Below are 57,671 nucleotides of genomic sequence, written 5' to 3' on the forward strand. Positions count from 1 at the left end.
CGCTAGGGAGTATCTAGATCAAATGAAAGAAAGAATGCTTTTAGAACGTGGGAAATATGAATTCCGCTTTCGCGAAAGCGAACTCCTACTGCGTTCCCTCCTTCTCAACTACACTGGACAAGCAACCAAAGCAATCCATTTTCTAGAAAATCATTTTTCAAAAACATCAAAAGGAAATACAACGCAAAATCCTGATCTCATCCTCACACTAACCATTTGTTATACACAACAAGAAGAATACAAACAAGCGTTGAGGATTCTCAATAAATTAAAACACAGTATAAACTGGTACATTATAAAGATGGGAGAGGATTGGGTTATCAAGCATGATTTACTACAGCTCATCACCCATATAGAATTAGAGCACATTGACCTTGTTGCATCACTTCTAAAGCGTTTTAAACGCAAGTACAAACATGTTATACAGCATGAGAATCGCTTACAAGATTTCCTTAAAATAGTAGAAGTTGTTTATAAACACCCCGAAGAAGTAAGTGGTATACGCTTTCGCGAAAGCATAAAAAGCCTGTTTACAACAGAGGATCGTGCAAAAGAAGATCTCTTTATGCTAAGTTATTTTGCTTGGATTGTTTCAAAAACAAATACCAAAACATTGTACCAAACAACATTAGATTTACTATAATCTCAGATTATGAATTTATCATTTTGCCCCTAGACATACCCCTTTCAAATTACAGAAAAACTAACCATTACTTCATTTTCATAACAAAGCCATAATATATTGACTGGGTTTAACAATACCTTCACACAATCTCCTTGATACAATACTTACCTTTTGAGCTTCATAAAAAACTCGTTATGCGTATAAAAATACACTACTTGATATTGGCTTTTCTAGCTATATCTATTACAGGTTGTGCTGCTTTTCAACCTAAGAAATCAAAGGCTACGGCTTCTTCAAAGCCTAAGCCCAAGCCTAAAAAAGGAGAAATAAAGCCTTATAGCAAGGTAATTACAAAAGAAGCAAAAACAGATGAAGGTCTATTTACAGTACACAAAATAGACAACTCATACTTCTATGAGATTCCAGATTCTCTTTTTGGAAGAGAAATGCTTATGGTCACTCGTATAGCAAAAACAGCTACTGGATTAGGATTTGGTGGAGGAAAACAAAACACGTCTGTGCTTCGATGGGAAGTAAAAGACAAGAAAGTATTACTCCGCGTTGTATCACATCAAATTTTTGCTGCAGATTCATTACCTATCTCTGAAGCTGTACAAAACAGTAATTTTGAACCTATTCTTTATTCTTTTGATATCAAAGCATATCATAAAGACACTGTAAAAAATTCTAGAAACACGGTTATTGATGCTTCAGAACTTTTCAAAAAAGATGTGAAGCCTTTAGGTTTACCGCAATTTAGAAGAAGAGGTTTTAAAGTAACACGTCTTGATGACAAACGTTCTTATATAGATACAATACGTAGTTATCCTAGAAACATAGAAACGAGACATGTAAAAACATATTTTGCATCAGAGCCTCCAAGTAATGCATCTACTGGATCATTATCTGTACTTATGAGCAACTCTATGATCTTATTACCAGAAACTCCAATGAAACGTCGTTATTTTGACCAACGTGTTGGATGGTTTGCACGTGGACAAACAGATTATGGACAAGATGCTCAAAAAAGTAAAACGATCACCTATTTAGATCGTTGGAGATTAGAAGTAAAAGACGAAGACCTCGCAAAATATAATCGTGGCGAACTCGTAGAACCTAAGAAACAAATTGTTTATTATATAGATAGAGCAACACCAAAAAAATGGGTGCCATATATCAAGCAAGGTATTGAAGATTGGCAAGTTGCTTTTGAAGCAGCTGGATTTAAAAATGCCATTATTGCAAAAGAGCCTCCTACTCCAGAAGAAGATCCAGATTGGAGTCCAGAAGATGTACGCTATAGTGTTGTACGTTATCTAGCATCTCCTATTCCTAATGCAAATGGACCTCACGTAAGTGACCCTAGAAGTGGAGAGATCTTAGAAAGTGACATTAACTGGTACCATAATGTAATGACATTATTACGTAACTGGTTCTTTGTACAAACAGCTGCTATCAATCCAGATGCACAAGGAGTTGAGTTTAAAGACGAAGTTATGGGGCGTTTAATTCGTTTTGTATCTTCTCATGAAGTAGGTCATACATTAGGTCTTCCTCATAATATGGGAAGTAGTACTGCTTATCCAGTAGATAAACTACGCGATGCAGCATTTACAAAAGAATTTGGAACAGCGCCTTCTATTATGGATTATGCTCGTTTTAATTATGTAGCACAACCTGGAGATGGAGATGTAGCACTGATGCCTAATATTGGTATTTATGACAAATATTCTATTAAGTGGGGATACAAACCTATCCTAGATAAATCTGCAGAAGATGAAAAGGAGACATTAGATAGCTGGATATTAGCACATGCTGGAGACCCAATGTATCGCTTCGGAAGACAGCAATTTGGAGTCATTGACCCAAGTTCACAAACAGAAGACTTAGGAGATGATGCTGTAAAAGCAAGTGCATACGGAATCGCAAACTTAAAGCGTATTGTTCCTAATCTAATCAAATGGACGGCAGAAGATGGAAAAAATTATGACGACTTAGAAACTATGTACAACCAAGTATTATCTCAGTACAATAGGTACATGGGACATGTAACTGGTAATATAGGAGGTGTATATGAGTATTATAAGACATATGATCAAGATGGTGCTGTATACACACATGTAAATGGAGATAAACAAAAAGAAGCATTAGCTTTTTTACAAGAGCAATTATTTGAGACTCCTCAATGGCTTATTGATCAAAGCATTTTTGACAAAGTAGAATCTGCAGGAAGTGTAGAGCGTATACGTCGTTTTCAAACTCGCACACTTAATAGCGTACTTGATTTTGGAAGAATAGGTCGTATGTTAGAAAATGAAGCTCTAAACGGAGCCGAAGCATACACTACTTTAGATATGATGTCTGATCTACGTGGTGGTCTATTTAGCGAACTTAGAAGAGACAGAAAAATAGATATCTATCGTCGTAATTTACAACGTGCGTATGTAGAACGTTTAGAAACTTTAATGACTAAAGAACAAACACGTTTACCAGCCCGTTTTGCACGCTTCTCTTCTCGTACAAATATTGATGCAAGTCAGAGTGATATCCGTGCTATTGTACGTGCAGAGCTTAAAGACTTAAAACGTACGTTACAAAGTAATACAGGACGCATGAGCGATAAAATAAGTAGAATACATCTTATTGATTTAGTAGAACGTATCAACTTGATACTAGATCCTAAATAATAAAATCACTACATATTATACATCATAAGCCCTCTTTCCAGAGGGCTTATTTTTTTCTTAAAATCAAGTTAATTATTCATCTTCATTAAACTTTACTCATAAATCAAAGTCATAAGAGTGTAACAAAAAAACAAGAAAAATGAAACATATTTTAACACTCATTGCCTTATGCTTAACAATAACTGTTGCTGCACAAAGAGGTCCACATAGAGAAAGAACTCCATTAAATCCAGAGGAGCAAGCAACATTACAAACCAAAAAAATGACACTTGCCTTAGCTCTAGATACTCAACAAGCAGATAAAGTATACCAGATCCAATTAGAGCAAGCAAGAAAAAGAAAAGCTTTTCTTGATAAACGTAAAAAAGAAGAAGGCGCAAAACCAACTAAAGAACAACGTCTTGAAATGCAAAATAAAAAGCTTGATGCTATGATTGCTGTTCAAAACGAAATGAAAAAAATTCTTACAGAAGATCAGTTTAAAGAATGGAAAACATTAGCTCGCAAAAAGCAACAAAAAAGAAGAAAGAAGCACCACAAAAGAAGGAAGTAAGAAGATGCTGTTAGAAAAAATGAGATGCCATATGGCATCTCATTTTTGTTTTATATACACTTATAAAGTACTTGCTACTTTACGTACAGCATGAATCGTTGTATCTAGATCATCATATGTCAAAGCATCTGTGATAAACCAAGTTTCGTAGGCACTTGGAGCGATATAAATTCCTTCCTTAAGCAAACCGTGAAAAAACTTTTTAAATGTATCATTATCTCCTAAAGCAGCTGTTTTAAAATCGACAACAGCATCTTTTGCAAAATGAACAGAGATCATAGATCCAACTCTATTAATTGTATGTGTAACTCCATGTTCTTTTAACGCCTCTTCAATACCCTTATGCAAATAAGCAGTTTTGTCCTCTAAGCGCTTAAAAAGTAAGTTGTCATTATGAATTGCAGTAAGCATAGCAAGACCAGCTGCCATAGCTAGTGGGTTTCCACTTAATGTTCCAGCTTGATATACCGGACCTAAGGGAGCTAGATGATTCATAATCTCATCACGTGCTGCAAATGCTCCTACTGGCAAGCCTCCACCTATTACTTTTCCAAAAGTCACAATATCTGCTCGCACATTTTTAAGTTCTTGTACCCCGCCTCTGGCAAGTCTAAAACCAGTCATCACTTCATCAAAAATAAGAAGAGCATTATGTGTATCACATAATGTTCTTAATCCTTCCAAGAAGCCGTCTGCAGGAGGAATACATCCCATATTACCCGCAACTGGTTCTATAATAATTGCAGCAATCTCATTTGGGTTTGCCTCAAAAAGCGCTTTTACTTCTGCTATGTCATTATAACCTGCTAGCAATGTATCCTTAGCAGTTCCTGCTGTAACTCCTGGACTATTTGGCGTTCCAAAAGTAACAGCTCCACTTCCAGCTTGAATCAAAAAAGAATCTGAATGCCCATGATAACAACCAGAAAACTTTATTATTTTCTCTCTATGGGTAAAGCCTCTAGCAAGACGAACTGCACTCATACATGCCTCTGTACCACTATTTACAAAACGTATTTTATCAATACCCGGCACCATATCTATGGCTAGTTTTGCAATATCGGTTTCGATCTCTGTAGGCATTCCAAAAGAGGTTCCTTTACGAGCCTTAGCTACTACAGCATCTACCACGGGCGCATATGCATGTCCCAAAATCATGGGGCCCCAAGAATTAATATAATCTATCAAGGTACGACCATCTTCATCATAGAGATAAGCACCTTTAGCTTCTTTTACAAATATGGGATTTCCACCTACAGATTTAAAAGCCCTTACGGGACTATTTACACCTCCAGGAATTACTTTTTGTGCCTCTACAAATAAAACACTACTTCTTTTATATATCATGAATTAATATCCTCTATCAAATGGTTGTACATACAAAACTTGACCTACAAAAATCTCATTGCTTTCTAGACCATTATATTTTTTAAGGTCTTCTACAGTTATCTTATACTTTTTGGCAATACGATATAATGTTTCTCCTTTTTCTACTGTATGTTGGTTTTTCTTATCAACAACTTTTTTAAAATCTTTTTCTTTTTTCCCTAACACTTCTCCATCATAACGATATAATTTATAACGTTCTATTAAAGAAATCAACTTAGCTGGATATTTCTTATCTGTTGCATATCCAGCTGCCTTCAGTCCTTTTGCCCATCCTTTATAATCATCCTTTGGCAATTTAAAAAGATCAGAATATCTCCCTCTGTTTGTTAGAAATAATGAATGGTCTCTATATGAAAATTTAGCAAGACTATACTTCCTAAAACATTCCCCTTTTTCATCATCGTCATGATATACTTTTGCTCCTTTCCAGTCGTGGCACTTAATTCCAAAATGATTGTTTGCTTTTCTAACCAACTCGCCTTTTCCTCCTCCAGATTCTAAGATTCCCTGCGCAAGTGTGATACTTGCAGGAATACCATATTGCCTCATTTCTTCTTGGGCAATCTCAGCATAGGTTTCTATATAGCCTTCCACCCCAGTTTTAGGAACTGGATTTACTACGTTTTCTTCTTCCTTAGGAGCTTCATCCTTAGGCCGAGTAACTACTTTTTCTTTTCTATCTTTCTTAGTAGTTCCTACTTTTCGGGTTGTTCTTTTTGAAGAACCACAACTACCTAATAAAAGACCTGTTAATAATAAAAGCACAATGCGTCGCATCATAATCTAAATATCTAATGTTTGAAGTCCTTTTTTACGGAGTGTTTTATTAACTCCAGATATGCCTTGAAGACCCCCTGTGTGAATTGCTAAAATACGAGAATTTTGTGGGAAATATCCCTTTGATATAAGGTCAAAAATACCATACATCATTTTACCCGTATATATAGGATCCAAGAGTATTTCTTGTTCTTTCTTAAATCCATTTATAAAATCAACGAGCTCTTTTGTGACTTTTGCATATCCCCCAAAATGATATTCCTGAATCAGCTCCCAATGCGTTGCATTTGTTTTCTGAGCTATCTCGGTAGTTAAAAAATCACCTTTTAAAGCAGGAAAACCTAACACCTTTTGAGAGCTCTTAGAAGCATTAATTATTCCAGATAATGTTCCTCCTGTACCTACAGCACAACAAACATAATCGTATGTGAGATCAGATGTTGTGAGTATTTCTTCACATCCTTTTATAGCAAGGTCATTAGTCCCTCCTTCTGGAAGGATATATACATCTTTATATTCTTCTCTAATAGTATTTAAGAAAGACATATCATTCTTTGCCCTATAAGCCTCTCTAGATATAAATTTAAATTCCATACCACAAGAATTAGCATATGCTAGTGTCTCATTTTCAGAAAGTGTTTTTTCTAGATGCGCCCCTAATTCTTCTCCTCGTATAATTCCTATGGTCTTAAAATTATACTCTTTCCCAGCAGCTGCAGTTGCGGCTATATGATTAGAATATGCCCCGCCAAAAGTAAGAAGTGTTTTGTAGTTATTCGCTTTCGCGAAAGCGATATTATATTTAAGCTTTCTATATTTATTACCCGAAATATAAGGATGAATAAGGTCTTCCCTTTTTAGGGATAATTCTATATTTTCATCAAGAATAATACATTGATTGTTGGTCATTTCTTCACTCTAAATAAAGCGGTAATTTATAATTAAAAACTATCCTTTTTTCACTACATAGTCTTTAAAAGCCCAAAAAGATCTCCTTTTTAAATAATAGAGGTCTTTTTCATTTGTATAGGCCTCGCGCTCAAATGAAATATTTCTATAAGCCGTGTATCTATCTCTATACTGAATCAACCTAAAAAGATACTCAAGTATATACAGAATATAAAAAGGAAGTATCAAAAGCTCTAGTTGCTGTCGTAAATGAATGCGTTCATGATTTATAAAAATAGCATCCTTTTTTAATTCAGGATACTTAATGATTATAAAAGGCCATATAGTGAGTCCTACAAAACGCTTTCTCAATAAATATTTATTTACAACTAGAAACATAACTCAAAAGTACTTGATATTTATAAGTAGATATATATACCTATAACATTTTTATCTACCATAGTATTAACATTCATAACATAACAATCATCGTTCCAGTCTTCCTATCTTTGTACTATATTTGATACATATATGTCTTACATAAAAAAACATATCCCTATAGAAGAAGGAGATTATTATCTCACTCCCGAAGGGTATAAATGTTTTACAGAACAATACCACCTCAAGCGAGGCTATTGCTGCGAGAGTGGTTGTCGTCATTGCCCTTATGGGTTTGATAAGAAAACAAATACTCAAAACAGCTAAGAATGGATAATACTATATTATCATATCGCAAATGCATATTTACGGCCTATCATAGGGCTAATATGAGATATCCTTGATTTTTTAATTTTTACTTCGTTTTCAAAATGTGTATAATTAAAAAATCAATAAATGACTTTTCAAGATCAACTATTACAAGGTATTCCAAATAAACTTCCAAGTTTAAAAACATACGATGCATCGGCAAATCATGCACCGAAGCGCAAGGATATACTTTCTTCATCCGAAAAAGAACTCGCATTACGTAATGCATTACGCTATTTTAACCCAAAACATCACGCAACATTATTACCAGAGTTTAGAGAAGAACTAGAGACCTACGGTCGTATCTATATGTATCGCTTTAGACCTGATTATGATATGTATGCAAGACCTATAGATGCATATCCATGCAATTCTAAACAAGCAGCTGCTATCATGCTTATGATACAAAACAACCTAGATCCAGCTGTTGCACAACATCCTCATGAACTTATCACCTATGGAGGGAATGGTGGTGTCTTTTCAAACTGGGCTCAATATATTCTGACAATGCAATATCTAGCTCAGATGAACGATAATCAAACCTTAGTCATGTACTCTGGACATCCTATGGGTGTATTTCCATCTCACAAAGATGCTCCTCGTGTGGTTGTTACAAACGGAATGATGATTCCTAATTATTCTCAACCTGATGATTGGGAAAAGTTTAATGCATTAGGAGTCACCCAGTATGGACAAATGACAGCGGGAAGTTATATGTATATAGGGCCACAAGGAATTGTTCACGGAACTACAATTACCGTTCTTAATGCCTTTAGGAAAATAAAGAAATCTCCCAAAGGAGGTATTTTTGTCACTTCTGGACTAGGTGGTATGAGTGGTGCACAACCTAAAGCGGGTAACATTTCTGGATGCATCACTATATGTGCCGAGGTAAACCCTAAGGCTGTACACACAAGACATTCTCAAGGATGGGTAGATCAAGTAATTACAGATATTCCTACTCTTATAACTAGAGTATCCCAAGCAAAAGCAAACGAAGAAACTGTTTCTATCGCTTATCAAGGTAACATTGTAGAAGTATGGGAAGCTCTTGATACACATAATATTCATGTAGATATAGGAAGTGACCAGACATCATTACACAATCCATGGGCCGGTGGTTATTATCCTATGGGGATGAGTTTTGAAGAAGCAAACACGTGTATGGCAGATGATCCGGTACGCTTTCGCGAAAGCATACAAAGCACCCTTGTCCGTCATGCTGCAGCCATCAATGCGCATACGGCAAAAGGCACTTATTTCTTTGATTACGGAAATGCTTTTTTACTAGAATGTTCTAGAGCTGGCGCCGATATATTTGCAGAAAATGGTATTGATTTTAAATATCCTAGCTATGTCCAAGACATTATGGGTCCTATGTGCTTTGATTATGGGTTTGGTCCTTTTAGATGGGTATGTGCCTCTGGAAAACCAGAGGATCTAGCTAAAACTGACCAAATTGCTTGTCAAGTCCTAGAAAATCTTGCAAAAAATGCTCCTTCAGAAATCCAACAACAAATGCAAGACAATATACAATGGATTAAAGGGGCTCAAGAAAACAAACTAGTCGTAGGTTCTCAAGCACGTATTTTATATGCAGATGCAGAAGGGCGTATGAAAATCGCACAAGCATTTAATGATGCTATTGCTCAAAATGAGATTGGATATGTAATTCTAGGACGTGATCACCATGATGTTTCTGGAACAGATTCGCCATACCGTGAGACAAGTAATATCTATGACGGAAGCCGCTTTACGGCAGACATGGCAATACATAACGTAATAGGAGACAGTTTTAGAGGAGCTACTTGGGTGAGCATACACAATGGTGGAGGTGTAGGATGGGGTGAAGTAATAAACGGAGGTTTTGGTATGGTTCTTGATGGTAGTAATGATACTGAGAGACGTTTGCAATCCATGCTTTTCTGGGATGTAAATAATGGTATTGCACGTCGAAGTTGGGCACGTAATGAAGGGGCTGTTTTTGCAATTAAAAGAGCCATGGAATTAGAACCTGACTTAAAAGTGACATTACCAAATAGTGTAGAAGACAACTTATTTAGAAACACATAAAAACGAATTCTATGAAAGCATTACGATTACTCCCTTTGTTAGCAATTATGCTAATTGTCTCTTCGTGTAGCACTGTACGTGTTGCATCAGATTATGATCAAACCGTCAATTTTAATGAATACAAAACCTATGCTTTTTATAAGCCAGGTATTGATAAAGCAGAAATCTCTGATCTTGATAAAAAACGTATTCTAAGAGCCATCGAAACAGAAATGGCTGCAAAAGGATTTACAAAATCAGAAAACCCTACGGTACTCGTAAGTATTTTTGCAAAAGCAAATAAACGTGTAGATGTATATCAAAATAACAACTTTGGCTTTGGTCGCTTTGGATATGGAGGTTTTTACGGCCCCTTTTATGGAGGAGGTGCATTTTATGGCAACACCGTATCTGAACGCACAGAAGGTGTTCTCTATATAGACTTACTAGATGTTTCTAAAAAACAATTGGTATGGCAAGGTAAAGGAACTGCTTCTTTATATTCTGGAAATATAGAAAAACGCGAAGCTCGTATTCAAGAAATTGTAAAAGAAATCATGACTGTCTATCCTCCTGCTATTGCAAGTAATGATAGCGAACTAAATCGTGAGAAAATATAGTTTATCTCTCCTAGAAGAATAAGCATGTAAATGATATCAAAGCTTGCTTTGTATCCCGAAAAACACCGAATATACATTCGGTGTTTTTTTGTTTTTGAAATCAGTTAAAAGAAAAAGAATTCAAGAAACGAATTTAAAAAAACACTAATAACACCTTCTTTAAAAGCTTGCTAAAATGGTCTTGTTATTAATTCAAAAAAGAAAAGTCCTAACTTTGCTTGCAACCACTTAGTGAACCTCTTTGGAATTTAGTTTTTTATATAGTCTTGTTTTTGCTGGTATCATCCAAGGCATATTTTCGAGCATATTTATTCTTAGCTTTAAAAGAAAACGCTCAAAAGCTTCCATATACCTCGGTTTATTAATTTTATGTATTACATTAACAAATCTTCAATATACACTTGATGAACTTGATATAATTTCTTGGGATTTATTTAATCTTATTTATATTCCCTATCTTTTTTTACTCGCACCTCTCCTCTATTTTTTTATAGTATACTTTCTATATCCTGAAAGAAAAATAAAAAAAGTAGAATTCCTTTTATACCTCCCCTTAGTTCTATTTTCAGGCATTACCATTGTTTATAAAGTTGTAGCCCTTGCTACTGGACGCACAGCAAATTATGATGCAGATCAAGCTGAAATAGCAAATCTCATTGACGTATACGGTGATTTTGTAAATATCCCAACATTACTATTTACCATCTTATTATTGTTTATACATATAAAAAACTATCAAAAAATAAATAACACATCTAGATCTAAAGTTATAATTACGGATTTGTTGTGGATAAAAGTATTACTTGGTGTCTTAGCTCTCTCGTGCATCCCTTGGTCTGTTTATACATATAAGTATTGGAAAAATGAAGAAACGATATATCTTCCTATTTTTATAATTACGTCTATTGTCATTTATATTATAGGGTACATTGGAATCCACAAAATCAAAACTCTAAATCAGCGACAAAAAATCAGAACTTTTGTAAACAAAAGCAAACCTTATTCGATTGTTCAAAATTCAAAAAACGAACATATCATTAAACTTGAAGAGATTATCATAAACGACAAACGATATCTTGACCCAAATCTTTCTTTGGATTTTCTAGCAGAAAAACTACAGTTAAGTAAAAGTTATTTATCACGTATTATTAATAATGAACTCCAAACAAGTTTTAATGATTATATAAATTCATTACGTATAGCTGAGGCAAAAGAACTTCTTCATAATCCTGAATTTTCAAACTACACGTTAGTCGCCATTGGCCTAGAAGCTGGTTTTAGTTCTAAGACCACCTTTAACAATGCCTTCAAGAAATTTACAGGCGTCACACCATCATATTTTAGAAAAAACCTTTAGAATTAGTTCCAATTATTGCAGATTCGCAATATCCTGAACGTCAAAACATGGAGGTTTAGATATTTTAGTCTTATGCTAGGACTATACGTCATTACCTACACCCCCAATGGTAATCTAACATACTAATACCCATTGGACAGAAGTCTATATTCAAAAATTAATACTCTTTTTACGCTTTCGCGAAAGCGTATTATATAAACTTTTAGTAGCGCTATATGATTAAAATAACAAACGATATTTGGAGTGATTCCTGCACACATTCTTTCTATACACTGTTATAAAATATCTTCTATGCAGAATTATACAAAGTGTATACTTATTATTGCTTCTATTTTTTTATCTCAAGGTTGGAGTTCTCCAAACATCCCTTCATCACTAGAGGAAACTTTATGGGTCACAAATTGTTTTACAAATGAAGATCCTGTTACTATTGAAGTATCTAATAAAAATGAAGAAGATGAAAGGATCGCAAACGGACATCCTGACTACCCAGCGATGCTTGCTCTATACAACAACCTTAATGGAGCCAACTGGAATCAACCATGGCCAGTGATTGCCAACTGTGACCCTTGCACCTATGCCAATGTACAATGTTCTGCGGGGCGAGTTTGGTCTATAAATATTACCAATGACCTTAATGTCTCTGGACCACTACCTCCAGAAATATCACAATTAACACAAATGGTCTTTTTCTCCTTAGATCGCAGCGATGTTACAGGGACCCTACCCACATCTATAGGGTCTATGACAAATCTTACAGTACTTAATATTAACAGGCCTTTTGCAGGAGGAATGACTGGTCCTATACCTGCTTCTTTTGCCAATCTTACAAACCTTACTTGGCTTTCCCTTTCTGGTCACAGTCTTACAGGACCGATACCTAGTTATATAGGAAATTTTTCTAATTTAGAAACATTTCGTCTAGGTTTTAATGAATTAAGTGGAACTATTCCTGCTTCTATAGGAAACTTATCTAATCTTGAGTTTTTAGATTTACGAGGAAATAATTTATCAGGAACCATTCCAAATACTTTTGGAAATCTGAATAGCATTCAGATTATGTATCTAGGTACCAATCAATTATCAGGAGCTATTCCTACAGAAATTGGGAATAACACTACCTTATTAGAGTTTTGGGCTATTAACAATCAACTCAGCGGTTCGCTTCCAGCTTCTTTTTCTAATCTTACCAGTTTACAACAGCTTAATTTAGAAGGCAATCAACTATCAGGATCATTGCCACCCGCACTCGGCAATAATGCATTACCTAATCTTATCATACTTAATCTGAGCAACAATCAAATTTCAGGAACAATACCTGATAGTTATGGCTTTTTTAATAGTTTACAGACATACGATTTAGCTGAGAACAATTTGACTGGGTCTTTTCCCAATACTTTTGGATCTTTATCCGCACTACGTTCTTTATGGTTTCATGACAATCAACTATCTGGGAGCATCCCTGCAAATGCACTCTCACAACCTCTTTTAACAAGTATTCAAATTTATAATAATCAATTATCAGGTAGTCTCCCTCCTAGTTTAAGTAGTAAAACTAACCTTTTTACTCTTTATGTAAATAACAATAATCTTTCTGGCACTATTCCTAATTTGACAAATAATGCAGGGTTAACTTTTTTTAGGATTCAAGATAATGCGTATCAATTTGGTGATTTTGAAAATGAGTTCCCTTTTTACGATACGAATGTTGCTCTATTTGACGACAACCCACAAGCTTTACTAGACACTGCGTATACTCAAAATTCAAATGCAGGAGATAATGTTGCCATGACTGTAAATTGTAGTGGTAATCAGAACACTTATCAATGGTATTTTGCACCTGATGCTATCAGTACAGGGACTGTTATTACAGGAGCTACAAATGCTACACTCAATTTAAATAATGTACAAGCTGCAGATAACGGTTTTTATTATGCCCTTGTAAATAGTAACATTGTTACTGATTTAACTTTAGAACGTCATCGTATTGAACTTGTGATCGCAGGTGGTCTAGCTTGTACAACATTAGCCTCTCCCGTTAATATGCAAACGGATGTTGCAGTTAGTACTGATTTAGACTGGAATCCTGTTGCTGGGGCAACAGGCTACAAACTTAATATTGGAAGTAGCGCTGGAAATTATGACATTATTAATGATTTAGATGTCGGAAATGTTACTAACTATGACTTCTTATCTGATCTAAATATATCAACTACTTATTTTGTTCAAATCATTCCATATAATTCTTCAGGAGATTCAATAGGTTGCGTAGAAGAGAGCTTCACTACAGGTAGTTTATGTACCAATTTGACAAATCCCATAGATGGAAGTATTGATGTTCCTGTAGACACAGATTTAAGTTGGAACCCTGTCTCTGGGGCTGCAAACTATCAAGTACAAGTCGGTTCGTTTTCTGGAAACTACAATATTTTAGATATTATTGTTCCTAACACCACGTATAATTTTGCCAATGATTTAAATGGATTAACCAACCATTATGTTTTAATTACACCGCTAGATGCTTCAGGAATTCCGATAGGTGTTAATTGTAACGAAGAGTTTTTTAGAACTGACATTAGATGTCCTAGTTTATTACTACCTACCGACGGCTCAACAGATGTACCTGTAGACACCAATTTAAGTTGGAGCTCTGTTCCTGGCGCAGCAAATTACGAGCTATTCGTTGGGCTGTCTCCAGGAGATTTTAGTATTGCTAACATCCTAACACCTAGCACCGGCTTTATTTTTCCTAATGATTTAGACCCTTTTACTACTTATTATGTTTCAATTACGCCATATAGTTTCTCAGGAATTCCATTAAGCTTTAATTGTTCTGAAGAAAGTTTTACAACAGGCAGCGTATGCACCAATTTAGTCACTCCTACAAACGGAACTATTGATGTTTCGGTAGATACAGACTTGCAATGGAATCCTGTTGGTGGAGCAGCAACATATCAGATACTCATAGGTGACACTTCTGGAAATTATAATTTAATCAATGATATAAGTACAACCACAACATACGTTATCACTCCAGGAATACTGAATGTAGCCACTACGTATTATGTGCAAATAATCCCGTTTAACAGTAGCGGAGTTCAATTAGGAATTAATTGTGCAGAAGAGAGTTTCACCACAGGGAGTTCTTGTACTAGTTTGGTCACTCCTACAAACGGAGCTATTGATATTTCGATAGATACAGACTTGGAATGGAATCCCGTGAGTGGAGCAGCAACATATCAGATACTCATAGGTGACACTTCTGGAAATTATAATTTAATCAATGACATAAGTACAACCACAACATACATTATCCCTCCAGGAATACTGAATGTAGCTACTACGTATTATGTGCAAATAATCCCGTTTAATAGTAACGCAGTTCAACTAGGAATCAATTGTACAGAAGAGAGTTTTGTTACAACAAGTGGTTCTTGTACCCATCCAGATTATCCTGCTGTGGAGGCAATTTACAATTCTATGAATGGACCTACTTGGGTAACAACTGTCTGGAATATAACAGACTGCGACCCATGTAATGCGACATCTTATCCTGGAATTATATGTAACACCAACAACAGAGTTCAATCCATTGTATTAGGATCAGATCCAAATATAAATGGCCCTATTCCAACTATTGTTAATCAGCTTACTGAACTAGAAGAATTTGATATTAGTCAATCAAATATTTCTGGAACAATTCCTGTAGAATTTGCCAATATCTCAACATTAAGAATTCTCAGGCTTAGTAATAATATCAACTTCACAGGACCAGTACCTATAGTTCTAGGGTCTTCTCCTGCTTTAGAGATCTTAGACCTTTCATCATCAAACTTTGTTGGAGAAATTATACCTATAGAGATTGGAAATATCAGTACACTTAGAGAATTACGATTGGAATATGCAGGATTTGGAGGCACAATCCCATTAGAACTAGGAAACTTATCAAACTTAGAGCACTTGAACCTAAGGTCGAATAATTTGACAGGAACAATACCAACACAATTGGGGAATTTAAGCACACTTACATATTTACATTTAGGCGATAATCAACTTTCAGGAACAATACCAACAAGCTTAGGGAATTTATCAAATATTGAAACGTTTGTGTTATTTGTTAATAATCTAACAGGAATCATCCCAACAAGTTTAGGGAATCTTACAAACACTCAAACTTTTGACATCAGACAAAACCAACTAACTGGTGGCTTACCAACTGGAATTGGAAATTTTTCAAATCTCAATTGGTTTAATATAAGTGACAATCAACTTTCAGGAACTATCCCTGCAAGTTTTTCTAATCTAACAACGTTAGAATATTTTGTATTGGATCGGAATAACTTTGATGATGTATTTCCTGTTTGGTTATCAAATAACACAAATCTTGTTGCCGTTTCTATTTATAATAATTCTTTTAGTGGGAACATTCCTCCTCTAACATTGGCAACACATCCCAATATGCAATTTCTGTTAATTGAATCAAATGAATTTCAGTTTGGAGATTTTGAAAATGAATTTAATGATTACCTATTTTTCTTTGGAGTTGGAGGAAGTATTTCATGGACCCCCCAAGCAAATGTTGATGTTGAATATACAATTGATCCATGCCAAAATACATCGGTAGATATGATAACCAATGTTAGCGGTAATCAAAATAATTACCAATGGTTTAAAGGAACTTCACCAACAGGAATTCCTATTGCTGGAGCAACTTCTAGCACCTATACAATCCCTTCAGTCCAACCCAGTGATATAGGTGATTATTATTGTGAAGTCACCAATACTATTATATTTAATCTTACCATAACAAGAAACCCTATTCACATAAACACTGTTCCTACTGGAGGAGGAAATTGTGATACCGATGGAGACGGATTATCAGACAGTGACGAAACAACCATTCACAATACAGATCCTAACAATCCAGATACCGACGGAGATGGAATCAATGATGGAGATGAAGTAAATAATAATACAGATCCACTAGATCCTTGTGATCCGAATATGACAGGACCAACCTGTGATCCAGATGGAGATGGATTATCAAATAGTGACGAAACAACCATTCACAATACAGACCCAAACAATCCAGATACCGATGGAGACGGAATCAATGATGGAGATGAAGTCAATAATAACACAGATCCACTAGACCCTTGTGACCCTAATATGACAGGACCAATCTGTGATCCAGATGGGGATGGATTGTCTAATGATGATGAAACAACCATTCATAACACAGACCCTAACAATCCGGATACAGATGGAGATGGAATTAATGATGGAGATGAAGTAAATAATAACACAGATCCACTAGATCCTTGTGATCCGAATATGACTGGACCAACTTGCGATCCTGATATGGACGGATTATCAAATAGTGACGAAACAACCATTCATAACACAGACTCTAACAATCCAGATACTGATGGAGATGGAATTAACGATGGAGATGAAGTCAATAATAACACAGATCCGCTAGATCCTTGTGACCCAAATATGACAGGGCCAACTTGTGATCCTGATGGAGATGGATTATCAAACAGTGACGAAACAACCATTCATAATACAGACCCTAACAATCCAGATACCGATGGAGACGGAATCAATGATGGAGATGAAGTTAATAATAACACAGATCCACTAGACCCTTGTGATCCGAATATGACGGGACCAACCTGTGATCCTGATGGTGATGGACTTCCAAATAATGACGAAATAATATTTTATAACACAGATCCAAATAATCCAGATACGGATGGAGACGGAATCAATGATAAAGATGAGATCATAAATAATACAGATCCATTAAATAGCTGTGACCCAATATTCAGTAGCGAAGAGTGTGTTCAAAACTATTTCACCCCTAATAATGATGGATATCATGATACATGGGGAATACCTGGAGCATCGGCTGTTTTAATTTTTGATCGTTATGGGAAATTACTCAAGACTTTAAAACGAAATCAGCGATGGGATGGACTCTACAACGGAACGTTAATGCCATCTACTTCTTATTGGTACAAAGCCGAAATAAAAGACACTAACAATAACATGAAAGTAATTGTTGGTGCGTTTTCACTCATTCGTCGTTAGCATACAATTAATCAATATCCTAACAGCGTTTCTATCTTTATTTTCACCTTTTCTGTACTCGGAATCATCGTCTGCTCTAAGGTACTATTTAACGGAATTGCAGGCATATTTTCTGATCCTATAAGTAATACTGGAGCATCTAATTCTCTGAAACATTCTTCCTGAATTCTTCCTTGAAGACCACGGCTAAAACCATTATCAGATGGTTCTTCTGTAATCACAAGACATTTCCCGCATTTCTTTACAGATTTAAAAACGGTATCGTAGTCCAACGGATGTAATGTACGTAGATCAACTATTTCAATACGATCTTGCATTCCTAGTTCTGAACTCGCATTCATAGCCCAATGCACCCCCATTCCATAAGTAATAATAGACATGGTTTCTACTTCTTCTTGTTTCCAAATTTCTTGTAGTATCCATGCCTTTCCAAAAGGAAGCATATAGTCTTCAGAAGGCTCTATAGAAGTTGCTCCTTTTGTCCCTGGCACTTTAGACCAGTATAGTCCTTTGTGTTCAAAAATCACTACAGGGTTAGGGTCATAGTATGCTGCTTTTAAAAGACCTTTAAGATCGGCTCCATTAGAAGGGTATGCTATTTTAAGTCCGCGTATATTAGTCACTACACTTTCTACAGAAGATGAGTGATAAGGACCTCCAGATCCGTACGCCCCTATAGGCACACGTAAAATCATAGATACAGGCCATTTTCCATTACTTAAGTAACAAGAACGAGACACCTCTGTAAAGAGTTGATTAAGACCTGGCCAGATGTAATCTGCAAATTGCACTTCTACAATTGGTTTTAAACCTATTGCACTCATTCCTACGGTAGATCCTACAATAAAAGCTTCTTGAATAGGTGTATTGAACACGCGGTTATCACCAAATTTTTGAGCAAGTGTTGCTGCTTCTCTAAAAACACCTCCTAATCGCCCTCCTACATCTTGACCATACATCAAACATTCAGGGTGTTTTCTCATTAATTCTTCTATAGCAAATAAGGCACAATCTACCATTACAACTTGTTCTCCACCTTCAGGTGATCGTTCTCCAACTTCTTCGGTTATAGGTGTAGGTGCAAAATCGTGGGTAAATAAATCTTCAGGCTTTGGGTCTTCTGCTTCTTGTGCTTTCTCGAAGGCTGTTTGTGTTTCCGCTTTCGCGAAAGCGATCATATCATCAATCTCTTTTTGAGTAACACCATTATCCAGAAGTAACTGTATCATCTTAGGATACGGATCACGACTGCGTGCTTCTTCTAAATCATCTCGATACCACTCCATACGTACACCAGAAGTATGATGATTAAGTAATGGCACTTTTGCATGCACTAAAAACGGTCTGCGTTCTGTACGTATCTTATGAATAACATCTTGCAATGTATTGTAGCTTTCTTCAAAGTCAGTTCCATCAATAGTTACCGCCTCAAGACCATTAAACCCTCTAGCATACTCAAAAGCATCTTGCGCTCTTGTTTCTGCTGCATTTGCGCTAATATCCCACCCATTATCTTGTACTAAATACAAAATAGGAAGTTGCTTAAGTGCTGCCATTTGAAAAGCTTCTGCAATCTCTCCTTCTGTCACAGACGCATCTCCAAGAGAACATACTACAAAAGGTTTTTCTCCTTCTTTATGCTTACTGAGATTCTCAGCTTCCTCATACCAAAACCCCATAGCAACTCCTGTGGCAGGAATTGTTTGCATTCCTGTGGCGCTACTTTGATGTGGTATTTTAGGCTTATCATCATCCCTCAAGCTAGGGTGCGAATAATAGGTACGGCCTCCAGAAAAAGGATCATCTCGTTTTGCTAAGACTTGCAACATAAGCTCATAAGAACTCATCCCTATCGCAAGCAACATAGCATCATCACGATAATAAGGGAATGCATAATCTTGAGGGCGTAATTGCATTCCTATTGCAGTTTGTATAACCTCATGACCACGACTTGTTGCGTGTACATATTTTGAAACTACTTTAAAGTTTTCTTCGTACAATTCGGTCATTGATTTTGCCGTACAAAGATTTTGAAATCCTTTTTTGAGTATGTCTTTATTCATGGAGTGTCTAAAATCAAATACTAAATATCAAGTAAGATAAGAACTATGACATTATATATTCTATAATTGAGTGTTCAAAATTATTATACTAGCTCTTCTGCATTTACAGGAACCATCCACTCAAATAAGTCTTCATGAGCTCCTGTTTTAATAGCATTAAGAGTATCATTTACAGCGTTACCTACAGGGTATGTTTCTGAAACATTGATCATTTCATCTCCCCACCCTATTTCTTGAATATATGCAATTCCTACAGCTGTACCCGTTCCAAAAGCTTCTTCTAATGTTCCTAGTTGTGCTGCTTCTTGTATTTCATTTATTGTAATAGGTCTTTCTGTAACAGTATATCCTTTGTGTTTTAAAAGATCAATCACACTTTTCCTAGTAATACCATGGAGTACGGCTCCATCAAGATTTGGAGTAATAAACTGTCCGTTTATCTTAAAAAAGATATTCATCGTCCCCACTTCTTGTATGTATTTATGTTCATGAGCATCTAGCCAAAGTACTTGATCATATCCTTTTGATTTGGCGATTTCTGTAGGGCGAATAGCTGCAGCGTAGTTTCCTGCTGCTTTTGCTTCTCCAGTTCCACCAGCTGCAGCTCGTATATAACTACGTTCTGCCCATAATTTTATTGGTTTACTAAAGAAAGGACCTGCTGGAGATGCGATAATAACAAATTTAAAACTTGTTGCTGCTCTCATTCCTATAAAAGGCTCATCTGCATACATAAATGGTCTTAAGTACAAGGCACTTCCGTCTGCTGGCGGAATCCATCCTTGTTCTACATTGACAAGTGTTTTTAAACCTTCTACAAATAGGTCTTCTGGAAATTCTGGCATTCCCATTCGGCGTGCACTTGCATTAAGACGGGATGCATTTTCTGATGGGCGAAAAAGAAGTGGTTCCCGCTTTCGCGAAAGCGTACTCTTCATCCCTTCAAAAACAGCTTGTCCATAATGCAGTGCCATCGCTGCTGGATGTGTAGGAATTAATTCTAGAGGTTCTACTCTAGGATTTTGCCATTGTCCATCTGTATAATCACAAATGAACATATGGTCTGTAAAGGTGCGTCCTAATGGGATATTATCAAAATCGATACTATCAATTTTTGACGCTTTAGTTTTTGTAGTTGGTATATTCATTGTAGGATATGCTTCAAGTTTAAATAATGAAAGTTGTAAAAACTCTCTCTGTCCTTTTGGACATGTCTCTCAAAAGAGACCATTCATATATTTATAACATCTAGATAGTTCTAGAGGTGTCAAATTGCTCCAGATTATCTGCTATACGTCTCAAGAAACTTCCACCTAAGTAACCATCTACAATACGATGATCAAAACTTAAGGAGAGATACATCATTTGCCTAATTTCTATAGTATCACCTTCTGGACGTTCCATTACTTCTGCTCGTTTCTTAATAATTCCTGTAGCAAGAATCGCAGCTTCTGGTTGATTAATAATAGGAGTTCCCATGACACTTCCAAAGGTTCCTACATTACTTATCGTAAATGTACTTCCCTTGATATCATCACCTCCTAATTTATTCTCTCTTGCTAATCCTGACAATCTATTTACCTCCGCCGCAATTTCTGGCAATGATTTTTGATTTGCATTTTTAACAACAGGAACAATTAAATTACCAGATGGTAATGCTGTTGCCATTCCTATATTGATGTTTTCTTTTACGATGATATTTTTACCATCTACAGAAACGTTAATCATAGGAAAGTCTGCTACTGCTTTTGCAACAGCTTCTACAAACAAAGGGGTAAAGGTTAATTTTTGATTATGCTTTTCTAAAAAGGGTATTTTGTTTGCTGTACGCCAAGCAACAAGTTCTGTCAGGTCAGCTTCGACATAAGCAGTTACATGCGGACTTGTATGTTTACTATAGACCATATGATCTGCAATCATTTGGCGCATGCGATCCATCTCGACAATTTTCCCGGTTCCTTTATCAGGATTTAATTGCGGGATTCTATAAGCTGTAGGATCTGGTTGCACTGCTGTTTGTGCAAATTGAAATGGTCGACCCTCGTCTATATAGTGCATAAGATCGCTCTTACGAAGACGGCCTTCTGCTCCAGTTCCTGGTACACGAGCTAATTCTTCATAGGAAACATGATGTTGTTGTGCAATACTCTTTATAAGAGGACTCACAAACATATCTTTATTTGGAATTGTAAAAGCGGCATTTTGAGTAGGAACACTACTTTGCTTTATGGAAGTCTTTTGACTTCTTTTTAGTGTAGAAGCGTTTATAGTATCCGAAGGTGAGGAAATTTTCTCCTTTTTCACAACAGTAGCATCTACTTCATAATGTGCTATTGGAGTTCCTACAGCAACTACGCTATTAGGCCCATAAAGATGTTTTTTTAGAATCCCCGATGCTGGCGCCGGCACTTCATTATCTACCTTATCTGTTGCCACCTCAACAATAATATCTCCCTCTTCAAAAGAATCTCCCTCTTGAATTAACCAGTTTAATATCGTTCCCTCCGTTATGCTTTCACCCATCTTTGGCATTAGCAAATCGGTTATTTTATTACTCATATGGGGGTATTTAATTTATGGTAATTGTAAATATAATAAACCTTCTTACTTAAATATTTGAAATAGCTGACATATGTAATTATATTAGAATATTATTCTTTTAAAACACATTATAATGTATTTTTGTTCTTTATTTTTTACTATAAAGCAGAATAAAAAGTATTTTATTACTCATGAAACTAGATACTACAGATATTGCAATTCTCAAATTACTACAGAGTAATTCTAATCGAACCGTAAAAAGTATGGCTGCCCAACTAGAGCTTTCTACAACTCCCATTTTTGAACGAATAAAAAAACTAGAAAAAGAAGGTTTGATATCAAATTATACAGCACGTTTAGATCACAAAAAAATAGGCTTAAAGCAAACGGTATTTATTGCTATTTCCCTTCAGGGGCATACACGTAGTTTTCTAGAAAAATTTGTAAGAGAGATTAATGACTTTCCAGAAGTTGTAGAATGTCATCGTGTAAGTGGAGGATTTGACTATTTACTTAAACTTGTTGTAAAAGACATAGAAGCTTATGAGACGTTTATCATAACAAAATTGACATTATTACCTTACCTAGGAAATGTACAAAGTCATATTGTATTATCTACAAGCAAAGAGACAAATGAAGTAGATCTCTCTTTTTTAAAATAAATAGTATCAGATAGAAAAATAAAACATCTCATTATTAGGCAAAAAAAATGTAATAACAACGCTAGTCATTATTACATTCTATGTATACGTTATCATAAATAATACTTTAATAATTATTTGAATTAAATTGTATTCTATCTATGTATAGCATAACTACTACTATCTGCTAAGTCTTGTAAAAAATCGGATACTACCTTCATTTTTTTTGATAAATTTTTAAAGAACGTTTTCATAATTTCTATCTTTTTAAGAGTTATTATTTAATTTTTCTAACACTTATTAAGACGAAGTTTTATCTATAACATTTCACTATTAACATTTATTTATCAATAAGATTTATTTATGATTAAATTAACATCATTTCTTTTTAAACTCTTGTAAGGTTGCATAAAAATCTTCTTGTTTAGGTCTATTTTCAGGAATTTCTCTTAAAGGTGCTACTTCTCTTAATGATTCATGGCAATCGGCTGGGAGTTGTTGGTATAATTTTGTCCCTGCTGTTTTCCAAGCAATCATCTCATCACTGACTTCTTTTATGATTTTTGCTGGATTCCCTACTACAAGACTTCGATTTGGGATTATAGTTTCTGCTCTCACAAAAGCCATAGCTCCTACAATACACTCATCTCCTATTTGAGCATCATCCATAATAACACTATTCATACCAATCAAACAGTTACGACCTAAGTTTGCCCCATGAATAATTGCGCCATGACCTACGTGAGCACTTTCTTTAAGTATAATAGATTTTCCTGGAAACATATGTACTGTACAATTTTCTTGTACATTAACACCGTCTTCAAGTATAATTTCTCCCCAATCTCCACGTATAGCTGCTCCTGGACCAACATAGCAATCCTTTCCTATAATAACATTTCCAGTAACTGCTGCAAGTGGATGTACAAAACTAGATGGATGTACGACAGGGATATGCCCTTTAAAACTATAAATCATAAAAATTATATTATTTACTTTTCAAATATCTCTGAATATATAAAAACAAATCAGCGCTTTTTAACACCATTGTTGATAAAAAATTGTTAAAGATTACTAATACACAATATAATCCTGTAAGTATCTGCGTTACTTTACTAACTAAGGTATCAATAAAAATTCCACGCTATGATTCAACAAACAACATCTTGCTTCGTACAAAAGGAATATATACCTTTAATTAAGTTTCCTAAAGAAGATGTATTCCTAGATAAAAGTCAAAAAAGTTTACGTGCTTATTATCTCAATCGTGCATCTCAATTAGGTAATTTACTTAAAAACAAAGTCAATATTTATTTTAAAGATGCCGAAAACAAATTAATGAGAGTACACACGACTATATGGGCTGTTACCCAAAATAGTGTTATTCTTAAAAAAGGAACCATTATACCTCGACATCGTATTGTATATATAGATTAAAAAGCATACCCACCCAACTTAATAAACCTTTTCCCCCTTATGGATACTTTAGAAAAAATATATCCCACAAAAAAAGAGTTCTTATATGCTCTTAAATTCTCTAATGAAGACGTCATCAAAACACGTCAAGAAAAAGAACTACGCCTCTATTCTATAAATAGAGCCATGCGTTTAGGAAATGTTGTCAAAAACAAAGTACACATCTATTTTAAAGATTCTCGCAACAGAATCATCTTTATATACACTACCGTATGGGGTGTCACAAAGAATGATGTCATCCTTAAAAAAGGAGTTACTATTCCCATAAAGAGTATCATTCAGGTAGATTAATATTCTATTTGAACCTCTTTAAAGTTTCTTTTGTAAAATCACTTAGCACAAGGCGTCCAGAAATAGCGGCTCTCTCAGCTAGAAGTGTATCCCAATCTTCTGTCCCTTTCCAGAGGATTGTCTTCATTTCTCTCATTGCTTCTGGATTATATGTACATAGATTTTCTGCAAATGCCTGTACCGCTTCATCTAGTGCTTCTATGCTATCATACACCTGTGCATACAATCCTTTTTGTCTTGCCCACTCAGCATCATAAAACGTATTTGCATCTATTGCTATTTGCGACATCCCTGTTAAGCCAAGTTTACGCTCTACAGCGGGACCTACCACAAAAGGACCTATTCCTACATTAAGCTCGCTTAGTTTAATACTTGCAAACTTACTAGCCATACAATAATCTGTAGCGCTTGCAACACCTACACCTCCACCTACAGTTTTACCTTGTACTCTTCCTATAATAAATTTAGGGCACGTACGCATCGCATTAATCACATTTGCAAAACCAGAAAAGAAAATCCTTCCTGTCTCTGCATCATTTATATTTATAAGCTCTTTAAAACTTGCTCCTGCACAAAACGTACGATCACCTCCACTTTTTAAGATGATTACCTTTACAGCTTCATTCTTTCCAGCTTCTGTTATTGTACTTGCTAGTTTTGCAAGAATATCTCCTGGCAAACTATTATGTGCCGGGTGAAAAAAGGTTATGGTCGAGATTCCGTTATGTATTTCTTCTTTTACGTATGGGTCAGACATGGTTATGCTTAATTCTTGAGTTAATTAATCTAATAGGTTAAATTGTTCAAAATGGTGATTCAAATGTTTTCGTTCCATTAAATACCATTCGTATTTATTAAGTTCTCCAAAGACCGCATTCTTTGCCGTGGCTTCTGGATTTTCCTTATAAAATTTCAAATATTCTTGTCGTATTCTGGTTAATTCCGCTTTCGCGAAAGCGAGATCAACATGCTTTAATGGAGGCTGAATCCCAGCTTCATATAATGGAAAATTATATTCCCGAGGCATCTTATCATAGTTATATAAAGTAGCATGCACTTTATCCAATACTTTTTCTGGAGTAGCAACTTCAAAATCCTGTATTTCTCCTAAAGCAATACGATAGGTGAATTCTAAATGCTCCACCATTTGCTGCGGTGTCATAGCTCCCCATTGTGGTTTGCTATCCTCAGTAAGTGTTGCTAGCGCATCTTCAAAAACAGCATCTGTAATTTCTGTAAACACCAATTGTTTTTTCTGAACCATCGTAAGAATAGTTGCGACAGCTACCAACGGTTCTTGATCTTCTTTAGGATTTGCATCAAACACCTCAACAAACCACTTTACGATTCCGCAAGGATGTTCATTTCCTGCAACATCACGTTCTATTTTTTGTTTACACGTCAAACGCACATATACGGTGTCATTATGGTAAATAGGTCGTAAGAAACGACACTCTTCTAATCCATAGTTTGCTGCTACTGGGCCTTTATTAGGGTATACAAAAAGTCCTGCTGCCGCTGCTAAAATAAAATAACCATGTGCGGTACGTTTTTCAAAAATACTTCCCTCAAGAGATGTAATATCTGTATGCGCATAGAAGTGATCCCAAGTAAGGTTTGCAAAGTTTACAATATCCCCATCGGTAATTGTTCTGTTATGTGTCTTAAGGGACATTCCGGGTTGAATATCCTCCCAATGATAGGCAAATGGATGTTTCTCTGCTTCTTTATAATCTGCATTGGCTTGATAAATACCCGTTACTTCTGTAAGTGTTGTCGGTGACCCTTGTATTGCACAACGTTGTAAGTAGTGTTTTATACCTCGCATTCCTCCCATCTCTTCACCTCCTCCAGCACGTCCTGGTCCTCCATGGATAAGGTTAGGCAATGGAGATCCGTGTCCTGTAGATTGTTTTGCACTCTCTCTATTTAAAATAAGAATACGTCCATGATGTGTTGCGGCAGATACAGCATACTCTCTTGCAATTTGATTATCATTTGTTACAATAGAACTCACTAAAGAACCTTTACCCATTTTTGCTAATGTAATAGCATCTTCTAGATTTTTATAAGGCATAATAGTACTCACTGGACCAAAAGCTTCTGTTACATGTGCATTTTCATTTGTAAGCGGATGATCTTCTCGTAATAAGATAGGTTTCATAAATGCACCTTTTTGCGCATCAGCACCTATCGTTTCTACTTCATTAAGATTTCCATAAACAATACTTGCTGTCTCAGCAATTTTTGCTACCTGCTCTCGTACAGATTGTCGCTGTCTGTCGTTTACCAATGCTCCCATACGAACCTCTTTTAAACGAGGGTCACCTATCGTTACTTTGTCTAAAGCTTTTCCTAATGCGATTTGCACATCTTCGGTTAGTTTTTCTGGAACAATAATACGTCGTATCGCTGTACATTTCTGTCCCGATTTGACTGTTATCTCGTTACGTACTTCTTTGATAAACAAATCAAACTCTGGTGTTCCAGGGACAGCATCTTCACCTAGTATCGCTGCATTTAAAGAATCTGCTTCCATTGTAAATGGCACCGATTCTTGCGTTAATTGCGGATGATTTCTTAACGTTCTCCCTACTAAAGCAGATCCTGTAAATGTCACTACATCCTGAGATTGTACAGTATCTAAAATATCTCTAGCCGTACCACTAATCAATTGTAATGCTCCTTCTGGTAAAATTCCAGAAGCTATAATTTCTCTCACAACAGCTTCTGTAAGATATGCTGTTTGTGGCGCTGGTAACACAACTGCAGGCATTCCCGCCATCCAGTTGACAGCGCATTTTTCTAACATTCCCCAAATTGGAAAATTAAATGCATTTATATGTACTGCAATGCCTTCTTTAGGCACCATAATATGATGTGCCATAAAACGACCTCCTCTTGATAAATCAATAGGATCTCCTTCTACGTGATATGATTGATTTGGAAACAATTTACGTAAAGATGCATTTGCAAAAAGATTACCAAAACCCCCTTCTATATCAATCCAACTATCAATTTTTGTGGCTCCTGTACGATAACTTAACTCATAAAACGCACGCTTTTTCTTAGTAAGATATAGCGCTAATTTTTTAATCATATTACCGCGTTCCTGAAACGTCATTTTACGTAAAACAGATCCATGATCACGTCCATATTGTAAAATACTTGCAGAATCAATTCCGTCTGTAGTTACACTGGTAAATTGTTCTCCAGTTACAGAATCTAAAATAGGAATTCCTTCCCCTTGACCATCAGACCAAGTTCCTTTAATATAATGTTGCGTTTTATTCATAATCCTTCTCCCCAACCCTCTCCCAAATAGAAAAAGAGTTTTATGGGTTTTTATTAATTATTTTACCTGAGTACGCTTTTGTACTATGCCTACGGCAGACAAGAAAGCGTATATCTCCTTATCCTCGTATTCTTATAATTTCTCCGTTAATTTTCCCCATCACACTCTTTACGTAACCATCTACAACCTTATGCATAGGCACTGGTGTATTTCCAGGAAAATAATCTTTGTATTTTTCGTACGCATCTTCTACAAGATCTGCCGAAACCACATTAACACGAATACCTCTATCTAGTTCTAGAGCAACTGCTTTTGTAAAACTTTGGATTGCTCCATTTACCATAGCAGCACTTGTTGTCATATCTACAGGTTCGTCTGCAAGAATCCCAGTAGTCAATGTAATCGAACCTTTATCATTCAAAAATTCTCTCCCAAGACGTACTAAGTTTACTTGTCCCATCATCTTGCTTTTGATTCCTATATAGAAATCATCTTCAGAAAGGTTGTCAAATGCATCCCATTTTGCATCTCCTGCAATATTTACAATCGCATCTACTTTGCCTACAGTCTCAAACATTTTTTGAATAGACTCCGAAGAAGCTATATCTACCGTGACATCTCCAGAAGATCTTCCAGCAATAAGCACTTCATGATTTTCAGAAAAACGTTTTGCAACTGTTCTTCCTATCGTTCCGTTTCCTCCTACAATTAGTATTTTCATATTGATAGATTTAAAGTACGCTTTCGCGAAAGCTTATATAGTTACATTTTCAATAATAGCCGCATATCCTTGTCCTACACCTATACACATGGTTACCAATGCATATTTTTTCCCAGTTTCTTGCAACTCTAATGCTGCCGAGTATGCAATACGAGCTCCTGTCACACCTAGCGGATGTCCAATAGCGATAGACCCTCCATTAGGGTTAATCCTTGCATCATCATCGGCTAGCCCCCATTCTCTTATACATGCTAGTGCTTGTGATGCAAAAGCCTCATTAAGCTCAATTACATCCATATCATCCATTGTAAGTCCTGCTTTTTTTAATGCCTTATTAGATGCTTGCACTGGACCTATTCCCATAATACGAGGCTCTACTCCTACAGTTGCAGAACTTACAATACGAGCTAATGGTTTTAAGTTATATTTTGCAACAGCATCTTCACTTGCTATAATCGTTGCAACAGCTCCATCATTAAGCCCTGAACTATTTCCCGCTGTTACACTTCCTCCTTCTTTCTTAAAAGCTGGACGAAGTTTTGCTAGTATTTCTTTTGTACTTCCTGGTTTTACAAATTCATCATTTGCAAAAACAATAGGATCTTTTTTACGTTGTGGTATCTCTACAGGAACAATTTCCTTAGCAAGTCGTCCATTAGACTGCGCTTTTGCAGCCTTCATCTGACTGTTATACGCAAACGCATCTTGATCTTCTCGAGAGATATTGTATTTCTCTACTAAGTTTTCGGCGGTATTCCCCATTCCATCAACACCGTATAGTTCTCTCATTTTAGGGTTTATAAAACGCCATCCAAATGTAGAGTCATACATCTTACTATCACCTCCAAAAGCTGTCGAAGGTTTTGCCATAACGTATGGACCACGTGTCATATTTTCTACACCACCAGAGATAAATAGATCTCCATCACCTGCTTTGATTGCTCTATTGGCATGAATAATAGCAGAAAGACCACTACTACATAATCTGTTTACAGTTTCTCCAGGAACAGAAAAAGGCAATCCTGCCAGTAGTAAAGACATACGTGCTACATTACGATTATCTTCTCCTGCTTGATTTGCACACCCCATAATAACATCATCATAGGCTTCTTTTGGAATGGTAGGATTACGTTTTACGATCTCACGTATTACATGCGCTCCTAAATCATCAGTACGTACTGCGCTTAATGTTCCTTTATAATTTCCTATAGGTGTTCTCACACCATCTATAATATATGCTTCTTTCATATTAAAAATGAGCAGACTGTACTACCCTATATATTTTTTCTTTATACTTCTCGTTTTCATCATAAGGACACATCACTAGAAGTGATATTCCTCTACTACTATTTTTCCTTTTAAAAAAATGATACAAATGGACTTTCTTATCATCATACGTTTTAGATCCTAAAATTAAATATGTGTCTAATTCAGAGATATAACGTTTATTATAATCATCAAGAAAATCCAACATTACCGTCATATCTTCATAACGTTTTTTAGCACTTTCATTAATTCGTTTTACCGAAAATGAAATTTTTCCACTTTCTACGTTTAATGCTTCACCAGGATCTGTTTTATAATCAACTCCATCAACGCGAAAAGTAACGACTTCCGATTCTAGTGAACAACCAAAGGAAAATGTAGTGAATAGTACTAAAACAAAGATCTTTCTCATTCTTCCCAATTTTTAGTCGTTCTATATACCACTCCCTTAAACAAAGCTACAAGTTCATCTCCTCTTTTTATTTCAACAATATTAAATCCCACTTTTGTTTTTTGATGATCTACGGTTGACTCTGCTGTAATGTAATCACCTTCTACCAATGCCTCTATATGATTAATACTGGTTTCTATAGAGACTGCATATTTCCCGTGAGTGTTTGCTGTAAATCCAAAAGCAGTATCTGCTAGTGAATATGTAATTCCTCCATGTGCAAAGTGCATACTATTAAGCATTTCTTTACGAATAGTCATCCCCACTTTTACATATCCAACTTTAGACTCAAGTATCTCGATTCCTAACCAAGTACTATATCCATCTTGCGATAACATTTTATGTGGTATGTCTTTTCCTTTAAGTGGCATTGAGTCTTTGAAATTTAAGGATTCATTTTTTACTCTATTCTTCAATTATGTATTCTTATAATTTTACCATTAGATTTACTAACATCATTTCTTTCCATTAATGCAATGATATCACCGCTTGGTAATTGTTTGATTGTTCTCACTCTTCCTTCAATTGTCAATCCAACGGTTTCATCTGTATCACGATTATATTTCATTAACCTTCTATAAGCTAATGACCCTATTAGAAAATGATTATTCCAATCTGCTATGTTACTTCCTTCTACTTTTAATAGACAAGCTGGTGCTATTGCTTGACCACCATCATCTGTTGGAACGGTCCAATAATGTTCTGGTAATACTGTGGTTTGTGTAGCTTCTTCTTGGGTAATCATAGAAATACTTTTACCATCATAATGAATCCCATATGTATAAATGGGCCAACCATAATTACCTCCAGCTTTTATAATATTAAATTCGTCACCTCCTTTTGGTCCGTGTTCAACACCAAACAGCGTGTTATTTTCTTTATCATAAACCAGCCCTTGCGAATCTCGATGTCCATAACTCCAAATTGTTGTAGGTTTTGTAAAACCATCAAAAATAGGATTATCAGAAGGGACAGTTCCGTCATCTTTTAATCTGTGAATCTTGCCTGCATCCTCATTAAGATCTTGTGATATTAATATTGGATTTTCACTCGTAGTGAAAACGGAACCTCCAACATTTAGAAAAAAGTGTGTATCGTCTTCCCATACTATCCTCATCCCGTTTCCGTAATAATTTTGACTTCTTGTTTTGAAAATAGTTTCAAATTGAGTGATTGCATTATTTTTTATTTTAAATCTAGAGACCTTTGCAAATCCATCAATATCCAAATAGGATATATATATCCAGAAGTTTGTCGCAAAATCAGGGTGAATACTCACATCCATAAGTCCTCCGTGCATAATTGCGGGTATCCCTTTATCTCCAAATGTCTTTACTTCAGGAATCCCTTCTATTTCGACTTGAAGGCCTTCTTTAAAGTGAAATAGCTTCCCTATTCTATCTGTGATAAAGTACTCATCATCAGTAATTATTGCTATACCATAGGGAACGACAAATCCTTCTGCAATTGTTTTTACAGAAAAGGAATCATCACTTATAGGATAAGGCGAAATTGGAACTTCTACAATCGTATCCTGACAGCCTATTAGGCAACCAAATGAAAATAAGATAATTAAGATTTTAATAAACTTCACTCTTATTCTATTTTGAGTTTTTATATTTTTTTAATGACTGGAATAACTTTATAAATAGGAAACTTCTCCTATTCAAAAAACGTCTTCCCATCTTTATTCATTCTACGTAATAATGGGGAACATCTATATCTATCTTCTCTATATTCATTATAAAGCGTATCTATCATCTGGACACACCAATCAATTAACAAAGGTAAAACGGAAAGTTTTTAATTTTTTGTTCTTTAAAATTTACAAAAAATTAAAAACAACCACCCACTTACTTATTCTATCCAAAAAACTTGTGACCTCTCTTATTCATTCTACGCAACAATGGGGTACATCTGTACCTATCTTCTCTATATTCATCATATAGTGCATCCATTTGTGACACACACCAATCAATCCCTTTTTCATCTGCCCAAACGAGTAATCCTTTAGGATAGTTTACACCTTTGGTCATCGCATTATCAATATCTTCGGCGCTAGCAATATTCCAAAATAATGCATCTGCTGCTTCGTTTATAAGCATAACTAAAATACGATCAAAAATCATCTTCCCGAGTTCTTGATCTGTTGTAGGGTTTGCTTTCGCGAAAGCGTTATCTGCACCCTCATTTGCATAATCATAATATCCACGACCTGACTTACGACCTAAATAACCCGCCTGACTATATCTTTGCTGAGTAAATGACGGTTTATATCTAGGGTCTTGGTAAAAGGCATTAAATACGGTTTCTGTTACTGTATAGTTGATATCATTTCCTATAAAATCCATCAATTCATAAGGTCCCATTCTAAAACCACCAATAGATTTCATCGCCCAATCAATGGTTGCAAAATCTGCCACTCCTTCCTCATACAAGCGCAATGCTTCTCCATAAAAAGGACGCGCCACTCGGTTTACAATAAATCCAGGAGTATCCTTTGCTACAGCTACTACTTTTTTCCAACGTGCAATTTCTTGAGTACACATATCCAGAACAGCCTGAGACGTTTGTACAGCAGGTATCACTTCAACCAACTTCATTAAAGGAGCTGGATTAAAAAAATGAATTCCTATACATCGTTCTGGCTTCTCTAATGATGCTGCAATAGATGCAATAGAGAGACTTGAGGTATTTGATGCTATAATCGAAGTGTCAGATACATAAGATTCTAATTCTTGAAAGACCTTCTTTTTAATGTCAAGGTTTTCTATAATAGCTTCTATCGTCAAATCTGCATCTGCCAATTCTTTTAAAGAGTTTACATATTGAATATTTCCTTGAATTCTATTTTTCTCGTCAGCATCTATTCTTCCTTTTTCAATCAAACGATTCAGGATTTTTTCAAGTTTTGCTTCTGCTTTATCCAAAGCGGGTTGATTTACATCAAATAGCTTTACTAAACATCCAGCTGTTGCAGCTACTTGAGCTATTCCAGAACCCATAGTTCCAGCACCAATAATTCCTACGTTTTTAATCATACTATTATTTTTGTCCTACTAAGTTTATCGAAGTAAACTCATAACTATTCAATAAAAGTCCTTCTACAGACTTAGAGTAACAATTATTTTATTCCCCTTTAAAATTGGGTTTTCTCTTTTCTACAAAAGCGGCTACTCCTTCTGCATAGTCGTCGCTACTTGCCGCCTCTATTTGCAACTTAGATTCTAATTCAAGTTGTTGTTCTAATGTATTACTCATAGATTCATTAAGTAAACGCTTAGTCATTCCTAAAGCCTTCGTAGGCATCTGCGCAAGTGTCCTAGCTACTGTATCTATTTCTGTTTGAAAATCATCTAGCGTTGTCACTTTATAGATCATACCCATTGCTGAGGCATCTGTTGCAGAGATTTTATCTCCTAACATCATAAGAGCACTTGCTTTCCCAAAACCTATAAGTCTTGGCAAAAAGAAAGTTCCAGCACTATCTGGTACTAATCCTATCTTACTAAACGCCTGAATAAAGCTTACTTTCTCATGAGCAATTACAATATCACAGGCTAATGCAATATTTGCTCCTGCTCCAGCGGCAACTCCATTTACTGCAGCTACAATAGGTTTTTCTATAGTACGTATTCTTGTAATAATAGGATTATAATGCTCTTCAAGTATCTTCTTAAATCCTGGATTTAAATCAGGTGTTGTTACTTCTTTTAGATCTTGACCAGCACAAAATGCTCTACCACTTCCAGTAATTACAATCGCTCTTACATCTGCATCATGTGCACATGCATCAAGTTCATTTTGAAATGTTAATGCCATCTCACGATTAAAACTATTAAATACTTCTGGTCGATTTAATGTAAGTGTAGCGACTCCGTTTTTTATTTCTTTGAGTATTGACTGGCTCATTATTTTAATATGGCTTTATATTCTTTAATTTGTTTTTCAAATGTATCACTATCCTTAAATGCACATAGATTTCCATCTGGGTCATAAAACTTTGCGATAGTCCCCCAACTGTGTTCTTGATAATCTACTTCTATATTTTTAGCCTTTAATGTATCTGCTAGCATTTTTACATTAGGAACGTTCATACGTAAACAGGTTTTTACTCTAGAATGGATTTCTGTACTCCCATCATACGTATCATCTAACTCTACCATAAGGTATGAACTTCCAAAAGCAAAACAGGTAAGCATATCTGTAGAAAACATGGTTGTAAGTCCTAGACTATTTTTATAGAACTCAATGCATTCTTGATAGTTAATTACGTACAAAATGATTCCAGTTCTATCAAAATCCATTATTTCAGACATTTAAAGTAATCAAAAGGTTCTTGGCATACATCACATTTAAACAATGCTTTGCAGGCTGTCGATCCAAACTGACTTACCAAGTGTGTTTCTGTTGAGCCACAATTGGTACATGTTACAATTTTTTTATTGCCTAGCAGTGCTTCTTTATCGGCTTCCGGAGAGAGCGGTGCTGCGATTCCATATTCTTCTAATGCTTTACGGCCTCTATCGGTAATCCAATCGGTCGTCCAAGCAGGACTTAAGACTAAGGTTATTTTTGTTTTTTTATTTGCTTTCGCGAAAGCGGAAATAATATCATCCCCTATCACATCCATAGCTGGACATCCTGAATAGGTAGGTGTTATTTTTACTTGAACAACTCCATCGACTTCTATTGCTTCTCGTACCACTCCCATATCCATAATAGAAAGCACTGGGATTTCTGGATCTGAAACAGATTCCAGGGTTGAGATAAGATGTGGCTCTATATGTTGTGTCTCTAAAGTCAGAATTGAGTATTAAATAATAAATATTGAATCTCAAAGTAAAACACTTTTCAATTCATCATTCTTCTACCATTCCATATTAGGATAGGTACGTTGCATATATTGCATATCAGACAGTATATATCCCATATGCTCTGAGTGAATCCCTTGCTTTCCTCCTTTATGAAAATATTTTCCTTCTGGAATTTCTAATGTAGCTTCTTTAAGTACTTCAGAAATCATTTGGTAATAGGCATCTTTCAACTTTATAGTATCTACTCCTATTCCTTCTGCAACCATCACTTGATCTGCATCTGTTTGATGAAACAATTCATCTGTGTACATCCAAAGATCTATCACAGCTTCTTGCACTCGCTCGTGACTTTCTTGAGTTCCATCACCTAATCTTCTAATCCAATCTGAAGAAAAACGCCAATGATAACTTACTTCCTTAATAGACTTCTTTGCAATCGCAACGAGAGTTTCATCTGTACTCTTTTCTAATTCTCTTAGAAAAAGCAAATGAAAAGCGTCAAAAAGAAATTGACGTACAATAGTGTATCCAAAGTCAGTATTAGGCTGCTCAACAAGGAGTACATTTTTATATTCTCGTTCTATACGTAAAAATGCAATGGTATCTTCTGTTACCTTCTCATTTCCTGAAATTTGTGCTGCGTATTTAAAATAACTACGTACTTGACCAAAAAAGTCCAATGAGATATTAGTACACGCGATATCGGTTTCTAGGCTTGGTCCGTGACCACATAATTCTCCCAGACGTTGTCCAAGAATAAGACTATTGTCTGCAATACCTAGGATGTAATTGTATAAATTATTGTTCATAACGAACTTTTAAATTGGGATTACATATGTTTTACCTCATCTGGCAAATCATAAAATGTAGGGTGACGATATACTTTATCTGCTGCTGGTTCAAATAGTTCTCCATTATGTTCTGGATTACTCGCAGTGATATTATTACTTTCTACAACCCATATACTCACACCTTCACTACGTCGTGTATAGACGTCACGTGCATTTTCTAAAGCCATTTCTGCATCTGATGCATGAAGGCTTCCGAAGTGTCTATGTTCTAATCCGTTTTTACTTCTTACGAAGATTTCCCAAAGGGGCCAGTTTTTTGATGACATTATCCTACGTGTTTAAGATCTTTTCGTTTTTCTTTTTTATCGGCATATGCCATAGCAGCATCTCGTACCCAAGTTCCTTCTTCCCATGCACCTACTCTGTCTTTCATGCGTTTTTTATTTGATGGGCCATGTCCTTTTACAACTTGCCAGAACTCATCCCAATCTATTTCTCCAAAATCATAATGTCCTGTTGCTTCATTCCATGTTAAATCTGGATCTGGAATCGTAAGTCCTAACAAATCTGCTTGTGGGACTGTTTGATCTATAAATTGCTGGCGCAACTCATCGTTGGTTTTACGTTTGAGTTTCCACTTCATAGATTGTGCAGTATGTACAGATTCTGCATCTGTAGGACCTAGCATCATAAGTGATGGCCACCACCATCTATTTAAAGCGTCTTGCGCCATATCTTTTTGTTCGGGAGTTCCATTAGCTAGTTTGAGCATAATCTCAAATCCTTGACGCTGGTGAAAACTCTCTTCTTTACATACTCTAACCATGGCACGTGCATATGGACCGTAAGAGGTACTACATAGTGGTACTTGATTGATAATAGCCGCACCATCTACAAGCCAACCTATTGCTCCCATATCTGCCCAAGTGACTGTTGGGTAATTAAAGATAGATGAATACTTTGCTTTTCCAGAATGTAATTGTTCATACAATTCATTTCTAGAAATCCCTAAGGTTTCACAGGCTGAGTATAAATACAGACCGTGACCAGCTTCATCTTGTACTTTTGCTAGAAGCGCCACTTTACGTCGTAAAGAGGGAGCTCTAGAAATCCAATTTCCTTCTGGTAACATCCCCACAATTTCAGAATGTGCGTGCTGACTAATCTGACGGATGTGTGTCTTACGATACTTTTCTGGCATCCAGTCTTTAGGTTCGATTTTTTCGTCACGTGCAATACGTGCTTCAAAAATTTCTTCTAGATTTTTTACTTCATGTTCACTCATAGCATATTATTTTAAACGCTTTCGCGAAAACCCTCTCTACCTTTCAGGCATCTCTCCCAGAAGGAGAGAATGTACGGTTTCTCAAAACATATTGTTATACATCAAAATTCACCTTTACCACTTCAGAAGTTGGAACAGCTTGACAACTCAATACTAAGTTCTGAGCTACTTCTTTTTCTTCTAGTGCATAATTAACCTTCATCTCCACAGTTCCTTCTTCTACTTTACACTTACAGGTACTACACACCCCTCCTTTACAAGCAAATGGTAAATCTGCGCCTGCACCAAGAGCTGCATCTAAGATATTGTCAAATTCATCTGTCATCATAAAATGGAAATCTTTTCCTCCATCTACAATAGTGACATTAACACCCTCTATTTGTTGTTCCGCAAGTCGCGCTACACGTTGTTTATCTTCTTCAGAAAGACCTGTTACAAAAAGTTCGTAATGTACTTTTTCTTTTTCTAACCCAGCAGCAACCAGTTCATCTCTTATAAGAAATATCATCTCTTCTGGTCCACAAATAAAAACTTCATCTGTAGAAGCAACTGGAATTAATGTTTTTGTAAGCGTTTGTAACTTATTACTGGTAAAACGTCCATTAAACAATTCTATATCTCGTTGTTCTTTGGTCAAAAAATAGAAAATTTCTAATCTGCCAAAATACTGATTACGTAACTGCTCTATTTCTTCCTTAAAGATAATGGATTTTACAGTTCGATTTAAATAGAAAAGCTTAAAGGTTGCATTAGGCTCTAATGCAAGATGTGTCTTAATTATTGAAAGAATAGGAGTAATCCCACTTCCTGCTGCAAATACAACATAACTTTTTGCTTCATCTGTAGATACTGGAACTCCAAATTTACCGCTAGGTGCCATCACCTCTATCGTATCGCCAGATTGTAATTCTTCATTTACAAAACTTGAAAATACACCGCCAGGAATTTGCTTTACAGCTACTTTCCATTCTTTATCTACTGGACTAGAACATAAACTATACGACCTACGAGTATCTTCACCATCTATAATTGCCTTAAGTGTAAGGTGCTGTCCTTGTTGAAAATCAAAAGCAGTGTGTAATTCTTCAGGGATATCAAAAGTAACCACAGAACAATCTGAAGTTTCCTTATAAATGTCTTTAACCTTTATAGTGTGAAATTGTGCCATATGATCATTGAATAGTACAAAACTAACAATTGTTAGTTATTTTTCCAAATTATAGCATAACAATCCTATTTTACAATACCTTGCAACAGGATTTCGCTAAGCTCTTCTATTAATTTATCTTTCTCAAGATCTGCTTTTTTAGGTATCCAGAGGTATAAATTTCGTAAAGTGGTAAGGATTGAAAATAATAAAATTTCTGAATTTACGTCTTTCAATTCCCCTAACTCTTGCCCTTCTAAAACAATAGTTTTAAACTGTTTCTCATAGGCGCTACGTAATTTTAAATAATACTCTAATTTCCCCTCAAGGTGCATCCAATCATTATTGAGAGCTGCCATACCATATGGGTTATCTGCCGTAAGTGTAATATGTTGAGACACCACAGCTTTGAGTTTTGAGATGGCGTCTGTTTCTTGAGTTGCGATTGTTTCTATACCGTCTGTAAACTGCTGAGCTATATCTAATATAATCTCGGAGAGTATTTGCTGTTTTGAGGTAATGTGATTATATAGACTTGCTGCTTTAATACCTACTGCGGCAGCAAGGTCTCTCATGGTTACAGCGCTATATCCTTTCTCTTTAAATAGCTGGGCTGCTTTGACACATATTTGTTCTTTTCGCGAAAGCGTATTTGATCTCATTGAAATGCAATATACACTTTATGATAGAATCATGAAACTTCTACAAATTCAACTTATCATTTCTTAAAAAATTCTAAGTAAGTAATATAACCTTAAATAAGATGATGCTTTTTGCTTTTGAGCAATGTCTATATTATTGCAATGTAAATTGCCCAAAGAATCCTATTCCTTCAGATGGTTCTATGTTTACTTCATTAAATGAGCCGTCTCCATTATATGATAAATTATAAGCAAGCATATCACGACATTCATCTTTAAAAGTATAGTTTCCTGAAGTTTCATCGGCTCCAAAACGCCATACAGGATTACTAATGGTAATGCATTCAAATCCATCAATTTCTACACTTAATGTTTGATCAGATTTTACAATAAAAGTTGCTATTGTCCCTAACTCAAAAGGAGAGTTTGTATCTGCAAATGTGTATTCTACATTGTAGGTCCCGAAAGCAGTATCTGGAACTGTAGCCATTGTTTCATCTGTTCCTATTGTTGCTTCACAGACATCTCCATTACAACCTTCACTTGACATTTCCTCTTCCATTTGTTCTTCCTGCATAATATTCCCATTATCATCACTACTACAATTATAAAGGCTAAAGGCTACTAAGAAAATGATTATACTTTTTTTCATGGTTTTGATTTTTATCTTTATCAAAACTACCCGAGAAACACACAGCAAACCATAAGGCAATTGACGTATACTAAGCATACTTTATACGCTTTCGCGAAAGCGTATCATTTATCGCTTTATCAAAATCATAAAACTCTATGAAAGTAGTAGTGAAAATTCCCACTAAAGTCTTTAATTTTACATTCTATGAGTACTACCATTGAGTCTAATCCATTATTGGATCGCTTACCGCCACATTTAAAGCAATATATCAAACCTCAAAATTATGAGGAGTACACCTCTATTAACCAAGCGGTATGGCGTTACGTGATGCGTAAGAATGTAGATTACTTAGCCAAAGTAGCTCATGAAAGTTATCTAGACGGACTCAAACAAACAGGAATATCCATAGATCATATCCCATCCATGTATGGAATGAATCGTATCTTAAAAGAAATTGGTTGGGCAGCAGTGGCAGTTGATGGGTTTATTCCTCCCAATGCCTTTATGGAATTTCAAGCCTACAAAGTACTTGTTATTGCTAGTGACATACGCCAACTAGAAAACATAGAATATACACCTGCTCCAGATATTATTCATGAAGGCGCTGGACATGCACCTATTATTGCAAGTCCTGATTATGCTGAATATTTGAGGCGTTTTGGAGAAATAGGGGCTAAAGCTATTTCTAGCGCGCACGATATGAATATGTATGAGGCCGTTCGTGAACTATCTATTTTAAAAGAAGCCGAAGGAGTATCTAAAGAAAAAATAAAGCAAGCAGAACAACGTGTAGAAGAATTACAAAACAAAAAGGTGAATCCTTCTGAAATTGCTTTAATACGCAACTTACACTGGTGGACTGTAGAGTATGGACTCATAGGCAGTTTAGAAGATCCAAAAATTTATGGAGCCGGATTACTTTCTTCTATTGGAGAGAGTGCTTGGTGTATGACGGATGAGGTAAAAAAACTACCGTATACGATCGATGCAATTTACCAAGAATTTGATATCACAAAGCCGCAACCACAGTTATATGTCACTCCAGATTTTGCATATCTTATGAAAGTACTTGAAGAATTTGCAAGCACCATGGCTGTGCGTAAAGGAGGGTGGCGAGGACTCAAAAAACTTATTGAGTCCAAACAAATTGGGACTATCGAGTTAAGTACTGGGCTTCAAATAAGCGGCATATTTACCCGTATGATTCAAAACGAAGACAATGAGGTTATTTACTTTGAAACTGAAGGACCTACTACACTTGCATATCGTGAAAAAGAACTTATTGGACATGGTACAATAAGGCATTTTAACGGATTTAGATCTCCTTTAGGAAAACTCAAAGGGATTAACCTATCTATAGAAAATATGGGGCCTAGAGATTTACAAGCCTATAATTTTTATGATGGAAAACCCATTTCTTTTGAATTTGAGAGCGGTATTACTGTAAATGGGCTCAATGTTACGGGACTGCGTAATCTTAACGGAAAATTGATGCTTATTCAGTTTACAAATTGTACAGTTGCATATAAAGGCGAGATCTTATTTTCTCCAGATATGGGAGACTTTGACATGGCATTAGGACAAGAGATCTTATCTGCGTTTGCTGGTGCAGCTGACTATCTTTCTTTTAAACTTGAAGAACACGTAATTAGTTCTACTACGATTAAACAAACTGTTTCTGAAACTGAAAGAAATCTTCTAAATCATTATAAAGAAGTACGCGACATAAGAGAAAACAAAACAATATCCCCAAAACAACTTTCAGAAATTTTTGAAGAATTATGTAATAATCACACTAACGATTGGTTACTTTCCTTAGAGATTTATGAACTTGTTTATGAAGATGGTTCCGCTTTTGCGAAAACAGTATTAAAACGTTTAAAAACAATTCAAGCATTACGCCCTGAAATAGCACATCTTATTGAAAACGGAATTGAATTAATACACTAGATGATATTATGCCTTTTTGCTTTTTGAACAGCTTCTATTTTAGAGTGTACTTGTAGTTTTTTGTATATATTTTCAATATGCTTTCTAACTGTACTAGGAGATAATATTAGATTTTTAGCAATTACAGTATAGCTAAGTCCTTTAGATAGTTGTTCTAAAACATCTATTTCTCTTTTAGATAATTTAATCTCTTCTTTATCTTCTAGGTACTTTTCATTCGTTGGATTACGAAGTAGTTTAAGTGTTTTCATTGCTATACTAGGGTTCATAGCGGCGCCTCCATCTAAAGTTTCTAAAATTCCTTTGTGCAATGTTTCTGGATCTACTTCTTTAAGTAAATACCCATCTGCTCCAGCTTGTATTGCTTTAAAAATATTTTCATCATTATCAAAAACAGTTAGCATTATTATTTTAACATGAGGATATTTTTGTTTTATAATCTGAGTAGCCTCAATTCCATTAAGAACTGGCATTTCTATATCCATCAGGATAATATCAAGATTATGATTTTCTTCAATTTTTGCAAGTGCCTGAGCACCATCTAAGGCAAACCACTTAATAGAAATATCATCAAAAAAAGACAGTTTATCTTTTATAGCTTTGATAAGAAAAGTATTGTCATCTACAATGGCTAGTTTCGTATTCATTATTTTAAAGGTAGTTCAATTTCTTTTTGGACGTGTAGGGATTCATCCAAATTGTATATTGAAAATTTATATAGTTTTAAATGAGAACATCGTTTTTGCACCTGTCTTTGATGTATTTCTAGTTCTGATCTAAGAATTCTCATGCTTTGAGCATGTATTTTATTACTTCTTCTCCGATTATAAGTGTATACTATAATCGTAAGAGTAATTAGCGTCAATATTCCTAAAAAAATAATTGTTCTCACTCAGCATTTCTTTTGATATAAAGATACAATTGACATAGTTTACATATTATACGTCATTTGACGTATTTAAAAGTCTAGCGAGATGCAATTCAATACGAGTTCCATTATCAATACTAGATATAATTTTTAAATCTCCATCTATATCTTTAGCACGTTTTTTCATATTAGTTAAACCATTTCCTAAGTTAGGATTTTCAATATCAAATCCTTTTCCATTATCAGATACACTAGTTTCAAGTAGTTTATTTTTTTGAAACAGTTTAATCGTTACATCACTAGCTTCTGCATACTTAATGGCATTATTTACAGCTTCTTGAATAATACGATATAGATTCATTCCCTCAACAGAAGTAAGTGTATTATTACTATCAATATTTTCATCTATATCAAGATGAAAGGTAGTATCTGAAGAAGCTTTACGAGCTTGGTCTACTAAATTTACCAATCGAGCTTCAAGGTCTTCAAAAGTAATTTGCTCCTTATTCATTGCCCAAATCGTATCACGTAATTCATTAATAGTTGTTTTTGTAAATATGCCTATCTCTGTGAGTTTTTCTTTTGTCTTCTCCTCTTTATCTTTCATCCCATACTTGAGATTATCCAAAGAAGATGTAATAAAAGTGAGTTGACTTCCTATATTATCATGTAGATCTCTTGAGATGCGTAAACGCTGCTCTTGTAATCTGTTTTGAGTTTCAATTTTGACAAGTGCTTTTTCTAATTCAAATTCTTTGGTTTGTTGACGATTCTTAAGACGTTGTTGATTATAAAACAAATACCCTAAAAGCCCTAAAAGTAATGCCGTTCCTCCTATTCCATAAATAAGATTATTCTTTTTACGTACTTGGAGTTCTTTTTCTACAAGCGTAGCTCGTGTATCTGCAAGAGCTGCTTCTTTTTGAGCGGTTTGAAAACTTATTTCCAATTCATTAACCTTGTTTTTTACTTCATCTGAAGAAATTGAATCTTTAATCTCTACATACTTTTCATATGTTTGGTATGCATTTTCATAATCTTCTTTGTCTTTTTGAATTGAAGCCAGCACTCTATAACCATTCTGTTTTCCAATCAAAAAATTTGTCTCTTTAGACAGATCTAATGATTTATTAATTTCAATCTCAGCCTCATTCAACCTCCCTTCATTTTTCAAAGCCAATGCTAGATTTAATCTTGAAATAAGTTCCCCTATTTTATTTCCTTGCTTTTCATTCAAATCAGCAGCTTCAAAACCATACTCTATTGATTTTTTGTTATTACCAAGATCCATTTCAATATTTGATAGATTTGCTAGACCCCCCTGTATTCCTTCATTAAAACCTACTTCTTTACTTATTTGCAGTGCTTCTAAGTAATATTCTCTAGCAAGAATTATCTTAGTAGTATCTTTTTGTTTTTCTCCTCTTTTTCTATTTATGATACCAAGATTCATGAGAGTTCCTGCCAAACCTTGTTTATTATTTAGTATACTATCTATTTTATAGGCTTTAATAAGATACCTTTGAGCCTTTTCATACTGATCAAGCTTTTCAAAAAGCATTGCTGTGTTATTATAAGACCTTGATTCAGCTGCTTTATCTTTATTTTTAACAGCTAAATCTAGTGTCTTTTGCTGATAATCAATTGCTTTTTCATAATTTCCAAGTTGTTGATGACAAATAGCTATTCTAGAAGCAAACAAGGCCAACTCTTTTTCATCTTTTTCTTCTACTGCTATTTCATAACCTACCTCCCAAGCCTCTATAGCATTTTTAAAATCTGACTGATAGTAATAAAAATAACCTGAATCTAAACTAAAATCACTCTTAGTCGTTCTATTAATATCCTTCAGAGGAAGCATCTTATCCCTATGATAAGTCGCAGAATCCATATTGCGAAGATCCATATGATAAAGCATATAATTATGATGCCATTTAAAAACTATAGTATCTGGTTGTTTTCTGAGAAGTTGTTTTGTTTCCTCTAAATAATGTCTTGTAGAATCATCTACTACATATAAATAGGCATTACTAAGATCAAGATACAGTTGGCCTTTAACGACATCATTTTTAGCATTTTTTATAAGACGTTTTAAACTATCAACTTCTTTAGTTTCATTTTGAGCGTATGTGAATTGCACAAAAAACAGTGCTAGCAAGTAGTATTTAAATCTCATAATTATCAGAATAGTTAGTTATTTTAAAAGTAACAAATTCAAAAAGAATGAGAAAAAGCCACAAAAATCGTGGCCTCTTCACACCTTAATAGCACTCCCCCAAGTCACTAAAAAGACATTTACTTTTATTTGAATTTAATGTCTTCAAATATCTATACATAACCGTTACTATTCCATAGGGCAATTGCCGTATTTACGCTTTCGCGAAAGCAAAAAAAACCAGAACAGATATAATATCGTATTCTGGCTCACGTAAAAACCTCAACATTCTGAGCTTTTTTTATACGCTGATTTTTTATTTTTTAAAAATAAGAACGACCCTGAACCAGTATCGTTCTTAAAATTATATACTACTATTTATAGGTTAATATTAAAAGCGCCCTCTGTAATAGAAATAGTATCTACTCCTCCATCTGGTTCCCTTACAGTAATTGAAAAAGTACCTTCAATTTTAGTGTCTGTAAATACTGTAACATCTATATTCCCTACCATCCCGCTATCTTCATAAGGAGCACCATAAAATGTGGTATTGGCTGGATTATTTACATTAGGAATAATATACTGCGCTGTGTTAAGAATTGTAAGCTCACTATCTATATTATAATCCCCTACTCCATCAAAAGCATTAATATTCATTACAATTGTCTTTCCTGTTGTATCTCCTCCTCTAATAATCATTGCCGTAACACCAGCTGTTGATATTTCGGTTGCTGAAGTTGCAATCTCCATAGACTCAAAGTTTGCCCCATCTATTTTTGCGACCATACGACCTTCTGCAGCAGTATCACCGCTATCGTTACCATCATCTGTTGAGCAAGAAGTATACATTAACCCAACGATACATACTAGCATTACTAATTTAATTGTTTTCATAATTGAAGTTTTTAGTGTTGTTATTTGATGGTGTAAAATTGACAAAAGGATACATAGAAATCTATAAGGCAATTGCCGTATTTATGTATTACATCATATACCGCTTTTGCAAAAGCAGTATTAAAACACTAAAACATGTTTTGAAATAGTATACCCTATTCAAAATGAGACTAAGCTATTGACTAGTTAATCTAATAGTTTTTCAAAATCTGTAATATTAGTAATTGGAGTGGCATCATATTGCAATGTCCATCCTAAAGAATTTGTGAGAATATAAATTTTATGAAGCTCTGTAATTAATCTATTTTCTGCATTTGTGTACAAACTAGATGCTTCTATTTTCTTCCTAAGTGTATTTGTTACTTTGGATTTAATCACATTATAGTCTTCTGCTTCAAAAGGATTAAATAAATCTTGTTGGATATCGTAGTATTCAAGATTTGGATTAATCGTTAATTCTGGCTCAGGAATATTAGTAATATATACTGTTTGAGTTGTTTCATCTATGCTTGTTTCTACTTTACTCAAATCATAGGATATTGTTGCTTTGGCATTTGCAACAACCAATGCTTTTTTTGTTGCCGTCAGAATATCTAGATAAAACTCCTTAGAATCTTCATAGGTAAATACTTCTGCATACTCTCCTTCTGTCACTACAAGTTTCCCTACATTTTTAAGCGTTTTCTCAATAAGTGCAGAATGCTCTTCTAGTTGCTGATGGCCATCATCTTTAAACCCACAATATCGAAAACTCAATAAAATAAGAATCAATATAACAGCTCCATACAATATTTTACGCATACCTAAGATTTACTTATATGGCACTAAACTACTATATTTTATACAACTATTCTTTCTTTTAGAAATACGGGCTTTAAAAATAGGACTCTCTAAAATGTAATATGTGGATATTCTTTTTTTAAAGAAGCCATACGATTTTCAAGTTTTCCAATAAACTGTCGATGTTGTTTACTCTCTGGATTAAAAGGACGATGTGTTAATCCTTGTTGGATAATTTGAACTTCTTTGAGTGTTTTTTTTGCTTTCGCGAAAGCGTATACTTCCATAAATTTTTCCCAGATATAATCTATAGCTTGTTGGCTAGGGTGTAGCATATCTGTTGCATAAAATCGATAATCTCGCAATTCATCCATCATCAATTCATACGCTGGAAAATAATGTATATTTTCTTTGTTACACACCTCGTGTACCGCAGAAATTAGATGTGCTTTACTTCTTGTGTTTTCTACAAACCCATCTTTACTATGTCGTACAGGAGATACGGTAAAAGTAATCTGAGCCTGAGGGTTCAAATTCTGAATAATAGTACATTGTCGTTTAAGACTCGCAACAATTTCTTCTATAGGTAACAATCCTTTTACAAATTGTTTTTGAGGTACTTTATGGCAATTTGCTACAGCAATACCAGTGTCTTTATGTTGGTATACCCAAGCCGTTCCTAGGGTAATAAAAATATGAGAAGCTTCTTGAAGTGCCGTTTTAAGTTGGCTCTGCACTTCTTTTAGTTTATCGATTATAGCTCCCTTAGTACTACTATTTAACCGACTATGTGCAATAAAAGATTTCCAAACACCATCTAGCTCAAAAATGGTTTCTTCTCCATAATTTTCATCATTATATGCATCTTGCAACACACGCTCTATAGCAAGCGGATGAAAAAGAATTCCATATGGATTCACAATAGATTGAAACTTATGATATGCAAGTTTATCTCCAATATTTTCGGCAAAACAAGATCCTAATAACAACATTTTATTTTCATACCCAAGCGGGTGCTGAAAAGGTTGTAGTGGGATGTTGGTTTGTAGTTTCATAGGATATATAAAAAAAAGGTACTAATAACAGTATCCCTTTTTCATTCTATTTTTTAACTCAAAAAGTTTTTTGCTTCTTCTAAAGCGGTATCAATCCCATCTGGATTCTTCCCTCCTGCTGTTGCAAAGAAAGGTTGTCCTCCTCCTCCTCCTTGGATGTGTTTTCCTAGTTCGCGCACTACTTGACCAGCATTTAAATTTTTACTAGCAACTAGTTCTTTTGAAATATAGCAACTCAACAATGCTTTCCCATTTTGTTCTGTCCCAAAAAGCAGAAAAACATCGTTCTTATTCTGTCCTAATTTAAAAGCAAGATCTTTAATTGCTCCTGCATCAAGGTCTACTTTTTTTGCTAAAAACTGAACACCATTAATTTCTTCAAATTCTTTTTCGAGATCACCACTTAGGTTTTTGGCTTTCTCTTTGATAAGAGCTTCTACTTGTTTTTTAAGTGCTGTATTCTCATCCATTAAGCTTGTAATAGCTTTTACTGGATCTTGTGCATTCTTAAGCGTTATTTTTACTTTATTATACGCTTCTGTTTCTGATGTAAAGTATTCCTTTGCCGCATCATTGGTAATCGCTTCTATACGACGTATACCAGATGCAACAGCTCCTTCTGATGTAATTTTAAAATGCCAGATATCACCTGTACTTTGCACATGAGTCCCTCCACAAAGTTCCATGGATTTCCCAAAACGAATAGCTCTTACAGCATCTCCATATTTTTCTCCAAAAAGTGCGATGGCTCCTTCTTTAATCGCTTGATCATAGGTTATACCTCTTTGTTCTTCTAAAGGTAAACTTTCTCTAATACGAGCATTTACAAAGTTTTCTACCGCCTTTAATTCTTCTAAAGTTACTTTTGAGAAATGCGAAAAATCAAAACGAAGATTACCGCTATGCACCATACTTCCTTTTTGCTCTACGTGTGTTCCTAGGACTTTACGCAATGCTTGATGTAACAAATGGGTTGCCGTATGGTTTGCAGACGTACGGAAACGTTGTTTCTCATCTACTATTGCTGTAAAGGTTCCTTCTGTAGTTCTAGGAAGGTTTTTGGCCAAATGTATAATTAAGTTATTTTCTTTCTTAGTATCTATGATATACACCACTTCTCCATTAGGCACTTCTAGATATCCTTTATCCCCTACTTGTCCTCCTCCTTCTGGATAGAAAGGTGTCAGGTTAAACACCAATTGGTAGAGTTCTCCATCCTTCTCACTTTCGATTTTACGATAGCGTGTAATCTTTACAGAAGTTTCTAAGGTATTATACCCAACAAATTCTTCTTCCGAATCATCCATTAACACAGTCCAATCTCCTGTTTCTACCTTAGCAGCTGCTCTAGAACGATCTTTTTGTTTTTGTAATTCTGTTGTAAAACCTTCTTCATCTAGATGCAATCCTTTTTCACTTAAGATAAGAGCCGTTAAATCTTTAGGAAAGCCATAAGTATCATAAAGTTCAAAAGCTTTTTCTCCAGAAATGGTATTTCCTTTTGTATTTTCAATGACTGTATCTAGTAAAATCAATCCTTGATCTAATGTTCTTAAGAAAGAATGTTCTTCTTCTCTTATTACATTAACAATAAGGTTTTTCTCTCGTTTCAACTCTGGGAATGCATCTCCCATTTGCTTCACAAGGGTATTAACAAGCTTATAAATAAAAGGCTCTTTGGTATTTAAAAATGTAAATCCATAACGAATGGCTCTACGCAAAATACGGCGTATGACATATCCTGCTCCTGTATTACTTGGTAATTGTCCATCAGCTATAGAAAAGGCAACTGCTCTTAAGTGATCTGCTACTACACGAACGGCAATATCGGTCTCTTCTTTATGTCCACATTTTGAAGAAGTAATGGTTTCTATCTCTCGCATTAACGGCGTAAAGACATCGGTATCATAGTTAGATTGTACGCCTTGCAACACCATACATAGACGTTCAAAGCCCATTCCTGTATCTACGTGTTGTGCTGGCAATTTTTCTAGTGATCCATTTGCAAGACGGTTAAACTGCATAAATACCAGGTTCCAAATTTCAATCACCAACGGATGATCTTCATTTACTAGTGTACGGCCGTCTACAGCTTTTTTCTCTTCTTCAGATCGTATATCTACATGAATCTCGCTACAAGGTCCGCAAGGTCCTTGCGCTCCCATTTCCCAGAAGTTATCATTCTTATTTCCATTAAGAATACGATCTTCTGAGATTAGGTTTTTCCATAAATCATAGGCGTCTTGATCACGTTCTAGTCCATCTCCTTTGTCACCTTCAAAAATGGTCACATAGAGGCTATTCTTATCTATTTTAAATTCTTCGGTAAGTAATTCCCAAGCCCACTCAATGGCTTCCTTTTTAAAGTAATCTCCAAAACTCCAATTCCCTAACATCTCAAACATGGTATGATGATAGGTATCTTTTCCTACTTCCTCTAAATCATTATGCTTTCCTGAAACACGTAAACATTTTTGAGTATCTGTAAGACGCGTGTTTTTAGGAGTTCCATTACCTAAAAAATATTCTTTAAATGGCACCATGCCGGCATTTGTAAACATCAAGGTAGGGTCATCTTTTAACACCATAGGTGCAGAAGACACTACGTCGTGTTTTTTTGATTCAAAAAATGCTAGGAATTTGGCACGTATTTCTTGAGATTTCATAGAAGTAATCGTATCGAATAATTATTTTTATCTTTGATCGTTTTGATAAATGAAGTACGCTTTCGCGAAAGCGTAAAATTCATCTATAACATCTGGCAAAAATACACATTTTAACTTATGTCTAAGGTAAAATATTACTATGATAGCGATACCCTTTCCTACCGAAAAGTAGAGCGTAAAAAAGGGCGCACAATTGGCTTTATACTATTATTTATTACAGCCTCTGTTCTTATGGGGCTTATCTTATTTATCACGGTGTTGAATTCGGGCATAGATACACCTAAAGAACGTAGACTAGAAAGAGAGAACGCAAATCTTGTATTACAACAGTCTATTCTAGAGTCAAAAATGGATCTAGCAAGCAAGGTCTTGGAAAATATCCAAGCAAGAGATAATGAGATTTACAGAATTTTATTGGACGCAAATCCCATTCCCGATGAAGTACGTAAAGCTGGTTTTGGAGGTGTAAATAGATATGAGAATTTACAAGGATATGAAAATTCAGAGATGATTGCTGAGAGCCATAAGCGCATGGATCAAATCACAAAACAGTTAGGGATTCAGTCTGAATCTCTTGATGAGATCGCTAGGCTTTCTGCAGATAAAGAAAAATTACTTGCCGCTATTCCTGCGATACAACCTGTGAGTAATGAAGACTTAACACGTATGGCTTCTGGCTTTGGATATCGCACTGATCCTTTTACAAAGGCTCGTAAAAAACACTGGGGAATGGACTTTACAGCACCTAGAGGAACACCTGTATATGCTAGTGGTGATGGAACTGTTTCTCGTGCAGATGCAACAGCTTCTGGGTATGGGAAACATATCCGTATTACACATGGATATGGCTATGAAAGTCTATATGCGCATTTAAATGCATACAACGTGCGTAAAGGTCAAAAAGTAAAACGTGGGGATCTTATTGGATTTGTAGGAAGCACAGGACGCTCTGAAGCACCTCATTTACATTATGAGATTTTCAAGGAGAAAGAACGTATTAACCCTATTCATTTTTACTACGGTAAACTTTCGCCAAAAGAATTTGACGAATTACTTAAACAATCTCTTCAAGAGAATCAATCTTTAGATTAAAGGTATGCATATAGATCTTCCAGAAAAATTATATTACGGTATTGGAGAAGTGTCCAAAGCTTTTGACGTAAATGCATCTCTTATTAGACATTGGGAGAAAGAGTTTGATGTATTACAACCTAAAAAAAATGCAAAAGGCAATCGAAAATTCACTCCGCAAGACATCAAAAATCTTGAATTGATTTACCATCTTGTTAAAGAACGTGGATTTACATTAGAGGGTGCAAAAATACACCTTAAAGAAGGGAAGAAAGAAACACTTAGTAATTTTGACATTATCCGAAAACTAGAACACGTCAAAGCGCAATTAACAGAACTTAAGGATAATCTTTAGCATTTCTCCACGATAGATTTTTCATTTTTAGGCATTACTTTATACCTCCCTAAATACACAAGAGATAGACTCGCAATGAATGATGGTATGTTTGTCGCGACTTCCTTATGGACAATTGCCGTATAGATAGAAGCTATCATTCCTAACATTCCAATCGTTACTAATAGATACTTTATTGCTCTCATAATCGATAGTTTTATACACTTAATAGGTAGATCTGATTCCTATTTTGTTACAGAATCAAGCTTAGAAGATTTTCTTAAATTGCACTATGTCTAAGATATTTATACAGACATCGTGTAACAAAAACCAACAAACACAAACTAACCAGATATGAAAAAAGGATTAATCGCCATTATCATCATAGTTGCTGTTTTAGCAATAATTGGATTTCTCGTAGGACCAGGATTCTATAACACTTCTATAGACTTACAAGAAGATGCAACAGCACAATGGGGTAATGTAGAAAGTAGTTACCAACGTCGTGCAGATCTTATCCCTAATATTGTAAAGACAGCAAAGGGGTATGCACAATTTGAACAAGAAACGTTATTAAAAGTAACCGAAGCACGTTCAAAAGCAACATCTATTACGATAGATCCATCCAACATTACGCCAGCTCAACTTAAGCAATTCCAACAAGCTCAACAAGGGCTCACATCTGCTCTATCTCGATTATTAGCCGTTTTTGAACGCTATCCAGACCTTAAGGCCAATGAGAATTTTAAAGAACTTATAAATGAGCTATCTCGCACAGAAAACCGGATCAATGTAGAACGTAACCGTTTTAACGAATCTGCAAGACCTTTTAATAAGCATATCAAAAAATTTCCTAATAATATTATCAATATGTTTATCGGAAAGTTTTCTGAAATAAGTTATTTTGAAGCAGATGAAGGAGCAGAAAAAGCACCTGAGGTAGAATTTGATTTCGGTACATAATGGCATCTACGGTAGAAGATTTTCTTTCGCAATCAGAAGAACAAGACATTGTCAAAGCTATTCGTATTGCCGAAAGCACGACCTCTGGAGAGATCAGGGTACATCTAGAACGGCATACTGATCTCGACACTTTTACTCGTGCCAAAGAAATTTTTCATCTATTAAAAATGGACAATACCAAAGAAGAAAATGGTGTCTTAATCTATGTCGCTGTAGATGATCACAAATTTGCTATTTGCGGCGATCGTGGTATAAACAACAAAGTCCCTCCAAATTTTTGGGAATCCACTAGAGATACCATGGCTACTCATTTTAAAGCAGGTCAATTTAAAGAGGGAATTATTGAAGGGATTCAACATGCTGGAGAACGACTAAGTGCCTATTTTCCTTGGCAACATGGAGATATTAATGAACTCCCAGACGAAATCACTTCAAGTTAATGACAGAAGCACTATCCATATATAAAAGTATATTTATACGCTCCTACTTGCTGGTAAAGCAGGTTTGCAAAAGAAAAAACATAGGCGTATGTCTATTGTTTATTATTGCCTTTTTAAGCAATGGATTTACAGCGCAAGCGCAATTTGATATTCCGCCGAAGCCTTCTAAGAAAAGTGAACAGACAGCGGTATACGATTATATTAGTTTATTTAATTCATATCAACAAAAATCTCTAGATCAAAAACTCATACGCTATAGCGACACGACCTCAACCCAAATAGTAATTGCTATTATCTCCTCAACAAAGGGAGAAGATATTTCGCTTTTAGGGGCTCAATGGGGGCAAAAATGGGGTATTGGTCAAGCTAATGAGGACAATGGCATCATGATTATAGTTGCCAAAGATGATCGTAAAGTAGATATAAACACGGGATATGGTATAGAGTCTATTATCTCCGATAGCGATGCAGAACGTATTATTAATAGAACCATCATTCCTGCTTTTAAAAAAGGTGATTTTTATGGCGGTCTTAATCAAGCTACCGATGAGATGATTGCACGTCTTGAAGGAGATTTTACAGGCACTCGCAAAAGTAATAGAGAATTCCCTATTGGTCCCATCTTAGCATTTGTACTATTTATAGTTATTCTCATCATTCTAAGTCGAAAGAATCATCGCGGAGGTGGCCGCAATGGCGGAGGTCGTTCTAGAGGTTCCTTACTAGATGTCATTATTCTCAGTAATATGGGTCGTGGTGGCTTCGGAGGCGGAGGCGGAAGCTTTGGAGGTGGCGGAAGCTTTGGAGGAGGGGGCTTTGGAGGAGGTTTTGGCGGTGGTGGTTTCGGTGGAGGCGGTGCCTCTGGAGGATGGTAATCTAAAGTACAAGTTTAGAAATTGGAAGTGCAAAATCTAAATCGCAAACAATATTAGCCGAAAATTGGCGGTGGTTGTTTTTGAAAATTTAAAACTTTTTCCTGTGTAAATTTTTAAAATCTTTCCGTTACTCACTTACCAAGAGGATGGTAATCTAAAAAATATCCTAGAAATCTGAAATACAAATTGCCAAACTTAACAATCGTTGTTTTTTAAAATTTAAAATCTCTGTAATACGCTTTCGCGAAAGCGTACTCTTAAACATATCCTATATTTATTAAAATTAGTTATCATTGCAACGTCTGATCGACATCATATTGCAAATAAAAATCTCATGTTTCATCCAGAAGTAAAAAGTCAAAAAAACGAAGATATCTGTATCTTAATTCGTGTTGAAAACCATTCTTATAATTATATATGTGAGTGTGGGGAAGCAAAAGCACTTACCGTAAAAGAATGTCAAAACACAAAAGCAATCTTTATAAGTCATACACATATAGATCACTTTGTAAATTTTGATACAATATTACGTCATCAAATAGGAAGTAAACAAAGAGTCATTATTTGTGGACCTACAGATATTACACAACAAGTACAAAGTAGGATACAAAGTTACCGTTGGAATCTCATCGCAGAAGATGCCATAACTTATGAGATTAGAGAAATTCAGTCAGACAGGACAATAAAAAGAGCAGAACTAAAACCTCCATTTTGGGAAATCACACCACTGGAAAATTTGTCACAAGATGCTGTTTATCTAAATGATTTATTTGAAGTTGAATACACTATTCTAGATCACAAAACAGATACGATTGCCTATCTCTTTAAAGGTCTAGATAAAACCAAAATCGACTTACAAAAAGGAGGTTTCAAAGGAGGTATATGGGTCAAGGATTTAAAAAATGCCTTTGAAACAAATGACCCTCATTGTGATATAATACTTGAAGAAAAAACATATAAAGCTTCTGATTTATTTCATCTTATAGAAGTTAAAAAAGGGAAAAAACTTGGTGTAATTATGGATCACGCGGCATCGCCATCCAATCATAAAAACATTCTAACTACTTTTAAAAATGCAGATCAAGTGTTTATAGAAAGTTTTTATAAGGTAGAAGATAAAGAAAGAGCCATTTCTAACTATCATAGCTATTCCTCAGAATCTGGCAGAATCATGAAAGAGTGTCAAATAAAAGAAGCGATTCCTGTACATTTCTCAAGAAAGTATGATGATCTAGAAATCGATGAATTAATCAAAGAATTTGAAAGTGCTTATAAAGGAATATAGTTCTTTATTCTAATGGAGTATTAATAATACGGTATTCTAGCATCGTTTTATCTGACTTGCTACTTCCCAATGAGTTTACAACAAGTAATTCTGGATTCATTCCTTTTTCTACAAGGTAGTTTCCTATTGCTATCGCTCTTTGAGAAGATATATTAACATCTATACTATCGGGCTTATTAGAAACATAATGACTTCGCATCTGTAGTTTGTATCCTTTTTTTATAAAGGGCACCAACTCTTTATCTATAACTTTTAAATCATCTTTTGAGATTCTACTGGTAGGATTTTCCAATTGTACTTCAAGCGATTGAAACTGGACTAAAGCACAGTTTAATTCTGTCCACTTTGTTTTTTTCTTTTGCTGCTTTTTATGTAAGCACCTTACATAACATTTCCCTGGTTCTGGATTAGGAGGCAGGTCGATCTCTTGGGAAAAAACAGTAGTTCCCAACATCATAATTGTCACAATAACAAGTGTTTTCATACCTCCAAGGTACTAATTTTTGTTTTTATCCTTTTTCAACAGTAAAACAATAATAAAGGCAATGGGTACTATAATAGCCACGGCAATAGCGATACTACTTCCTATATTCATAATGTAATCTTAGTATTGAACTCATCTTGAGTTATTGTTTTCTTTTTCTACAACGAATCTTCCACGTAGGAAATGTGATGGTTTCTTCTGGATCTACCCACTCGCCTATCCAGTTAAATCCATCCTGACTTATATCACTAAAAGTAATGCGATAAAATCCATCTATTCCTGTAGGTGTTTTTTGTTCTTTATACAAGACAATACTATCACCTCTCATGCCTCCTTCCCAAGCAGACAGCCTTGTAGATGGTGCTATATTGGAATAATAATGTACATACCATTTACTACTATCTGCTATGTACTGCCGTATACTTCCTGTATGCCCTCCGTTTGCTTTAAGGGTTTGGTCTTGTACTGCTGTTCCATTCATAATATAAGAAAAGCGCCATATCATATCTTCTGGCGCTCCCCACGTTTGGTCTGGATTTCTTCTTGTAGAGGTACAATCACATTCTCCAATAAGCGATTCATAGTCCAAAAGTTGTTTTGGCGCATCTGGATGAGGCCGACCAAAAGGATATGCCTCAGAGGCAGCATATTCATACTGCTGTGCATATAGTAAGGCTGGAATCATTAAAAACAAAAATGGGAATATATATCTCATATCAAACTTTTATAATTAGTAATCGTTGATACAAATCAAATTAAAAATAGAACGCATTCATAGGCTCTTGCAGAGAATGACATCAATTTTGCAGTAAACAGTGTTAAGAAATTTCTAAGGTTCCTATAAAGTCACGAACATTCTTGAGCTGACTTTTAGAAACATGGATTTCATCTTGATTGAAAAGACATATTCTAGGAGGGTTTGTTAATTTAAGTTCTTTTACAAAATCCATATTTACAATGGCTTTACGATGTACTCTTAAGAAATTAACTCCTAGTTTTTCTTCTAGAGCTTTTAAGGAACTTCTCATACTTAGAGATTCCCCATCATTTGTATGCACTTTTACACAATAATCATCTGCTTCTATCCAGCATATGTGAGCGACAGGAATTACACGTCTTTTGTTTCCTATTTTAATGGTAACCACACTCGCCTTATCATCTGTATACGCACTTAATTTTTCATATAAGGATGTATTGATTGTTTTTACCTCAGCTAGTTGATGTACCTGTACTTGCAACTCTTCGTTTGTAAAATATAAATGTAAAACAACCGTAATGGCAATATATCCTAAGGTATACATGGGTGCTTTTTGAAATATATAAAATTGAAAATACTCGTTATAAAATACTGCCACAGAAAACGTTTCTTCATTATGAATCATCTGTAACACACTTATGATAAAAATGTTTAAGATCACTAAACCAAGAATACACAGTGCCAATTTAACATAGTAAGAGCTCGTATTAGGCTCATGTTTATGTTCTCTACTATAATTAAAAAGGAAAAAACCTAGTCCCATCCAGATAAGCCATCGATATGATTGTCCTCTTAGAAGTTCTAAAAAAGTGACTCCTTCTGTAATATCATATCTATTTATATAGTATAACTGTTGTGCAGTTTCAAAAGCAATAGTAAGCAACATCACAAGCGTGATAAAAATAAGTGTTCGCTTATACTGTAGGATCACATCAAACATCATATAATCATTTTAGTAAAGATAATGACTTTGATTTTGACTCATTTGGTTCTTAACAACCTATTAGCAGACACTCTAGTTTGTTGCCCCTACTTGTTCTTTTTTAAGATAGGCTGGAGAGCTTTCAAATAAGGTTTTTACTTTAGCGTCCCAATCTCTAATAATATTAAAATAACTTGAGTTTACAACAGACATAATCCGTCCACAATCATCACAAACGTGTTTTGAATATTCTAAAAAATAATGTGCAAATTCATGAAAGGCAACTACTTTTAATATTTCTGGGTCTAATTGAGCCATCCAATT

At 35.2% G+C, this 57,671-nt stretch carries 53 protein-coding genes (2 of these 53 cut by a window edge); 18 read left to right on the top strand and 35 right to left on the bottom strand.

Translation table 11 applies throughout. From position 1 onward, the window contains the following. From ABJD27_RS12180 to ABJD27_RS12190, 3 genes are all read left to right on the top strand, one after another. Positions 1-643, top strand: partial view of a hypothetical protein gene (locus tag ABJD27_RS12180; protein WP_348162530.1) — the 3' portion only. Its footprint begins 839 nt before the window's first position; only the last 643 of its 1,482 coding nucleotides appear in the window; the start codon falls outside the window, past its left edge; it ends in the stop codon at positions 641-643. Between the two features lie 176 nt (positions 644-819). Further along, positions 820-3,312, top strand: a complete 2,493-nt coding sequence (locus ABJD27_RS12185; RefSeq protein WP_348162532.1) for a zinc-dependent metalloprotease — start codon at positions 820-822, stop codon at positions 3,310-3,312. A gap of 139 nt (positions 3,313-3,451) precedes the next feature. After that, positions 3,452-3,865, top strand: a complete 414-nt coding sequence (locus ABJD27_RS12190; RefSeq protein WP_348162534.1) for a hypothetical protein — start codon at positions 3,452-3,454, stop codon at positions 3,863-3,865. Between the two features lie 60 nt (positions 3,866-3,925). Here the strand turns inward: ABJD27_RS12190 and hemL are convergent, their stop codons facing one another. From hemL to ABJD27_RS12205, 3 genes are read right to left on the bottom strand one after another with little or no spacing between them, the layout of a single operon-like run. Then, complete coding sequence (hemL, locus tag ABJD27_RS12195) at positions 3,926-5,212, bottom strand: glutamate-1-semialdehyde 2,1-aminomutase (protein WP_348162536.1); 1,287 nt, start codon at positions 5,210-5,212, stop codon at positions 3,926-3,928. A gap of 3 nt (positions 5,213-5,215) precedes the next feature. Further along, a complete protein-coding gene (locus ABJD27_RS12200; protein WP_348162538.1) occupies positions 5,216-6,034 on the bottom strand; it encodes a glucosaminidase domain-containing protein in 819 nt (272 codons plus the stop codon). A gap of 3 nt (positions 6,035-6,037) precedes the next feature. Further along, a complete protein-coding gene (locus ABJD27_RS12205; protein ID WP_348162540.1) occupies positions 6,038-6,940 on the bottom strand; it encodes a pyridoxal-phosphate dependent enzyme in 903 nt (300 codons plus the stop codon). A gap of 510 nt (positions 6,941-7,450) precedes the next feature. On the opposite strand from ABJD27_RS12205, the gene ABJD27_RS12210 reads away from it, so the two are divergent. From ABJD27_RS12210 to ABJD27_RS12230, 5 genes are all read left to right on the top strand, one after another. Then, the gene (locus tag ABJD27_RS12210; RefSeq protein ID WP_348162542.1) at positions 7,451-7,624 is read left to right on the top strand and encodes a DUF5522 domain-containing protein; all 174 of its coding nucleotides are present in this window, start codon (positions 7,451-7,453) and stop codon (positions 7,622-7,624) included. Between the two features lie 129 nt (positions 7,625-7,753). After that, positions 7,754-9,739, top strand: a complete 1,986-nt coding sequence (locus ABJD27_RS12215; RefSeq protein WP_348162544.1) for a urocanate hydratase — start codon at positions 7,754-7,756, stop codon at positions 9,737-9,739. An 11-nt stretch (positions 9,740-9,750) separates the two neighbouring features. Further along, a complete protein-coding gene (locus ABJD27_RS12220) occupies positions 9,751-10,338 on the top strand; it encodes a DUF4136 domain-containing protein (protein WP_348162546.1) in 588 nt (195 codons plus the stop codon). Positions 10,339-10,579: 241 nt separating this feature from the next. Then, positions 10,580-11,695 carry an AraC family transcriptional regulator gene (locus tag ABJD27_RS12225; RefSeq protein ID WP_348162547.1) on the top strand — a complete coding sequence of 372 codons (1,116 nt, stop codon included), beginning with the start codon at positions 10,580-10,582 and terminating at the stop codon, positions 11,693-11,695. 291 nt (positions 11,696-11,986) lie between these two features. Beyond that, the gene (locus ABJD27_RS12230; protein ID WP_348202049.1) at positions 11,987-17,791 is read left to right on the top strand and encodes a T9SS type B sorting domain-containing protein; all 5,805 of its coding nucleotides are present in this window, start codon (positions 11,987-11,989) and stop codon (positions 17,789-17,791) included. Positions 17,792-17,802: 11 nt separating this feature from the next. On the opposite strand, the gene ABJD27_RS12235 is transcribed toward ABJD27_RS12230, so the two are convergent. From ABJD27_RS12235 to ABJD27_RS12245, 3 genes are all read right to left on the bottom strand, one after another. Then, positions 17,803-19,854, bottom strand: coding sequence for a thiamine pyrophosphate-dependent enzyme (locus tag ABJD27_RS12235; RefSeq protein ID WP_348165010.1), 2,052 nt, complete (start codon positions 19,852-19,854; stop codon positions 17,803-17,805). Between the two features lie 83 nt (positions 19,855-19,937). After that, positions 19,938-21,002, bottom strand: coding sequence for a branched-chain amino acid aminotransferase (locus ABJD27_RS12240; RefSeq protein ID WP_348165013.1), 1,065 nt, complete (start codon positions 21,000-21,002; stop codon positions 19,938-19,940). A 100-nt stretch (positions 21,003-21,102) separates the two neighbouring features. Continuing rightward, positions 21,103-22,413 carry a dihydrolipoamide acetyltransferase family protein gene (locus ABJD27_RS12245; protein ID WP_348165016.1) on the bottom strand — a complete coding sequence of 437 codons (1,311 nt, stop codon included), beginning with the start codon at positions 22,411-22,413 and terminating at the stop codon, positions 21,103-21,105. A gap of 173 nt (positions 22,414-22,586) precedes the next feature. Here ABJD27_RS12245 and ABJD27_RS12250 point away from each other — a divergent pair, with 173 nt between their 5' ends. Continuing rightward, positions 22,587-23,057: an Lrp/AsnC family transcriptional regulator gene (locus tag ABJD27_RS12250; protein WP_348165019.1), complete on the top strand. Its 471-nt coding sequence runs from the start codon at positions 22,587-22,589 to the stop codon at positions 23,055-23,057. Positions 23,058-23,414: 357 nt separating this feature from the next. Here ABJD27_RS12250 and ABJD27_RS12255 read toward each other — a convergent pair whose 3' ends face one another. After that, complete coding sequence (locus ABJD27_RS12255) at positions 23,415-24,011, bottom strand: transferase hexapeptide repeat family protein (RefSeq protein WP_348165022.1); 597 nt, start codon at positions 24,009-24,011, stop codon at positions 23,415-23,417. Positions 24,012-24,179: 168 nt separating this feature from the next. Between ABJD27_RS12255 and ABJD27_RS12260 the strand changes: the two genes are divergently transcribed. Together ABJD27_RS12260 and ABJD27_RS12265 are read left to right on the top strand one after the other, a co-directional pair. Then, entirely contained in the window at positions 24,180-24,470 is a 291-nt protein-coding gene (locus tag ABJD27_RS12260; RefSeq protein ID WP_348165025.1) for a hypothetical protein, read from the top strand. Between the two features lie 39 nt (positions 24,471-24,509). After that, entirely contained in the window at positions 24,510-24,800 is a 291-nt protein-coding gene (locus ABJD27_RS12265; protein WP_348165028.1) for a hypothetical protein, read from the top strand. A 4-nt stretch (positions 24,801-24,804) separates the two neighbouring features. On the opposite strand, the gene ABJD27_RS12270 is transcribed toward ABJD27_RS12265, so the two are convergent. From ABJD27_RS12270 to ABJD27_RS12350, 17 genes are all read right to left on the bottom strand, one after another. After that, complete coding sequence (locus ABJD27_RS12270) at positions 24,805-25,557, bottom strand: enoyl-CoA hydratase/isomerase family protein (protein ID WP_348165031.1); 753 nt, start codon at positions 25,555-25,557, stop codon at positions 24,805-24,807. Positions 25,558-25,581: 24 nt separating this feature from the next. Beyond that, positions 25,582-28,095, bottom strand: coding sequence for a phenylacetic acid degradation bifunctional protein PaaZ (gene paaZ, locus ABJD27_RS12275; protein ID WP_348165034.1), 2,514 nt, complete (start codon positions 28,093-28,095; stop codon positions 25,582-25,584). A 118-nt stretch (positions 28,096-28,213) separates the two neighbouring features. Next, positions 28,214-28,816: a short chain dehydrogenase gene (locus ABJD27_RS12280; protein WP_348165037.1), complete on the bottom strand. Its 603-nt coding sequence runs from the start codon at positions 28,814-28,816 to the stop codon at positions 28,214-28,216. A gap of 33 nt (positions 28,817-28,849) precedes the next feature. Further along, on the bottom strand, positions 28,850-30,064 hold the full coding sequence (gene pcaF / locus ABJD27_RS12285; RefSeq protein WP_348165040.1) for a 3-oxoadipyl-CoA thiolase: 1,215 nt from the start codon (positions 30,062-30,064) through the stop codon (positions 28,850-28,852). Position 30,065: 1 nt separating this feature from the next. Then, complete coding sequence (locus ABJD27_RS12290) at positions 30,066-30,494, bottom strand: hypothetical protein (protein WP_348165043.1); 429 nt, start codon at positions 30,492-30,494, stop codon at positions 30,066-30,068. Then, a complete protein-coding gene (locus ABJD27_RS12295) occupies positions 30,491-30,904 on the bottom strand; it encodes a hotdog fold thioesterase (protein ID WP_348165631.1) in 414 nt (137 codons plus the stop codon). The genes ABJD27_RS12290 and ABJD27_RS12295 overlap by 4 nt, the downstream gene beginning before the upstream one ends. Before the next feature lie 41 nt (positions 30,905-30,945). After that, a complete protein-coding gene (locus tag ABJD27_RS12300) occupies positions 30,946-32,127 on the bottom strand; it encodes a PQQ-dependent sugar dehydrogenase (RefSeq protein WP_348165046.1) in 1,182 nt (393 codons plus the stop codon). A 268-nt stretch (positions 32,128-32,395) separates the two neighbouring features. Beyond that, positions 32,396-33,574, bottom strand: a complete 1,179-nt coding sequence (locus tag ABJD27_RS12305) for a 3-hydroxyacyl-CoA dehydrogenase NAD-binding domain-containing protein (RefSeq protein WP_348165049.1) — start codon at positions 33,572-33,574, stop codon at positions 32,396-32,398. 88 nt (positions 33,575-33,662) lie between these two features. Continuing rightward, positions 33,663-34,445 (bottom strand): enoyl-CoA hydratase-related protein, encoded by a 783-nt coding sequence (locus tag ABJD27_RS12310; RefSeq protein ID WP_348165052.1) that lies wholly within the window; start codon positions 34,443-34,445, stop codon positions 33,663-33,665. Beyond that, positions 34,445-34,840 carry a VOC family protein gene (locus ABJD27_RS12315; protein WP_348165055.1) on the bottom strand — a complete coding sequence of 132 codons (396 nt, stop codon included), beginning with the start codon at positions 34,838-34,840 and terminating at the stop codon, positions 34,445-34,447. Before ABJD27_RS12315 ends, ABJD27_RS12310 begins: the two co-directional genes overlap by 1 nt. Continuing rightward, the gene (gene paaD, locus ABJD27_RS12320; RefSeq protein WP_348165634.1) at positions 34,840-35,340 is read right to left on the bottom strand and encodes a 1,2-phenylacetyl-CoA epoxidase subunit PaaD; all 501 of its coding nucleotides are present in this window, start codon (positions 35,338-35,340) and stop codon (positions 34,840-34,842) included. Before paaD ends, ABJD27_RS12315 begins: the two co-directional genes overlap by 1 nt. Before the next feature lie 63 nt (positions 35,341-35,403). Then, on the bottom strand, positions 35,404-36,159 hold the full coding sequence (paaC, locus tag ABJD27_RS12325; protein ID WP_348165058.1) for a 1,2-phenylacetyl-CoA epoxidase subunit PaaC: 756 nt from the start codon (positions 36,157-36,159) through the stop codon (positions 35,404-35,406). Positions 36,160-36,179: 20 nt separating this feature from the next. Further along, positions 36,180-36,467, bottom strand: coding sequence for a 1,2-phenylacetyl-CoA epoxidase subunit PaaB (paaB, locus tag ABJD27_RS12330; RefSeq protein WP_348165061.1), 288 nt, complete (start codon positions 36,465-36,467; stop codon positions 36,180-36,182). After that, positions 36,467-37,426, bottom strand: coding sequence for a 1,2-phenylacetyl-CoA epoxidase subunit PaaA (paaA, locus tag ABJD27_RS12335; protein ID WP_348165063.1), 960 nt, complete (start codon positions 37,424-37,426; stop codon positions 36,467-36,469). The genes paaB and paaA overlap by 1 nt, the downstream gene beginning before the upstream one ends. Positions 37,427-37,520: 94 nt before the next feature. After that, positions 37,521-38,594 (bottom strand): 1,2-phenylacetyl-CoA epoxidase subunit PaaE, encoded by a 1,074-nt coding sequence (gene paaE / locus ABJD27_RS12340; RefSeq protein WP_348165066.1) that lies wholly within the window; start codon positions 38,592-38,594, stop codon positions 37,521-37,523. Between the two features lie 65 nt (positions 38,595-38,659). Continuing rightward, a complete protein-coding gene (locus tag ABJD27_RS12345; RefSeq protein WP_348165069.1) occupies positions 38,660-39,235 on the bottom strand; it encodes a TetR/AcrR family transcriptional regulator in 576 nt (191 codons plus the stop codon). A gap of 133 nt (positions 39,236-39,368) precedes the next feature. Then, on the bottom strand, positions 39,369-39,866 hold the full coding sequence (locus ABJD27_RS12350) for a hypothetical protein (protein WP_348165072.1): 498 nt from the start codon (positions 39,864-39,866) through the stop codon (positions 39,369-39,371). Positions 39,867-40,052: 186 nt separating this feature from the next. Here ABJD27_RS12350 and ABJD27_RS12355 point away from each other — a divergent pair, with 186 nt between their 5' ends. Beyond that, positions 40,053-41,798, top strand: a complete 1,746-nt coding sequence (locus tag ABJD27_RS12355) for an aromatic amino acid hydroxylase (RefSeq protein WP_348165075.1) — start codon at positions 40,053-40,055, stop codon at positions 41,796-41,798. Here ABJD27_RS12355 and ABJD27_RS12360 read toward each other — a convergent pair. From ABJD27_RS12360 to alaS, 6 genes are all read right to left on the bottom strand, one after another. Continuing rightward, entirely contained in the window at positions 41,795-42,445 is a 651-nt protein-coding gene (locus ABJD27_RS12360) for a response regulator transcription factor (RefSeq protein WP_348165078.1), read from the bottom strand. The two genes, ABJD27_RS12355 and ABJD27_RS12360, sit on opposite strands and share 4 nt — an antisense overlap. Positions 42,446-42,736: 291 nt before the next feature. Continuing rightward, positions 42,737-44,842, bottom strand: a complete 2,106-nt coding sequence (locus tag ABJD27_RS12365) for a sensor histidine kinase (RefSeq protein ID WP_348165081.1) — start codon at positions 44,840-44,842, stop codon at positions 42,737-42,739. Positions 44,843-45,199: 357 nt separating this feature from the next. Next, positions 45,200-45,715 carry a hypothetical protein gene (locus tag ABJD27_RS12370; protein WP_348165084.1) on the bottom strand — a complete coding sequence of 172 codons (516 nt, stop codon included), beginning with the start codon at positions 45,713-45,715 and terminating at the stop codon, positions 45,200-45,202. A 186-nt stretch (positions 45,716-45,901) separates the two neighbouring features. Then, entirely contained in the window at positions 45,902-46,516 is a 615-nt protein-coding gene (locus ABJD27_RS12375; RefSeq protein ID WP_348165087.1) for a DUF4230 domain-containing protein, read from the bottom strand. An 89-nt stretch (positions 46,517-46,605) separates the two neighbouring features. Then, entirely contained in the window at positions 46,606-47,550 is a 945-nt protein-coding gene (locus ABJD27_RS12380; RefSeq protein ID WP_348165090.1) for a GSCFA domain-containing protein, read from the bottom strand. 53 nt (positions 47,551-47,603) lie between these two features. Beyond that, positions 47,604-50,216, bottom strand: coding sequence for an alanine--tRNA ligase (gene alaS / locus ABJD27_RS12385; RefSeq protein ID WP_348165093.1), 2,613 nt, complete (start codon positions 50,214-50,216; stop codon positions 47,604-47,606). A gap of 117 nt (positions 50,217-50,333) precedes the next feature. Here alaS and ABJD27_RS12390 point away from each other — a divergent pair, with 117 nt between their 5' ends. Then, entirely contained in the window at positions 50,334-51,308 is a 975-nt protein-coding gene (locus tag ABJD27_RS12390; RefSeq protein WP_348165096.1) for a M23 family metallopeptidase, read from the top strand. Between the two features lie 4 nt (positions 51,309-51,312). Continuing rightward, entirely contained in the window at positions 51,313-51,642 is a 330-nt protein-coding gene (locus ABJD27_RS12395; RefSeq protein ID WP_348165099.1) for a MerR family transcriptional regulator, read from the top strand. Here ABJD27_RS12395 and ABJD27_RS12400 read toward each other — a convergent pair. Beyond that, positions 51,639-51,827 carry a hypothetical protein gene (locus tag ABJD27_RS12400; protein ID WP_348165102.1) on the bottom strand — a complete coding sequence of 63 codons (189 nt, stop codon included), beginning with the start codon at positions 51,825-51,827 and terminating at the stop codon, positions 51,639-51,641. The two genes, ABJD27_RS12395 and ABJD27_RS12400, sit on opposite strands and share 4 nt — an antisense overlap. A gap of 148 nt (positions 51,828-51,975) precedes the next feature. On the opposite strand from ABJD27_RS12400, the gene ABJD27_RS12405 reads away from it, so the two are divergent. From ABJD27_RS12405 to ABJD27_RS12420, 4 genes are all read left to right on the top strand, one after another. Beyond that, entirely contained in the window at positions 51,976-52,584 is a 609-nt protein-coding gene (locus ABJD27_RS12405; RefSeq protein ID WP_348165105.1) for a LemA family protein, read from the top strand. Further along, positions 52,584-53,024, top strand: a complete 441-nt coding sequence (locus ABJD27_RS12410) for a TPM domain-containing protein (RefSeq protein WP_348165108.1) — start codon at positions 52,584-52,586, stop codon at positions 53,022-53,024. Before ABJD27_RS12405 ends, ABJD27_RS12410 begins: the two co-directional genes overlap by 1 nt. Positions 53,025-53,119: 95 nt before the next feature. Continuing rightward, positions 53,120-53,899 (top strand): TPM domain-containing protein, encoded by a 780-nt coding sequence (locus tag ABJD27_RS12415; RefSeq protein WP_348165111.1) that lies wholly within the window; start codon positions 53,120-53,122, stop codon positions 53,897-53,899. A 334-nt stretch (positions 53,900-54,233) separates the two neighbouring features. After that, positions 54,234-55,184 carry a peptidase gene (locus ABJD27_RS12420; RefSeq protein WP_348165114.1) on the top strand — a complete coding sequence of 317 codons (951 nt, stop codon included), beginning with the start codon at positions 54,234-54,236 and terminating at the stop codon, positions 55,182-55,184. A gap of 4 nt (positions 55,185-55,188) precedes the next feature. On the opposite strand, the gene ABJD27_RS12425 is transcribed toward ABJD27_RS12420, so the two are convergent. From ABJD27_RS12425 to ABJD27_RS12440, 4 genes are all read right to left on the bottom strand, one after another. Next, the gene (locus ABJD27_RS12425; protein ID WP_348165117.1) at positions 55,189-55,668 is read right to left on the bottom strand and encodes a hypothetical protein; all 480 of its coding nucleotides are present in this window, start codon (positions 55,666-55,668) and stop codon (positions 55,189-55,191) included. A gap of 142 nt (positions 55,669-55,810) precedes the next feature. Further along, on the bottom strand, positions 55,811-56,383 hold the full coding sequence (locus tag ABJD27_RS12430) for a hypothetical protein (RefSeq protein ID WP_348165120.1): 573 nt from the start codon (positions 56,381-56,383) through the stop codon (positions 55,811-55,813). A 103-nt stretch (positions 56,384-56,486) separates the two neighbouring features. Beyond that, positions 56,487-57,368, bottom strand: coding sequence for a LytTR family DNA-binding domain-containing protein (locus ABJD27_RS12435; RefSeq protein WP_348165122.1), 882 nt, complete (start codon positions 57,366-57,368; stop codon positions 56,487-56,489). Between the two features lie 72 nt (positions 57,369-57,440). After that, a protein-coding gene (locus ABJD27_RS12440; protein ID WP_348165125.1) for a hypothetical protein crosses the window boundary here: on the bottom strand, positions 57,441-57,671 show its end. 261 nt of this gene lie beyond the right edge of the window; the window shows 231 of its 492 coding nt (coding positions 262-492); its start codon lies beyond the right edge, outside the window; it ends in the stop codon at positions 57,441-57,443.

Source organism: Dokdonia sp., assembly GCF_039945015.1.
In the GTDB taxonomy this organism is placed as follows: Bacteria; Bacteroidota; Bacteroidia; order Flavobacteriales; family Flavobacteriaceae; genus Dokdonia.

What these genes read in the sequence shown, in the direction of transcription:
- ABJD27_RS12185 (WP_348162532.1), top strand. Translation starts at nt 820, where the DNA reads ATGCGTATAAAAATACACTACTTGATATTGGCTTTTCTAGCTATATCT.
- ABJD27_RS12190 (WP_348162534.1), top strand. Translation starts at nt 3,452, where the DNA reads ATGAAACATATTTTAACACTCATTGCCTTATGCTTAACAATAACTGTT.
- hemL (WP_348162536.1), bottom strand. Translation starts at nt 5,212, where the DNA reads ATGATATATAAAAGAAGTAGTGTTTTATTTGTAGAGGCACAAAAAGTA.
- ABJD27_RS12200 (WP_348162538.1), bottom strand. Translation starts at nt 6,034, where the DNA reads ATGATGCGACGCATTGTGCTTTTATTATTAACAGGTCTTTTATTAGGT.
- ABJD27_RS12205 (WP_348162540.1), bottom strand. Translation starts at nt 6,940, where the DNA reads ATGACCAACAATCAATGTATTATTCTTGATGAAAATATAGAATTATCC.
- ABJD27_RS12210 (WP_348162542.1), top strand. Translation starts at nt 7,451, where the DNA reads ATGTCTTACATAAAAAAACATATCCCTATAGAAGAAGGAGATTATTAT.
- ABJD27_RS12215 (WP_348162544.1), top strand. Translation starts at nt 7,754, where the DNA reads ATGACTTTTCAAGATCAACTATTACAAGGTATTCCAAATAAACTTCCA.
- ABJD27_RS12220 (WP_348162546.1), top strand. Translation starts at nt 9,751, where the DNA reads ATGAAAGCATTACGATTACTCCCTTTGTTAGCAATTATGCTAATTGTC.
- ABJD27_RS12230 (WP_348202049.1), top strand. Translation starts at nt 11,987, where the DNA reads ATGCAGAATTATACAAAGTGTATACTTATTATTGCTTCTATTTTTTTA.
- ABJD27_RS12235 (WP_348165010.1), bottom strand. Translation starts at nt 19,854, where the DNA reads ATGAATAAAGACATACTCAAAAAAGGATTTCAAAATCTTTGTACGGCA.
- ABJD27_RS12240 (WP_348165013.1), bottom strand. Translation starts at nt 21,002, where the DNA reads ATGAATATACCAACTACAAAAACTAAAGCGTCAAAAATTGATAGTATC.
- ABJD27_RS12245 (WP_348165016.1), bottom strand. Translation starts at nt 22,413, where the DNA reads ATGAGTAATAAAATAACCGATTTGCTAATGCCAAAGATGGGTGAAAGC.
- ABJD27_RS12250 (WP_348165019.1), top strand. Translation starts at nt 22,587, where the DNA reads ATGAAACTAGATACTACAGATATTGCAATTCTCAAATTACTACAGAGT.
- ABJD27_RS12255 (WP_348165022.1), bottom strand. Translation starts at nt 24,011, where the DNA reads ATGATTTATAGTTTTAAAGGGCATATCCCTGTCGTACATCCATCTAGT.
- ABJD27_RS12260 (WP_348165025.1), top strand. Translation starts at nt 24,180, where the DNA reads ATGATTCAACAAACAACATCTTGCTTCGTACAAAAGGAATATATACCT.
- ABJD27_RS12265 (WP_348165028.1), top strand. Translation starts at nt 24,510, where the DNA reads ATGGATACTTTAGAAAAAATATATCCCACAAAAAAAGAGTTCTTATAT.
- ABJD27_RS12270 (WP_348165031.1), bottom strand. Translation starts at nt 25,557, where the DNA reads ATGTCTGACCCATACGTAAAAGAAGAAATACATAACGGAATCTCGACC.
- paaZ (WP_348165034.1), bottom strand. Translation starts at nt 28,095, where the DNA reads ATGAATAAAACGCAACATTATATTAAAGGAACTTGGTCTGATGGTCAA.
- ABJD27_RS12280 (WP_348165037.1), bottom strand. Translation starts at nt 28,816, where the DNA reads ATGAAAATACTAATTGTAGGAGGAAACGGAACGATAGGAAGAACAGTT.
- pcaF (WP_348165040.1), bottom strand. Translation starts at nt 30,064, where the DNA reads ATGAAAGAAGCATATATTATAGATGGTGTGAGAACACCTATAGGAAAT.
- ABJD27_RS12290 (WP_348165043.1), bottom strand. Translation starts at nt 30,494, where the DNA reads ATGAGAAAGATCTTTGTTTTAGTACTATTCACTACATTTTCCTTTGGT.
- ABJD27_RS12295 (WP_348165631.1), bottom strand. Translation starts at nt 30,904, where the DNA reads ATGCCACTTAAAGGAAAAGACATACCACATAAAATGTTATCGCAAGAT.
- ABJD27_RS12305 (WP_348165049.1), bottom strand. Translation starts at nt 33,574, where the DNA reads ATGATTAAAAACGTAGGAATTATTGGTGCTGGAACTATGGGTTCTGGA.
- ABJD27_RS12310 (WP_348165052.1), bottom strand. Translation starts at nt 34,445, where the DNA reads ATGAGCCAGTCAATACTCAAAGAAATAAAAAACGGAGTCGCTACACTT.
- ABJD27_RS12315 (WP_348165055.1), bottom strand. Translation starts at nt 34,840, where the DNA reads ATGGATTTTGATAGAACTGGAATCATTTTGTACGTAATTAACTATCAA.
- paaC (WP_348165058.1), bottom strand. Translation starts at nt 36,159, where the DNA reads ATGAACAATAATTTATACAATTACATCCTAGGTATTGCAGACAATAGT.
- paaB (WP_348165061.1), bottom strand. Translation starts at nt 36,467, where the DNA reads ATGTCATCAAAAAACTGGCCCCTTTGGGAAATCTTCGTAAGAAGTAAA.
- paaA (WP_348165063.1), bottom strand. Translation starts at nt 37,426, where the DNA reads ATGAGTGAACATGAAGTAAAAAATCTAGAAGAAATTTTTGAAGCACGT.
- paaE (WP_348165066.1), bottom strand. Translation starts at nt 38,594, where the DNA reads ATGGCACAATTTCACACTATAAAGGTTAAAGACATTTATAAGGAAACT.
- ABJD27_RS12345 (WP_348165069.1), bottom strand. Translation starts at nt 39,235, where the DNA reads ATGAGATCAAATACGCTTTCGCGAAAAGAACAAATATGTGTCAAAGCA.
- ABJD27_RS12350 (WP_348165072.1), bottom strand. Translation starts at nt 39,866, where the DNA reads ATGAAAAAAAGTATAATCATTTTCTTAGTAGCCTTTAGCCTTTATAAT.
- ABJD27_RS12355 (WP_348165075.1), top strand. Translation starts at nt 40,053, where the DNA reads ATGAGTACTACCATTGAGTCTAATCCATTATTGGATCGCTTACCGCCA.
- ABJD27_RS12360 (WP_348165078.1), bottom strand. Translation starts at nt 42,445, where the DNA reads ATGAATACGAAACTAGCCATTGTAGATGACAATACTTTTCTTATCAAA.
- ABJD27_RS12365 (WP_348165081.1), bottom strand. Translation starts at nt 44,842, where the DNA reads ATGAGATTTAAATACTACTTGCTAGCACTGTTTTTTGTGCAATTCACA.
- ABJD27_RS12370 (WP_348165084.1), bottom strand. Translation starts at nt 45,715, where the DNA reads ATGAAAACAATTAAATTAGTAATGCTAGTATGTATCGTTGGGTTAATG.
- ABJD27_RS12375 (WP_348165087.1), bottom strand. Translation starts at nt 46,516, where the DNA reads ATGCGTAAAATATTGTATGGAGCTGTTATATTGATTCTTATTTTATTG.
- ABJD27_RS12380 (WP_348165090.1), bottom strand. Translation starts at nt 47,550, where the DNA reads ATGAAACTACAAACCAACATCCCACTACAACCTTTTCAGCACCCGCTT.
- alaS (WP_348165093.1), bottom strand. Translation starts at nt 50,216, where the DNA reads ATGAAATCTCAAGAAATACGTGCCAAATTCCTAGCATTTTTTGAATCA.
- ABJD27_RS12390 (WP_348165096.1), top strand. Translation starts at nt 50,334, where the DNA reads ATGTCTAAGGTAAAATATTACTATGATAGCGATACCCTTTCCTACCGA.
- ABJD27_RS12395 (WP_348165099.1), top strand. Translation starts at nt 51,313, where the DNA reads ATGCATATAGATCTTCCAGAAAAATTATATTACGGTATTGGAGAAGTG.
- ABJD27_RS12400 (WP_348165102.1), bottom strand. Translation starts at nt 51,827, where the DNA reads ATGAGAGCAATAAAGTATCTATTAGTAACGATTGGAATGTTAGGAATG.
- ABJD27_RS12405 (WP_348165105.1), top strand. Translation starts at nt 51,976, where the DNA reads ATGAAAAAAGGATTAATCGCCATTATCATCATAGTTGCTGTTTTAGCA.
- ABJD27_RS12410 (WP_348165108.1), top strand. Translation starts at nt 52,584, where the DNA reads ATGGCATCTACGGTAGAAGATTTTCTTTCGCAATCAGAAGAACAAGAC.
- ABJD27_RS12420 (WP_348165114.1), top strand. Translation starts at nt 54,234, where the DNA reads ATGTTTCATCCAGAAGTAAAAAGTCAAAAAAACGAAGATATCTGTATC.
- ABJD27_RS12425 (WP_348165117.1), bottom strand. Translation starts at nt 55,668, where the DNA reads ATGAAAACACTTGTTATTGTGACAATTATGATGTTGGGAACTACTGTT.
- ABJD27_RS12430 (WP_348165120.1), bottom strand. Translation starts at nt 56,383, where the DNA reads ATGAGATATATATTCCCATTTTTGTTTTTAATGATTCCAGCCTTACTA.
- ABJD27_RS12435 (WP_348165122.1), bottom strand. Translation starts at nt 57,368, where the DNA reads ATGATGTTTGATGTGATCCTACAGTATAAGCGAACACTTATTTTTATC.